Below are 55,336 nucleotides of genomic sequence, written 5' to 3'. Positions count from 1 at the left end.
CACCGGGTCATGGCTTTCATGGTTGACGCCCAAACGATAGCCGAACGTGTCACTGACACGTTCGCGCAGATTGGCAGAAGAGCGGTAGCCGCGGTCCGAGCCCCGGGTCGTGGCATGCAGCCTGCGCTTGGCGCCCAGCGGCATGCTGGCACTCAGGTACAGCATGCGCCCGTGATCACGCATCCCACCGAGCCCCCACTCCATACCGGCACTCAAAGACACCTGCCCCAGTGTTGCGCCCCAGCGCAGGTTGGCCTGGCTGCTTGCCCGCCCATCATGCCCACGGGACTGGCTGCCACCGACGCTGAAGCTCCCCAGGCCAGTGCTCTGCAATGACAGGCCGACGCTGAAGTGCTCACGCCAACTACCCGGGCGATCCGACTGATCCAGCGCCTGCTGGATGTCCTGGTAGCTTCGCCCCTGCAGACCATAGGCAATGCTCGCCCCCCAACCGTCGGCCAATTGCTGGCTCAGGGTCACCTGGCTCTGCAGGCCGCCGTCCTGGCGCAAGGGCTGCGAGTAGCCCAGCGACCACTGCAGCTGCGCCTGCGGCCAGGGCTGGGCACCCAGGGCAAAACCTGCCGCCTGGTAACGATCAGTGGCAAGCATGCCGCCGCCCAAAGCCAGGCCATCGAGCACACTGCCGCTCCAGCCGGCACTGAGCGCCCAAGGTGAAGCACCGTCGCCATGGCGCAGCTGGCCGATGCCGAGCTGATAGCCGCCTGCCAGGGCGTCGTGCATGGGCGTGGCAGGCAGGGTTACCTGGCGCTGTTCACCGTCTGCCTCATGGATGGTCATTTGCAGTTCGGCGAATGCATCGACCGGCGCAGGGCTTTCGAGGGTAAAGGGCCCTGGAGGCACGACGGTGGCATGGACCAGGCGGCCGCGCTGGTAGATCTCCACGCGTGCCTGGGTCTTGGCGATGCCCTGAACCACGCGGCGTTGTTGCAGTTGCGCCAACGCCTGTTCGGAGAACACCTGAATACCGTCTACAGACACACCAGAAAGCACCGGGTTGGCCATGTGGATCTGGCCAACCTGCAAGACAGCGGCCTGCTCGGCAAAGGTTCGCTGGGCGTAGGCGTCCAGCGTGCTGAACTGTCTGGACTGCTGGCCAAGGCTGGCGACCTGGCGGCTGCGCACGATCCAGTTCCCAAGGTTGAACCCCGGCTCGGTGAAGGCGCTCAAGGTTCGGTTGCCACCGCCCTTGAAACGCGTGTCGAGCAAGGTGACATCGTAGTTGAACATGCCAGCCAACCCGCCGCTGTCGTAGGCCGACAGATCGGCAACGGCGGATGGCGAACGCAACGCCTGCGCCGGCACCACCATGGACACAGTGCCGGCCTGAGGGTCGGCGTGTATCTGGCTTTGTGGGTAGCGTGCCAGCAGGTCGACGCACCCGTGCTGGTTCTCAGCCGGCAACTCGGCCGGCACCTGCAACTTTGCTGCGGCCAGCAAGGTTGCGTCCAGGCATACACTGCCATCGTCGAGAAAGCGCGCCTGCGCGCGCCCTGCCCGGGTGCCGTTCACCTGCAGGTTGATGGTGTGAGAGCCGGGGGTGAAGCGCGGCCTGTGCTGAAAATAATCGACCAGCTCTTCACTCACCCCTCTCTGGCGCAAGAGTTCGAGGTCGAAGTAGCCAGCAGCACTGGCTTTGCACGCCATCAGCGAGAGGGACCAGGGGAGCGCCAGCAGGCAATGCCGAAATACCAAGCGCCCCCTCCCCCTGCACTCATTCAACTCCCCACCCTGAGCAGCGGGGCTTCGAACTCATCGACAGCAAAGCCATAAACGGTGGCGGGAAACAGCTTGATACTTCGATGATCCTGTCGGGCCGACGACTCCAGCCGAATATCAAGCGCTTCGCCCGGCAATATGTAGGTGCGTGGCAATAGCCCGCGCGCGTTGGCCGGCATCAACCTGACCTCCTGATCCAGGCGCACGACATAGGGTGTCGGGTTCTGCACCTGCACACCCTGCTCGCGCAAATGCCATTGCAGGCCCTCCCACGGCGAGTGATTGGCGGCCAGCCCTTTGGGGTGGATGATGACCGGCAGGTTCTGCCTGACACTGACGCCGACCCTGGCGCCCTGAACACCGGCTTCTTGCCGCTGAGGAACCCCTTCGAAGATCACCCGCTTCAAGCGCTGGGTCTGCAGGGGCGCAACCGCCCGCAACATGAACCTGACGCGCTGCTCCTGGCCAGCCTCGACGCGCCAGGCCGGCTGAGTGAGAAACAGCAAGGGTTCCTGGTCTTCTGGCAGGTTCTGCAGCGTCACCAGCAGCAATGAGGGCCCCGGGTCGTCATTGCGCACACTGATGGAGGCCTCGCCATCGGCCTCATTGACGATCACCACGGACGTTTCCGGGACCATGCCCGCGGCCCAGGCCCCATTGGCAGACAGCAGCACGCAGCCGGCGCTCAACAGCAGTCGGATCAAAATGCTCATGTTCAGCTCTATTCAAGGCAGATACGCCGCCTCAAGCGGCGTATGAGCGAAAGACACGAGTAGCCCCTGCAGAAAAGTCGACAGGGGCTCCCTGGCGGGGTCTTAGAGGTAGGTCAACTCAATGGTCGAGGCGCCATCGATCGGGACGTCCTTGTTGACGGTCAGCTCATCCCGCCCATTGACGCGCATGTCGATCTGCAGGTTGGCGGTCAGGTCCGTGATCGGCGTGGGCGCCGTGCCAGATGCTGCGAAGCCATGATAGTGACCGGCCGCGCCGTTGTAGAAGTTGGAGAAATCCGGATCGGTATCAGGGGCCCAGTTGGTGCCACTGTCAGTCGTAATCAGGCGATTGACCGTGGTAACGCCATCGGCAACGTAGCTGTCGGCAACCGTCTGCAGGAAGTAAAAGCCGATCTTTTCATCGATATCGTTTTTCCCCAGGCCGAAGGCAACCACGCTACCTGGGACAAAATCCGCACTGTCTGCCCGGGCATCGACACCCCGTACCATGAAGCGGGTTGGCGCATCGCAGTTCACCGCAAGCTGCTGGGCGGGCGATACGAATTTCTTTTTGCCGCTCTGATTCAGTTCGGCGGCCCTGATAATGCCAAAGTCAAAAGTTCCGCCGCCGCTGAGCGATGTCGTGCAACCACCTGGCGTGATGGTCCCGGTGACGATCACATCCGTGGTACTGGCGAGCACCGCCGTGCTGCATCCCAGCACCATACCCATGGCAATCCAATGCTTCATACCCATGTATTTTCTACCTTTGTTGTGAGTTGGTTGCCCCGTAAGGGCCGCTACAAACTACCCACAGGCTCCGGCCGGTTTCAGTGTGAAACACCTCACCCTGGAGCAGCGCTTCCCTGCTGTCAGGTCGACGCCACACGCTTCACACACCGTTTTTTGCTTTAAACTACCGCCCCTTGCCCGCCTTGCACTGCTTCCGGAGTTTTCCCATGACGGCCCCCGCCGAGCTTTCGCCCACCCTGCAACTGGCCTGCGACCTGATTCGCCGCCCATCGGTCACCCCGCTCGATGCCGACTGCCAGGCCCAGATGATGAACCGCCTGGGTGCCGTCGGCTTCCAGCTCGAACCCATGCGCTTCGAGGACGTCGACAATTTCTGGGCCACCCACGGCAACAACGAAGGCCCGGTACTGTGTTTTGCCGGCCACACCGACGTGGTGCCCACCGGCCCTGTGCAGCAGTGGCAACACGAACCGTTCGATGCGCTGATCGACGCCGATGGCATGCTTTGCGGGCGTGGCGCGGCCGACATGAAAGGCAGCCTGGCCTCGATGGTGGTGGCCAGCGAACGCTTCGTGCAGGACTACCCCGACCACCGCGGCAAGGTCGCCTTCCTGATCACCAGCGACGAAGAAGGCCCGGCGCACCATGGCACCAAGGCCGTGGTCGAGCTGCTCAAGGCGCGCAACGAGCGCCTGGACTGGTGCATCGTCGGTGAACCTTCGAGCACCACCCTGCTGGGTGACGTGGTCAAGAACGGCCGCCGTGGCTCGCTGGGCGCCAAGCTGACCGTGCGCGGCAAACAGGGCCACGTGGCCTACCCGCACCTGGCGCGCAACCCGATCCACCTGGCCGCACCGGCCCTGGCGGAGCTGGCAGCCGAGCACTGGGACGAAGGCAATGCGTTCTTCCCGCCCACCAGCTTCCAGATTTCCAACCTGAACTCCGGCACCGGCGCCACCAACGTGGTCCCAGGTGATCTGACCGCGCTGTTCAACTTCCGCTTCTCCACCGAGTCCACCGTCGAAGGCCTGCAGCAGCGCGTTGCGGCGATCCTCGACAAGCATGGGCTGGAGTGGAGCATCGACTGGGCACTGTCGGGCCTGCCGTTTCTCACCGAGCCGGGCGACTTGCTCGATGCGGTGTCGTCGAGCATCCACGCAGTCACCGGCCGCACCACCCAGCCATCCACCAGCGGCGGCACCTCGGACGGGCGCTTCATCGCCACCATGGGCACGCAGGTGGTCGAACTGGGCCCGGTCAACGCCACCATCCACCAAGTGGATGAGCGCATCCTGGCCAGCGACCTCGACCTGCTGACCGAGATCTACTACCAGACCCTGGTGCGGTTGCTCGCCTGATGCTCGCCTGCCCTCTCTGCCAGGCGCCGCTGGCGCAGCTCGACAACGGTGTGGCCTGCCCGGCCGGCCACCGTTTCGACCGCGCCCGCCAGGGCTACCTGAACCTGCTGCCGGTGCAGCACAAGAACAGCCGCGACCCGGGCGACAACCAGGCCATGGTCGAAGCCCGCCGCGACTTTCTCGACGCCGGCCACTACGCCCCGGTGGCCCGTCGCCTGGCGGCGCTGGCCGCCGAGCGCGCCCCCGGCGCCTGGCTGGACATAGGCTGTGGCGAAGGCTACTACACCGCGCAGATCGCCCAGGCCCTGCCAGCGGCCGATGGCTATGCCCTGGACATTTCCCGCGAGGCGGTCAAGCGTGCCTGCCGCCGCGCCCCCGAACTGACCTGGATGGTCGCCAGCATGGCCCGCGTGCCCATGGCGGACGCCAGCTGCGGCTTCATCGCCAGCGTGTTCAGCCCGCTGGACTGGGCCGAGGCCCGGCGCCTGCTGGCGCCCGGCGGCGGCCTGATGCGGGTGGGCCCTACCAGCGGCCACCTGATGGAACTGCGCGAGGTGCTCTACGATGAAGTGCGCCCCTACGCCGACGACAAGCACCTGGCCCTGGTACCTGAAGGCATGGCCCATGCCCACAGCGAAATCCTCGAGTTCCGCCTGAGCCTGGCCGACGCCAAGGCCCGCGCCGACCTGCTGGCGATGACGCCCCACGGCTGGCGCGCCAGCGCCGAGAAGCGCGCCCGGGTGACCGAGCAGCCCGAGCCGTTCGAGGTCACGGTTTCCATGCGTTATGACTATTTTGTGCGCCAAGACTGAGCACACCGGAGCCCCTTATGCGCCAACCCGATATCGAGATTTACCTGAAGGACGCCGACGTCGATCACCAGCAGATCGCCGGCTGGCTGGCCCAAGCCCTGGGCCCATGCAGCGAATGGAAGCAGAAAGGCCAGACCTTCAAGTGCACAGCCGGTAACATTCCGGTCACCTGGTTACCGAAAGCTGTAGGGAAATGGAACAGCCTGTACCTGGAAAGCGACCAGACCCCGTGGGCCGACGACATCGCCTGCGCCCGCGCGGCATTCGCCGCACTCAACGTCGAAGTACGCTGCGCGCCGGGTGGCTGGGCTGAAGAAGATGGTGAAGAAGATGCCGACCGTTGGGTGCGCATCAGCGCCGACGGTGAAGAGGAAATCACCTGGCGTACGCAGTAAAGCACTGATTCAACACGGCCCCTGTGGGAGCGGGTTTACCCGCGAAGCATGCAACGCGGTGCATGGCACCGGCTGCGCCGGTGTTCGCAGGTAAACCCGCTCCTACAGGGATAGCGGCGCGCTTGAGAGGCGCCGATCAGAGACCGACGACGTCTTCGGCCTGCAGGCCTTTCTGGCCCTGCACCAGCGCATATTCAACCTGTTGCCCTTCGACCAGGGTGCGATGCCCCTCACCGCGAATCGCCCGATAGTGGACGAATACATCCGCACCACCGTCGCGCTGAATGAAGCCATAACCCTTGGCATCGTTGAACCACTTCACATTCCCAGTCTCACGAGACGACATCTGAACTACTCCGGTTTTTTATTTTGAAGATCGCCTTGCCGGCATGGGGTCACGGCCCGCACCGTCGCGGCTTGCCCAATTAGCAAGCAAGCGCCAGGCCGAGTATATGACAGCGATTAAAAAAATTTCATGACCAGGCATGTTTTTGCCGATTTTTGCTGAACTTACGCAGATACGGCAGACTAATGCCTTGAAAAATCACCGAACATAACATCCAGGGCACCAACCCCATGACCCGTTCCCCCCTGCGCCGCCTGATCTTCGGCGCCCTGCGTCGCGTGCTGTACCTGTGGGTGCGCTCCGAGACCATCAACCAGTCCTCGCTGACCCTCAAACTCGACCGCAGCCGCCCGGTGTTCTACGCCCTGCCCTCGCCTTCGCTCACCGACCTGGCGGTGATCGACCACGAATGCACCAAAGCAGGGCTGCCGCGCCCGGTACTGCCAGTGGCGGTGGGCCCGCTGCAGGAGCCGGCGGCGTTCTTCTACCTCACCCCCGACCCGGACTGGCTCGGCCGCCACGACAAGCGCGGCGCGCCCCCCACCCTGGAACGCCTGGTGGCGGCGATCACCCAGCATGCCGAAGAAGACGCGCAGATCATCCCGGTCAGCGTGTTCTGGGGGCAGACCCCGGCCAGTGAGTCGAGCCCGTGGAAGCTGTTGTTCGCCGACAGCTGGGCGGTCACCGGGCGCCTGCGCCGCTTGCTCAGCATCCTGATTCTCGGGCGCAAGACCCGGGTGCAGTTCTCTGCGCCCATCCACCTGCGCGAGCTGGTCGACCACAACAAAGGCCACGAGCGCACCGTGCGCATGGCCCAGCGCGTCATGCGCGTGCACTTTCGCAACCTCAAGACCGCAGTCATCGGCCCGGACATTTCGCACCGGCGCAACCTGGTCAAGGGCCTGGTGCACGACCCGCTGGTGCGCCAGGCCATCAGCGACGAAGCCGAGCGCGAGAAGATCCCCTACGCCAAGGCTGAGGCCAAGGCGCTGCACTACGGCAACGAAATCGCCTCGGACTACACCTACACCGCCATCCGCTTCCTCGAAGTGGTGCTGAGCTGGTTCTGGAACAAGATCTACGACGGTATCAAGGTCAACCATATCGAGCAGGTGCAGGGCATCGCCCCGGGGCACGAGGTAATCTACGTGCCCTGCCACCGCAGCCATATCGACTACCTGCTGCTGTCGTACCTGTTGTTCCGCAACGGCCTCACGCCGCCGCACATCGCCGCCGGCATCAACCTCAACATGCCGGTGATCGGCGGCCTGCTGCGCCGCGGCGGGGCATTCTTCATGCGCCGCACCTTCAAGGGCAACCCGCTGTACACCGCGGTGTTCAACGAATACCTGCACACCCTGTTCACCAAGGGCTTCCCGGTGGAGTACTTCGTCGAGGGCGGCCGCTCGCGCACCGGGCGCATGCTGCAGCCGCGCCCGGGCATGCTGGCGATCACCCTGCGCAGCTTCCTGCGCTCCTCGCGCACACCCATCGTCTTCGTGCCGGTGTACATCGGCTATGAGCGGGTGCTCGAAGGCCGTACCTACCTGGGCGAACTGCGCGGGGCGAGCAAGAAGAAAGAGTCGATCTTCGACATCTTCAAGGTCATCGGCGCGCTGAAGCAGCGCTTTGGCCAGGTGTACGTGAACTTCGGCGAGCCGATTCGCCTGGCTGGCTTTCTCGACCAGCAGCAACCTGGCTGGCGCGAGCAGGACCTGGCCCCGCAGTACCGCCCGGCCTGGCTCAACGACACCACCACCCGCCTGGGCGAAACCGTGGCCCGCCACCTGAACGGCGCGGCGGCGGTCAACCCGGTCAACCTGGTGGCCCTGGCGCTGCTGTCCACCAGCCGCCTGGCCCTGGACGAACGCGCCCTGACCCGGGTGCTCGACCTGTACCTGGCGCTGCTGCGCCAGGTGCCGTACTCGGCGCATACCACCCTGCCCGAAGGCGACGGCCAGGCGCTGATCAAGCACGTGCTGGGCATGAACCTGCTGGCCGAGCAGAAGGACGCGCTGGGGCGCATCCTGTACCTGGACGAAGGCAATGCGGTGCTGATGACCTACTACCGCAACAACGTTTTGCACATCTTCGCCCTGCCGGCACTGCTGGCGAGCTTCTTCCAGAGCAGTTCACGCATGAGCCGCGAGCTGGTCGGCCAGTACGTGCAGGCGCTGTACCCGTACCTGCAGTCCGAGCTGTTCCTGCGCTGGGAGCCCGAGCAACTGGACGAGGTCATCGACCAGTGGCTCAGCGCACTGGTGGAGCAAGGCCTGCTGCGCTTCGAGAACGGTGTGTACCTGCGCCCGGCACCGAGCTCGCGACAGTTCGTGCTGCTGACCCTGCTGGCGCGCACCATCACCCAGACCCTGCAACGCTTCTACATGGCCACCTCGCTGCTGCTCAACAGCGGCCAGCACACGCTGAACGCCGAAGAACTCGAAGAGCTGTGCGTGATGATGGCCCAGCGCCTGTCGATCCTGCATGGGCTCAACGCCCCGGAATTCTTCGACAAGACCCTGTTCCGCCACTTCATCCAGACCTTGGTGCGCGAAGGGGTGCTCAGGCCGGACGCCAACGGCAAGCTGGGCCATCACGACAAGCTTGGCGAGCTGGCCGAAGGCGTGGCCAAGCGCGTGCTGTCGGCCGAGCTGCGCCTGTCGATCCGCCAGGTGGCGCTGCATCGGGATGAGCCGGTGGATGCTGTGCAAGGGTAGGTTTTCTGCCTGCCAAAGGCTCCTGGGCGGGGCGAACATCAAGCCTTCCCCCTACCCAAGGAGCACCAGCATGCCCCATCTGAAATCGTTCAATGTTGAGATCGTTTCTTCCGGCGACAACCAGTTGCCAGCTTGCGCAGAAGTGCAACTAAGCCTGCTCGACGTTTCGATGGCAGACGCCCCGGCCATCAGCCATGCCGAACTGCGCCTGCGTTGTGCCGGTGTGCTGCCGATCACCTTGCAACTGACCTTCGACAGCAGCCAGATCGACCCGAGCCGGGACTACGCCCTCTCTGCAAGCATCGAGAACGACGGCAAGTTGCATTTCATCAACACCTACCATCACTGCGTAGAGCCGGGCACGGCAGCCGCTACGCAACGGGTGACCGTCGACAACATCGCTGGCTGATTGCCCAGGCAGCGCTTGCCTGCGTGGGCCAATGTTCCTGCTGAATGCGAGGTACAGGGGCTTCTAGAGTCGCCTGCCGGACGCCGAGGCAATGTCGCCAGGTTCAGGCGTCCGCAGGAGCTCCTCATGCCTAACCCTGCCATCGTCGAAATATTCGGCACCGTCGCCACGCCCTACCTGCCGGTAACCAGCGAAGGCCCAGCAAGCTTGCTGGTCAGCGTGAAAAGCGGCTCGGGTTCGACGCAGCACCCGATCGCCTACTGTGGCAGCCAACTGAGCGGCTCGCCAATACCCTTCAGCCTGCGCCTGGACCGCACCACCCTGGCCGATGGCGTTCAATTGACGCTCGAAGCGGGTTGCGGGTATGCATGGGGCGAGGCCGCCCAGGTCGCACGAGTGGCCATGCCGCTGGTGCTGGATGATCAGGACCGGCTTGGTCCGTTTGACCTGCAGCTCGAGCCCGTTGCCGGAGCGCCCCTTCACGACACGCAAAAGCTGCCCACCGAGCCTTCGGTCCTGCCACTGCACCTGTCGGTTCTGATCCCCGAAGAACTGGTGCAAGAAAAGACCCACCTGCAAGCCTCCTTGCTGCGGATACAGGCAGATGGCAACAGCAACCTGGACAGCAGCAACATCGCCGAAGCCTCGCTGCAGCAATCCGGCAGTGGTTGCGCCCTCACCCTGTATGTGGACGCCAACGTGCTCAACGATGATGACCGGCTGATGCTCAACGTGGTGCTCTTCGATCAGCAATACAGCACACCCCTGGCCGGCAGGGTGATCCGCAACCTTAACCCCGGCAACCTGCACGAGATAGGTGAAATCACCCTGCGCGCGCCGCGCAAGTGATCGGGCAGGTCGCACCCTGGCAGGCGCCAGTGCCACCGATTGACCACCTGCCGGGGAAAATCCGCTAGAGTTCCCGGGGTTGGCCACAAGCCAACCCCAGGTACCACGGAGATTCCATGAAAAAACTCTTCACCCTGTGCTGCGCCACCCTGCTCGCAGCCTGCTCCAGCAACGCCCCCGCGCCCCACGCCAGCCTCGACGGCGAAGTCTTCTACCTGCAGCGCAGCGCCCTGCCACCGGCCGCCACCTTGAGCGTGAGCCTGCAGGACGTATCGCTGATGGATGCCCCTGCCGTGACCCTGGCCAGCCAGGCCGGCCCGGTCAAAGGCAACGTGCCTCTGCCGTTCCACCTGACTTACGACCCCGCCAAGGTCAAGCCCGGCCACCGCTACGCGGTGAGCGCGCGCATCGAGCTGGACGGCAAGCTACTGTTCATCAATACCGAACACCACGGCGTGACCCTCGACGGCAACGACCCGCAGCCGCTGCGGATCAAGGTCGACCCGGTACGCTGAGCCCACCCTCGTCATAAGGAAATCCCCATGCTTCGCACCTCCCTGCGCTTCACCACCCTGTGCGCCGGCCTGCTGCTGTCGGCCAGCGCCCTGGCCCTGTCGCTCAGCGACCTGTCGCAAGGCGACGCCTCCGCCGGCCTGAAAGACGCCCTGACCCAGGGCGCGCAGGTTGCCGTCAAGCAACTGAGCACCCCCGGCGGCTTCAACAACAACCCCGATGTGCGCATCGAACTGCCGGGCAATCTGGGCAAGGCCGCCAAGGCCATGAAAATGTTCGGCAAGGGTGACCAGGTCGACGCCCTGGAAAACAGCATGAACAAGGCCGCCGAAGCTGCCGTACCGCAGGCCCAGGCGATTCTGGTGGATGCCGTGAAGAAGATGACCGTGACCGACGCCAAGGGCATCCTCAGCGGCGGCGACGACTCGGCCACCCAGTACCTGAACAAGAGCAGCCGCGAGCAGATCCGCGCCAAGTTCCTGCCGATCGTCAAGCAGGCGACCGACCAGGTCGGCCTGGCCAAGCAGTACAACAACTTCGCCGGGCAAGCCGCAGGCCTGGGCGTGATCGACGCCAAGAGCGCCAACATCGAAAGCTACGTAACCGAAAAAGCCCTGGACGGGCTGTTCGAGATGATCGCCAAGCAGGAAGAGACCATTCGCAAGAACCCGGCCCAGGCCGCCACTAGCCTCGCCAAGAAGGTCTTCGGCGCGCTGTGAGGCCATAGTGATCGTGCGCAGAACCGATATGGCATGCGCGCGCATTGCCTGTAGGAGCGGCCTTGTGTCGCGAAAGGGCCGCAGCGCGGCCCCAGCAATCTGTGCGTTTGCATCGAAATCCTGGGGCCGCTCTGCGGCCCTTTCGCGACACAAGGCCGCTCCTACATGAATCAACGCGTTGTAATGCGTTACAAGAGACAGCTCACTCCTTCTTCACCCTGAACCACGCCGCATACAGCGCCGGCAGGAACAACAGGGTCAGCACCGTGGCCACGATCAGCCCACCCATGATTGCCACTGCCATCGGCCCGTAGAACACGCTGCGCGACAGCGGGATCATCGCCAGCACCGCCGCCAGGGCGGTCAGCACGATCGGCCGGAAGCGCCGTACAGTCGCCTCGATGATCGCCTCCCAACGGCCCAGCCCCGCCGCGATGTCCTGCTCGATCTGGTCCACCAGAATCACCGAGTTGCGCATGATCATGCCCGCCAGGGCAATGGTGCCGAGCATCGCCACAAAGCCGAACGGCTGGCGGAACACCAGCAGGAACAGGGTCACACCGATCAGCCCCAGCGGCGCGGTGAGAAACACCATGAACATCCGCGAGAAACTGCGCAGCTGGATCATCAACAGGCTCAACACCACCACGATGAACAGCGGCATGCCGGCGTTCACCGAACGCTGGCCACGTTCGGAGTCCTCCACCGTGCCGCCCACCTCCAGCAGGTAACCATCGGGCAGCTCGGCCTTGATCTGCTGCAGGGTCGGCAGAATCTGCTGGGTCAGGCTGGCCGGCTGCTCCTTGCCGTAGATATCGGCGCGCACGGTCACCGTCGGCAGGCGGTTACGGTGCCAGATCACGCCCTCTTCAAAGCCGTATTCCAGGGTAGCCACCTGGCTCAGGGCCACGCTCTGGCCGTTGTCGGTAGGGATCGCCAGGCTGCCCAGGTTGCCCAGCTCGCGGCGTTCCTCGGCGGTGCCGCGCAGCAGGATCTCGATCAGCTCGTTGTCCTCGCGGTACTGGCTGACGTTGCTGCCTGTGAGCGAGCTCTGCAGGAAGCTCGACAGGTGCGCGGTACTCACCCCCAGGGCCCGGGCGCGGTCCTGGTCGATATTCAGGTACACCGCCTTGCTGGGTTCTTCCCAATCCAGGTGCACATTGACCACATGGGGGTTCTCGCGCACCTTGGCCGCCACCTCGCGGGCCAGGGCACGGACCTTCTCGATGTGCTCGCCGGTCACCCGGAACTGCACCGGGTAACCCACCGGCGGGCCGTTCTCCAGGCGCGTGACCCGCGCCCGCAGGTCGGGGAACTGCTCGTCCAGGGTTGTGATCAGCCAGCTGCGCAGGCGCTCGCGCTCCTCCAGCGACTTGGCCAGCACCACGAACTGGGCGAAGCTCGCCGCCGGCAGTTGCTGGTCCAGCGGCAGGTAGAAGCGCGGCGAGCCGGTGCCCACATAGGCCACGTAGTTATCGATGCCGTCCTGCTGCTTGAGTAGCGCTTCGAGCTGGCGCACGCGCTCGGCGGTGTTGTTCAGCGAGGCACCTTCGGCGAGCTTGAGGTCGACCATCAGCTCCGGGCGCCCGGAGGCCGGGAAGAACTGCTGGGGCACGAAGCGGAACAACAGGATGCTGCCGACGAACGCCGCGATGGTCAGCAGAATCACCGTTTTGCGCCGCCTTACGCACCAGGCCACCACCCGCCGCACGCGCTGGTAGAACGGCGTGGCGTAAGGGTCGGGGGCATGCCCGTCGCTGCCGTGGCGGGCCGCGTGCAGCTTGGCCAGGTCCGGCAGCAGGCGCTCGCCCAGATACGGCACGAACACCACCGCCGCCACCCACGAGGTCAGCAGGGCGATGGTCACCACCTGGAAGATCGAGCGGGTGTACTCGCCGGTGCTCGACGCCGCCGTGGCGATGGGCAAAAAGCCCGCGGCGGTGATCAAGGTACCGGTGAGCATCGGGAACGCGGTGCTCGACCAGGCGTAGCTGGCGGCCTTGAGCCGGTCGTAGCCCTGCTCCATCTTGATCGCCATCATCTCCACCGCGATGATCGCGTCGTCCACCAGCAGCCCCAGCGCCAGCACCAGGGCGCCAAGGGAGATCTTGTGCAGGCCGATGCCGAAGTAGTGCATCAGGGCAAAGGTCATGGCCAGCACCAGCGGGATCGCCAGGGCCACCACCAGGCCGGTGCGCACGCCCAGCGAGAAGAAACTCACCAGCAGCACGATGGCCAGGGCCTCCACCAGCACCTGGACGAACTCGCCAACCCCGGCCTTCACCGCCGCCGGCTGGTCGGACACCTTGCGCAGCTCCATGCCAGCCGGCAGCCCTTGGGCCAGGCGGGCGAACTCGCCTTCGAGGGCCTTGCCCAGCACCAGAATGTCGCCGCCGTCTTTCATCGACACTGCAAGGCCGATGGCATCCTCGCCCATGAAGCGCATGCGCGGCGCAGGCGGGTCGTTGAAACCGCGCTGCACCTCGGCCACATCGCCAATGCGCAAGGTGCGGTCACCCACACGAATGGGGAACTGGCGAATCTGCTCGACCGAGTCGAAACGCCCGCTGACCCGCACCTGCAAGCGTTCGCTGGGGGTTTCGAAAAAGCCTGCGGTGCTCACCGCGTTCTGCTCGCGCAGGGCCTGCTGCACGGCAGCCATGGGCACGCCGAGGGTGGCCAGCTTGGTGTTGGACAGCTCGATCCAGATTTTTTCATCCTGCAAACCGACCAGCTCGACCTTGCCCACGTCCTTGACCCGCTGCAGCTGGATCTGGATGCGGTCGGCGTAATCCTTGAGCACCGCGTAATCGAAGCCAGGGCCGGTCAGCGCGTAGATGTTGCCGAAGGTAGTGCCGAACTCGTCGTTGAAGAACGGCCCCTGCACCTCCGGCGGCAGGGTGTGCTGAATGTCCGCGACCTTCTTGCGGATCTGGTACCACAGCTCGGGGATATCCTTGGAATGCAGCGAATCGCGGGCCATGAAGGTGACCTGGGACTCGCCGGGCCGGGAGAACGAGACGATCTTCTCGTACTCGCCGGTCTCCATCAGCTTCTTCTCGATGCGCTCGGTGACCTGGCGCGATACCTCCTCGGCGCTCGCCCCCGGCCACAGTGTACGGATGACCATGGCCTTGAAGGTGAACGGCGGGTCTTCGCTCTGACCCAGCTTGGTGTAGGACATGGCGCCGATGGCGGCCAGCAGGATCATCAAAAACAGCACGATCTGGCGGTTGCGCAGCGCCCAGGCGGAAAGGTTGAAACCCATGCTGACTTACTCCTTGGTCGCCAGGTCCACGTCACGGTTGCTGCGGTCCACCGGGCGTACCTGCTGGCCTTCACGCAGCACATGGCCACCGGCGGCCACCACCCAGTCGCTGGCGCTCAGGCCCTCGAGCACCGGCACACTGTCGGCGCCATAGGGGCCCAGGCGCACGGCGGCTCGCTCCAGGCGGTTGTCCTTGCCCACCCGCCACACATAGGCTTGCCCACCCTCGGCGCTGACCGCCGACAGCGGCACCGCCAGCGGCGCATGCTCGGCATGGGCAATGAACACGCGCGCGCTCTGGCCCAGTTCGGCCGGCACCTTACCGGTGAAGGCAATGCGCGCGGCGAAGGTGCGCGAACGTGGGTCGGCGGCTGGCGACAGCTCGCGGATGCGCGCCTCGAAGCGCTCGTTGGGGTGCGACCACAGCTCCACGCTGACCGCCTGGCCCACGGCAAAGCGGGCAAACTGCTGCTCTGGCAGGCCGATGGCCACCTCGCGCTCGCCGTCGGCGGCCAGGGTGAACACGGTCTGCCCGGCCGCCACCACCTGGCCGGTTTCCACCTGGCGCTTGGCGATCACCCCGGCCTGGGGGGCGCGCAGCACGGCGTAATCGGCCTGGTTGCCGGCCACCTCGAACTCGGCCTTGGCCTGCTTGAGGCGGGCCTGGCCTGCGCGGAACAGGTTCTCGGCGTTGTCGAACTGCGAATGGCTGACCATCTGCCGGTCCAGCAGCTTCTGGTAGCGGTCGCGCTCGGCGCGCACCAGCGCAAGGTTGGCCTCGGCGGCGGCCAGCTGGGCGCGGTTGGCCTCAAGCTGCAGGCGCACATCCTGCGGGTCGAGCTCGGCCAGCGGCTGCTCGGCCTTGACCCGTTGCCCCTCCTCCACCAGGCGTTTGCTCACCTTGCCGCTGATGCGAAACGCAAGCTCCGGCTCGAAACGCGCCCGCACTTCGCCGGGGTAGCTGTCGGCCGAGGCACCCGCCGGCTGGGGCTGAACCACCAGCGCCGGGCGCGGCGCGGCAGGTGGCGCGGCTTCCTGGCCGCAGGCGGTTAGCAGCACGAGGGCAGCGGGCAAGGTGAACGACAGCGCACGACGCAACATGATGGAGGACCTTCGGCAGAGGACGCGGCGAATATTTATACTGGCGAGTATACTAAGTCAGCCGAACGATGCCGGGAAGCGCTTCGCTGGAGAAAAATTGCTGATTGCATTGCGACGTATGCCAGCCCCCAGCTGCGCCGCAACCCGGTAAACTGCCCCCCTTTTTACAGGCACAACGGTTCCCCATGTCCAACGACGCACCCATCGGCCCGGGCCGGCCCAAGGACCTGGCCAAGCGCGAGGCCATCCTCGAGGCCGCCAAATCGCTGTTCCTCAGCCTTGGCTATGCCAGCACCAGCATGGATGCAGTCGCTGCGGCGGCAGGTGTTTCCAAGCTCACCGTGTACAGCCACTTCACCGACAAGCAGACGCTGTTCGGCGCCGCGGTCATGGCCACCTGCCAGATGCAGTTGCCGGACCTGATCTTCGAATACCCCGAAGGGGTGCCGGTGCACGAGGTGCTGCTGAACATCGCCCGGGGGTTCCAGGCGCTGATCAGCAGTGACGAGGCGGTCAAGCTCAGCCGCCTGATCATGGCCCTGGGCAGCCAGGACCCGAGTTTTGGCCAGTACTTCTACGAAGCCGGGCCCAAGCGGGTGCTGGCGGGGATGGAGGCGCTGCTGCGCCAGATTGACAGGCAGGGCATGCTGCGGATTGCAAATCCGCTGCATGCCGCCGAGCACTTCTTCTGCCTGGTCAAGGGCGCGCCGGACTATCGCTTGCTGCTGGGCTTCGCCGGGCCACTGCAGGGTGATGAGGCCGAGGCGCATGTGCAGGAAGTGGTGGGTGTGTTCATGCGGGCGTTTCAGCCGTAAAGCATCGCGGGGCTTAGGCAAAACCCCAGGCAAACGCTGCACCTGTAGGAGCCGGCTTGCCGGCGATCACCGGTGCCAGCCACTGCGTCGCCTGCTTCGCGGGTGAACCCGCTCCCACAGGGTTGTGCGCAACCTGAGCCCAGCGCTGTACCTGTGGGAGCGGCTTTAGCCGCGAACACCGGCACAGCCGGTGCCAGGCACCGCGTCGCTGACCACTTGCAGTCAGGCTTTCAACGCCTTCTTCGGGTAGATGTCATAGCGGCTCGACTTGCCTTCCAGGCTGTGGCTCGGCTTGGGCCCGTCGATGATCGGCGCCTTGCGCGGGCGTTTGACCACCACCCGATGGCTGGCCAGGGCCAGCGCGGCCTCGAGCAGCGCCGGGGCATCCAGGTCGTCCCCCACCAGCGGGCGGAACACGCGCATTTCCTTTTTCACCAATGCGCTCTTGTCGCGGTGCGGGAACATCGGGTCGAGGTAGATCACCTGCGGCGCCTCGCCCTCCCAGGCACGCATGCGCTCGATGGCGTTACCGGTCAACAGGCGCATGCGCCCGACAATCGGCCCCACTTCTTCATCCCCCCGGGCCCGCGCCAGGCCGTCTTCCAGCAGCGCAGCAACCAGCGGCTGGCGCTCGATCAGGGTCATCTGGCAGCCCAGGCTGGCCAGTACGAACGCATCCTTGCCCAGCCCCGCCGTGGCATCCAGCACCTGCGGCCGCACGCCCTGGGCGATGCCCACCGCCTTGGCGATCATTTGCCCGTTGCCACCACCAAACTGGCGCCGGTGCGCCGCCTGGCCTTCAACGAAGTCGACCCGCACCGGCCCCGGCGCCTGCGGGCCGAGTTGCTGGATCTGCAAGCCATCGGTGCCGAACTGCACGGCAAATTCGGCCATTTCGTCAACCAGCGGCAAGCCCAGGCGCTCGGCCCAGGCCTGTGCCTGCTGCTCGAATTCCGCGCCCAGCGCCTCGACCCTGATACCTGCGCCCTGCCCTTGTTCTGCCATCGGTAACCGCACTCGAAAAAATTAATGAAAGCCCGGCCACGGCCGATACAGCGAATATCCCGCTATTCTGCCAGAGCACAACGCGCGCGACTGCCATGTCAGACACTCTTCCCCTTGGCTTGACCTACCTGTCGCCTGTCGGCAACTACGGTCGGCAGAATACCCAGGCACTGGGTGGCGTCAGCCACCTGTGGCAGGATTTCTTCGCCCGCGCCATGGCCGAGCAGCAGGAACCCGAGGTCGACAGCGTCAGCCAGGCACTGGTGCAGTACGACCAGGAAAGCGGCGAGCCCATCGGCGGCGCCAAGGCCCTGGCCCTGATCGAGACCCAGCGCGCCCTGCCGGTGCAGGACACCATCGTCGCCCCGCCCGAGCCACTGTTCCTGCCCAAGGCCGAGCTTGAAGCCAAGCTGCTGCCCCCCGCCCCCGAGCCGTTCAGCGCCCTCGAACTGATCGAACAGCAGCGCCAGCTCGACATCAGCAACAGCTGGCTGCGCCCGGTGGTGATGAGCCAGGGCCACCCCGCTGATGAGCCCGGCCCGGCGCCGGCAACCCGCCCGCTGTTCCTGCCAATCGCCGAGCTTGAGCGCAACCTGCTCGACCCGGCCCCCGAGCCGTTCGATGAGGCCACTCTGGCCAAGCAGCAGAACGACCTGGAATTCGACACCCAGTGGGCACGCCCGGTGGTGCTGAACAACGTGCGCGTGCACGCCTAAGTTCAGCGGCAGACCTGCCAGAACCCCATATCGAAGTGAAAATGGTTGTGATGGGCCGTGTTGTAGTCCGGCCCCAACACCGTGCTGAAACTGTCGCAGGCGCTGTCACGCACCTCTCGTAAAAAACGCGCCTTGCCGCCCTCCCCTTGCCAGTCCCGCGCCAGCACGATGCGCTGGCCATCTTTCAGGCGAAAACCGCTGATATCCAGGGCATTGGCCGTGGCGTGCTGGCTCAGGCGCCCCTGCTTGCGGTGGTAGACATTGCGGCAGGCAAAACTGCCGAGGTGATCGACCTGCACCACCGGCTGGCCGAACACCCGTTGCGCCGCCGGCTGCAGGCCGTGCACCTCGAACAGCGCATAGGCCACCGCCAACGGGCAACTGGCAAGGAAACTGCTGCTCAGCCGCGCCTGGCCGCCCTCGATGCGCCATACGTTGTGCAGCGGGCAATCCGCACTGGCCGGGCTGTCGGCTTGCGGGCGCACGCGCAGGGCCGAGGTTTGCAAGGCTTGCCGGCACAGCTCTGGGTCGTCGCGCAGGCGCGACAGCTTCCAGGGGGTGAGCAGGTTCGGCGGCTGGTGCACATCCAACACCGCCCAGGGGTTCCAGGCATCCGGCAGGCGCCAGCCCTGTTGCCAGGCCAGGCCCGCCATCGCCAGCAGGCCGGCCAGCAGCGGCAACGCTATGCGCATGTAGCCTCAGCGGCGGAACAGGTCATTGAGACGGGCAAACGGCAGGGCCTGCTCACCGTAGCCGAACGTGCCCTGGTCGCGGATCTCCAGCGCCGCACGCTCGAAGGCGCCCAGCGCGGCGCGGGCCAGGGACGACCCTACGCTGATGCGCTTCACGCCCAGGTCCTGCAGCTGGTTCACGCTCAACGGCACGCCGGCCAGGCCCATCAGCACGTTGACCGGCTTGGGCGCTACCGCCTGCACCACCGCGCGAATCTCGTCGACGCTGCGCAGCCCTGGGGCGTAAAGCACATCGGCGCCCGCTTCGGCATAGGCCTGCAGGCGCAGGATGGTGTCGTCCAGGTCCAGCCGACCGTGCAGCAGGTTTTCTGCGCGGGCGCACAGAGTGAAGGGGAATGGCAGGCTGCGCGCCGCCTGCACCGCCGCGCGCACCCGCGCCACCGACAGCTCGAAATCGTAGATCGGCGCGTCGCTGCGCCCGCTGGCATCCTCGATAGACCCGCCCACCAACCCCGCCTCGGCGGCGCGCAGGATGGTCTGGGCGCAATCGTCAGGCAGGTCACCAAAGCCGTTTTCAAGGTCGGCCGCCACCGGCAGCGGCGTGGCATCGACGATGATGCCGGCGTTATCCAGCGTTTCGTCCAGGCTCAGCGCGCCTTCGGCATCCGGCCGCCCGAGGCTGAACGCCAGCCCCGCGCTGGTGGTGGCCAGGGCTTCGAAGCCAAGCCCGGCCAGCAACTTGGCAGAACCTGCATCCCAGGGGTTGGGGATGACGAACGCGCCATCGCGCTCATGCAATGCCTTGAAGGCTTCGGCTCGCAGGGTTTGCACATCCATTGTTCAACCTCCGGCAGGGGTGTGAGTGGTCAGAGTAGGCCCAGTTGTTCGACCTCGGGCGCCCGTGGCAATTCCACCAGCGGCGCCAGCCCGGGCAGGCGCGCCATCAGGCGCTGGTGAAAACGCCGGGCCAGGGCTGCGGCCAGGCGGTTATCGCTGGTGTGCAGGAATACGTAGGGACTGCGGCCTTCCTCGATCCAGGCCCCGACCTTCTCCACCCACGGGGTGAGGAAGCTCTCGTTGGCCTCAAGCTCGGGGTGGCCGATGAACCGCACCTGCGGGTGCTGGCTGAAGGCGCACGGGCGCGGCGGTACCTTGGGTTTCTTTGCCTGGGCGTGGAGTACGCCGGGCTCGCGCGAGGTGCAACTGAACAAGGCCCGCGGGTCCAGACAGATGCGCTCGACCCCGCGCTCGTGCAGCAGGCGGTTGAGCTGGCGCTCCTCCTCGCCCTTGGCGAAGAAGGCCTCGTTGCGTACCTCCACCGCCACCGGCACGCCGATCTCATCGATAAAGTAGGCAAGCTCCCCCAGCCGCGACGGCCCGAACTGCGCCGGCAGTTGCAGCCAGTACGGCGCCACACGCTCGCCAAGCGGTGCCATCAGCCGGGTGAAGTCCAGGGCCGAGTCCAGCTGCGCGCGCAGGTCGTCGACGTGGCTGACGTCACCGGGGAACTTGGCAGTAAAGCGAAAGCCCGCCGGCATGATGCGCGCCCAGCGCTCTACCGTGGCGGGCGCGGGGCGGGCGTAGAACGTGGTATTGCCCTCGACGGCGTTGAACACCTGGCTGTACAGCCCAAGCATGTCACCCGTGCGGGCGTCGGCGGGGTAAAGGTACTCGCGCCAGGCGTTTTCGCTCCAGGACGGGCAACCGAGAAAATAAGGCAGGGGGGACGGAGTCATCCGTCAAATGTACAGGTCCAGCCCCAGCACTTCCATGTCCCAATCGGTAAAGCCTGCGGTGGTCAGGTAGCTGGCCAGGGCGGTGGAGGTACGCCGGTCACGGCTGCGGGGGAAGATCATGTCTTGCTGACGCGCCGGCAGGTCGCTTTTGCGGCGGTTGGTGCGGTTGAACTGCGCGTCGGCGTCGTCGACGACTTCGGTTTCCTCCTCCACAGCTTCGTCCCGCACGTTCGCCTTGCGTGGCGTGCGCTTGATGGGGTAGCTGGATGAGGAGAAGCCGTCGATACGCATGGCAGGGGCACTCAGGATCAATGATGGCAATTTAGCAGCATCAGAGTTCCATCGCTAATGCCCGAACGATAACTGGACCACAGTTCACACAAAAGGTTTATCTCGAACGGCAATAGCCGACGAACTGCTGCCTTCAGCGCGCCTTGGGGGTAGCCACATTATCGCGCAGGTAAACCGGTTGCGCTTGTTCGGCGACGACTGCCTCGCCACGGGCCCAGGCAAAGCGGGCCAGGCTGAGGATGTCCTGGGCATCGGGCAAGGCGCTCGGGTCGCTGCTGGCCAGTTTCACCGCCAGGCGGTCAGCCAGGCCCCAGCCGGTGCCGGCACCGTACCAGTCGCCGCCCAGGCCCTCCGGCAGGGCCACACGCTCCGGTGCTATCACTGTTTCCTGGCCGACCAGGCGCATCTCGCCCTGCTCGGCGCGATAGCAGCCCCAGTACACCTCGTCCATGCGCGCGTCGATGGCCGCAGCCACCTGCTGTACGCCGTGGCGGCGCAGGGCACCCTGGGCCAGGGCAGCCAGGTTGGAGGTGGGCAGTACCGGGCGCTCGAGAGCGAAGGCCAGGCCCTGGACCACGCCGATGGCAATGCGCACGCCGGTGAAGGCGCCCGGGCCACGGCCGAAGGCGATGGCATCCAGCGCGCTCAGGGCCACGCCGGAGTCGGCCAGCAACTGCTTGATCATCGGCAGCAGCTTCTGCGCGTGCATGCGCGGGATCACCTCGTAGTGGCTGGTCACCTTGCCGTCATGCAGCAGGGCGACGGAACAGGCTTCGGTGGCGGTATCCAGGGCCAGCAGGGTGGTCATCGAACGGGTATCCAGGGGCAGGGTAAAAGAGCGAGGCAGTATAGAGCAGCGGGCCCTGAGTGGGGAGCGCCCATTATGGGAGGCTGACTTGCCTACCCTCCGAAAACCGGCACTGTACCTCTGTAGGAGCAACTGTCTTGGCCAATTTTTAAAAGTTGGCGCGATTCCTGTGGGAGCGGGCTTGCCCGCGAACACCGGCAAAGCCGGTGCCACCCACCGTGTTGTCTGCTTCGCGGGCAAGCCCGCTCCCACAGGTACGGCGCTGGAGCCGCGTTTTGCACAGTCCTGTAGGAGCGGCCTTGCCGGGGCGCCGTCCGGTCGAGATGGGCTGCGTAGCAGCCCCAATATCTCGACCTCATGCAAAATCGCCGGGGCTGCTGTGCAGCCCATCTCGACCGGACGGCGCCCCGGCAAGGCCGCTCCTACAGGGATCGCGCCAGCTTTCAGAAATTGAGCATCGTTGCTCCCAGACAGGTCTTTGCCAATACGCTCAGCCAGAAACAACAACGGCCCGCAAGCGGGCCGTTGTGCTGCAAGGGGCGTGGATCAGCTCAGGGCTGCCAGCACCTTGGCGGTGATCGACTCGACCGAACCGACACCTTCGATGTGGCTGTACTTCGGCTTGCCGGCGTTGGCGGCCGACAGCTTCTGGTAGAAGTCCACCAGCGGCTTGGTCTGGCTGTGGTAGACCGACAGGCGGTGGCGCACGGTCTCTTCCTTGTCGTCGTCGCGCTGGATCAGCTCTTCACCGGTGACATCATCCTTGCCTGCAACCTTCGGCGGGTTGTACTGGATGTGGTAGGTGCGACCCGAAGCCAGGTGCACGCGGCGGCCAGCCATGCGGCCGACGATCTCTTCGTCGTCCACGGCGATTTCAACCACGGCGTCGATGTCCACACCGGCGGCGACCATGGCTTCAGCTTGCGGGATGGTGCGCGGGAAGCCGTCGAACAGGCAGCCGTTGGCGCAGTCTGGCTGGGCGATGCGCTCCTTCACCAGGCTGATGATCAGGTCGTCGGAGACCAGCTGGCCGGCGTCCATGACTTTTTTCAGTTCCAGGCCCAGCGGGGTGCCGGCCTTGACGGCGGCACGCAGCATGTCACCGGTGGAGATCTGTGGAATACCGAACTTCTCGGTGATGAACTTAGCCTGAGTACCTTTACCGGCCCCGGGAGCTCCCAGCAGAATTACGCGCATCTTGTGCTCCTCATATTTTTTTATGCAAATCAACGGATTCGGCGCACAAGGCCAACTCCGGAAAATCGGACGAGACCGTCAAATCGGTCAGAAGGCTGCTCAAGATACACAGCGCCCGCCCCCCCGACAAGCGTCCCAAAGTGGCAACAAAGGGTCCGGCGCAGCCTGCCCGGGTGGCGGTTGCGCCCGTCGCAACCGGGCGCCCTGCCCCCGCCCGGGCGCCATGGGCGCACCGGCCAGGTACAGGCGGCCAAGCCTTTAGCCGGTGTTACGCAGGCCCGCCGCGATGCCTGCCACGGTCACCAGCAAGGCCTGCTCCAATGGGCTGTCCAGAGCGGCTTCGCGGCTGCGTGAACGGGCCAGCAACTCGGCCTGCAGGCGATGCAGCGGGTCCAGGTAGGTGTTGCGCAGGCGGATGAATTCCAGGGTCTCGGGGCTGTGCGCCAGTAGCACCGGCTGCCCGGTCAGGCCCAGCACCACCTGGCACGACTGCGACAATAGGTCGCGCAGCTGCGCCCCCAATGGCAGCAGTGGCGGTTGCACTAGACGTTGGTCGTAGGCCTCGGCGATTTGCGCATCGGCCTTGGCCAGCACCATCTCGAGCATGTCGATGCGGGTACGGAAAAACGGCCACTGCTCGCGCATTTGCGCCAGCAACTTACCCTGCCCGCGCGCCAGCGCATTGTTCAGCGCCGTCTCCCAGCCCAGCCAGGCCGGCAGCATCAGGCGCGTCTGGGTCCAGCCGAAGATCCACGGGATCGCCCGCAGGCTTTCGATACCGCCAGCGCGGCGCTTGGCCGGGCGGCTGCCCAGGGGCAGGCGGCCGAGCTCCTGCTCGGGGGTGGACTGGCGGAAGTACTCGACGAAATCCGGGTTTTCGCGCACCACGTCGCGGTAGGCCTTGACCCCGTCGGCGGCCAGCTGGTCCATCACTTCGCGCCAGGCAGGCTCCGGCGGCGGTGGCGGTAGCAAGGTGGCCTCCAGCACGGCGGCCAGGTACAGGTTGAGGTTTTGCTCGGCGATGCCCGGCAGGCCGAACTTGAAGCGGATCATCTCGCCCTGTTCGGTGGTGCGGAAACGCCCGGCCACCGAGCCCGGCGGCTGCGACAAAATCGCCGCGTGGGCCGGGCCGCCGCCACGGCCAACGGTGCCGCCGCGGCCATGGAACAGCAGCAGCTCGACCTGGTGTTCGCGGCAGATGCGGACCAGGTATTCCTGGGCGCGGTACTGGGCCCAGGCGGCGGCAGTGGTGCCGGCGTCCTTGGCCGAGTCGGAATAGCCGATCATCACCTCCTGCGGACCATGCAGGCCGGCGCGATAGCCCGGCAAACCGAGCAGGCGCTCCATCACCGGCCCTGCGTTGTCCAGGTCGGCGAGGGTTTCGAACAGCGGCACCACGCGCATCGGCCTGGTCAGCCCGGCCTCTTTTAGCAGCAGTTGCACTGCCAGCACGTCCGAGGCGGCGCCAGCCATGGAAATCACATAAGAGCCCAGCGAAGCCGCCGGGGCGGCAGCAATTTCGCGGCAGGTGGCGAGCACCTCGGCGGTGTCGGCCTGGGGCTTGAAATGCCCGGGCAGCAACGGCCGGCGGTTTTTCAGCTCGGCCTGCAGGAAGGTGATGCGGCGCTCTTCATCCCAGTCGGCGTAGCGCCCCAGGCCCAGGTAATCGGTGATCTCCGACAGTGCGTCGCGGTGGCGGGCAGAATCCTGGCGCACGTCCAGGCGCACCAGGAACAGGCCAAAGGTTACCGCGCGGCGCAGGCAGTCGAGCAACGGACCGTCGGCGATCACGCCCATGCCGCATTCATGCAACGACTGGTAGCACAGCTCCAGGGGCGCGATCAGTTCACGGTTGTCCACCAGCACTGCGGCGCTGGCCGGTTGCGGCGCTGCCAGCGAGGCATGGGCCCAGGCGCGGGTGGCGCGCAGGCGGTCGCGCAGTTGTTTTAGCAGCGCGCGATACGGCTCGGCGCTGTCGTCACCCACCTGCTCGCGCAGCGCAGCGCTGGCGGCTTGCATCGACAGCTCTGCGGCCAGGTAGTCGATATCACGCAGGAACAGGTCGGCCGCCATCCAGCGCGCCAGCAGTAGCACCTCGCGGGTTACCGCGGCGGTGACATTGGGATTGCCGTCACGGTCGCCGCCCATCCACGAAGCGAAGCGCACCGGCGCGGCTTCCAGCGGCAACCGCAGGCCGGTGGCATCGAACAGCGCCGCGTCGACCTTGCGCAGATGGCTGGGAATGGCCTGCCACAGTGAATGCTCGATCACCGCGAAGCCCCATTTGGCTTCGTCCACCGGGGTAGGCCGGGTACGGCGGATCTCTTCGGTGTGCCAGGCCTCGGCGATCAGCCGGCGCAGGCGCTCGCGCACCTGCTGGCGTTCGGCAGGCAGCAGGTCGCGGTGGTCCTGCGCGGCCAGTTGCGCGGCGATGGCGTCGTACTTCTGGATCAGCGTGCGGCGCGCCACTTCGGTGGGGTGGGCAGTGAGCACCAACTGGATGTCCAACCGCGCCAACTGGCGGGCCAGGGTGTCGTTGCCGTGGCCGGCCGCCTTGAGCCGCGCCAGCAGCTCAGGCAGCGCGCGGTCTTCGAACGGCTCGGGCTGGCCGGCATCGCGGCGGCGGATCAACTGGTACTGCTCGGCGATGTTGGCCAGGTTGAGGAACTGGTTGAAGGCCCGTGCCACCGGCAGCAGGTCCTCTTCGGCCAGGTCGTCCAGGGTCGAGCTCAGTTGCTCGCCCTCGCCAAGGCGGTCGGCCTTGGCGCTGTGGCGGATCGCCTCGATCTTGTCGAGGAACGCATCGCCATGCTGCTGGCGGATGGTCTCGCCCAGCAACTCCCCCAAAAGGTGCACATCCTCACGCAAGCGCAAATCGATATCGCTCATCGGGCCTCTCCAGTCCAGGAAACAGCAGGCCCCAAGAGTGCCCACTCACGCCTGCGCCTGGCAAGCCGGGCGCGGCCAAAGCAACTAAAGTCAATACAGGTCATCCGAAGCAATGCCCCTTCCAAGGCTTTGACAGAGGTCATCATGAAAATCCGCGAACTCGCCCAACACTGGGAACAGAATGCCGCCGGCCGCCTGAGCCCCACCGGCCACCAACTGCACCTGGACATGGAAGCCGAAGCGCGCCTGGCGGCGCTGGTGGACATGTACCCCAAGCGCAGCGCCGAGGAACTGCTGGGTGAGCTGGTGGCCGCCGCGCTCGAGGAACTGGAGGCCAGCTTCCCCTACATCAAGGGCCAGCAGGTGATCGCCACCGACGAAGAGGGCGACCCGCTGTACGAGGATATCGGCCCTACCCCGCGCTTTCTGGCGCTCTCGCGCCAGCACCTGCACGCCTCCAGCAGCGCCCGCGACGACGAGCGCCACTGACCCGCCGCCTGCCTGCGGGCCTTGTCGCACAAGGCCCGCAATACCTCCCTGCGCGCGCAAAGTTCCCTGTTTTTGACACTGACCGATTGGTCAGCAAAAAAAGTGTTTAGCGTGCGAATTTTTCTGAACTATCGGAAAAACGCCTCGGTCACAGCCAATAGCCATCACGGCAAAACCCCGCAAACAAGGGCGTTACAGCGCCCTTACGCCCAGGGAAACAGCGATGGACCAGTTGCGGACATCGTCGTTAACAGGAGTGACCAATGGAGTTGACCACCATGAAGACCCGCATCGTTAAACCCGCCTCCCCCCACCTGCGCGGGCTCAAGCTGGCCGCACTGGCTCTGGGCAGCAGCCTGCTGCTGGCCGGTTGCGCCGGCAAGCCGCCCACCGAGCAGTACGCCGTGACCCAGTCGGCGGTCAACTCGGCGGTCAGCGCTGGCGGCACCGAGTTTGCCGCAGTGGAAATGAAAGCGGCCCAGGACAAGTTCAAGCAGGCTGAAATCGCCATGCACGACAAGAAGTATGACGAGGCCCGGATGCTCGCCGAACAGGCCGAATGGGACGCCCGCGTGGCCGAACGCAAGGCCCAGGCGGCCAAGGCCCAGAAAGCCCTCCAGGACAGCCGCGAAGGCGTCCAGGACGTCCGTGAGGAAGGCCTGCGCAGCGCCGAGTGAGCCTGCCCATGCCCCTTGAGCCTTCGTCGATAGCAATCAAAGGATGAACACTATGCGCAATTACGTCATGATCCCCGCCCTTCTGGCCCTGAGCGTCGGCCTGGCGGCCTGCTCCCACGACCCGAACGCCAACCTGGAATCGGCCCGCACCAACTTCTCGGCGCTGCAGAGCGACCCGCAGTCGAGCAAGGTGGCCGCCCTTGAGACCAAGGACGCCCAGGACTGGCTGAACAAGGCCGACAAGGCCTACATGGAGCGTGAGGACGACAAGAAGGTCGACCAGTTGGCCTACCTCACCAACCAGCGTGTGGAAGTGGCCAAGCAGACCATCGCCCTGCGTACCGCCGAAGCGGAGCTGAAAAACTCTGCCGCGCAACGCGCCCAGGCCAAGCTGGACGCCCGCGACGCGCAGATCAAGAAGCTGCAGGACAGCCTCAACGCCAAGCAGACCGACCGCGGCACCCTGGTGACCTTTGGCGATGTGCTGTTCGACTTCAACAAGGCCGAGCTTAAAAGCAGCGCCTACCCCAACGTCACCAAGCTGGCGCAGTTCCTTCAGGAAAACCCTGAGCGCAAGGTGATCGTCGAGGGCTACACCGACAGCGTCGGTTCGGCCAACTACAACCAGACCCTGTCCGAGCGCCGCGCCGGTGCCGTGCGCATGGCGCTGGTACGTGCCGGCGTGGACCCTGCGCGCATCGTCGCCCAGGGTTACGGCAAGGAGTACCCGGTGGCTGACAACACCAGCAACTCGGGGCGTGCGCAGAACCGTCGGGTGGAGGTGACCATCTCCAACGACAACCAGCCGGTGGCGCCGCGTTCGGTGAGCCAGGTGCAGTAAGGGCTTCAGACCTGAATGGAAAAACCCGCCTTGAAGGCGGGTTTTTTCTTGGCTGGCATACTGGCTGTCCGACGAAAGCCTTGCAGCGCCTATGAAATCGAGCGCCGCCCGCGCGGCGCATCGCGACGCAAGGCCGCTCCTACATCTGTTTCGGGCCAGTTATTCCTGTGAAAGTACCGCTGCACGCCTAGGTGCATGTCTTGAGTCATGTGCAGCGGCAGCAACGCACACGCTGGAATCGCGCTGTACAAACAAGGCGGACCAGGTAATGGCACAGGAGAGACTGGCCCGAAACAGATGTAGGAGCGGCCTTGCGTCGCGATGCGCCGCGCGGGCGGCGCTCGATCTCATAGACGCTGCAATACCACCGGCAAACACCTGTCAGCCTTCACTGAAACTCTTCCAGAAATGCCCTACAGGACCTTTAAAAACACCATTAAAGACACTAAGGTAAGGTCGCCGACGCTCACTAGAAATGGTTGAACCGATAATGACCTACCCTATCCTCGCCGATCTGGCAGCTTCCATCACAGACCTGAAGAAAGACCCAATGGGTACCATGCGCAAAGCACATGGAGAGACGGTGGTGATCCTCAATCGGAACGAGCCGGCGTTCTATGCGGTACCACCAGAACGCTATGAGGCGATGATGGACCTGATTGACGACCTTCAACTGGCCGAACTTGTGCGTCAGCGGTTAGGAGAACCTACCGTGAAGGTGGATATCGATGAACTCATTGCTGCGGCTGAACGTGACTGCAAGAATCGCGCGTAGCGCTTGAGCTAAGCACTGCTCATTCTGTACCGGCCTCATCGCGGGTCAAGCCCGCTCCCACAAGTGATCTTCGTGGGAGCAGGATCTGCGTGGGAGCGGGCTTGCCCCGCGATGAGGCCAGCACAGGCAAATATCACTGCACCTGCTGCTGCGGCGTCTCCTGCCCCATGCAGCGCACCGCACGCTTGCGGTTGTCCACCAGCACGCCGGTCAGGCCCTTCTGCTGGGTGTCGAACAGCACCAACACGCCATCGACGCACTGCGCCACCTGCGGCGCCGGGTCCAGCGATACCTTGTAGTCCTCGCCGGGGATGGTCTTGAGCATGGTGAAGTCCTGCAGCAACAGGGCATCTTCAGGCTTGGCAAAATGCAGGTAGCCGTAATACCAGAGGGCCCCCACCGTCACGATGATGCTGCCGACACCGGTCAGGATCAGCGGGATGGCGTTGCGTTCTTCACTCATTGCTTGTTGTTCTCGTCAGGGTAATTGGGCACTTCGGCCAGGCGGCGCAGGCCGTTGAAGTGGCTGGGGTCGTCCAGAAAGCGCAGCATCACCTCACGCCAGGTCGGGTCGGCGAAAGTCTGCACATGGCCACCCCGGGTAAGCTGCAGCACCCGCGGCGGCGGGGCGTGCTGGTACAAACGGATGCCGTTTTCAAGCGGCACCAGCTGGTCGTCGAGGCTGTGGAAGAACAGCTTTGGCGGGCTGCTCAGCTGTTCGATGGAGCGGATCGCGCTGTCGCCGTCCGGCACCAGCCACGACAGCGGCACCTGCAGCGGCCAGGTCAACCACGAGGTGCTCAGCGCATAACGGCCGACACTGCGGTAGCTGGCCGGTACGCCGTCGAACACCAGGGCGCTGAAGCGCTGGCGCTGCTCGGGGTGCGCCGCCAGGTAATGGATGGCCATGGCCCCGCCCAGGCTCTGGCCCAGCAGCACCAGCGGCTTGCCCTGCACCTCGGGGGCACGGTCCAGCCAGGCCATGGCGGCGGCGATATCGTCGTACACCTCGGGCAGGCTCGGCTTGCCCTGCGACAGGCCATAACCGCGGTAATCGATCATCAGCACCTGCCAGCCCTGCTCCGGCAGCCAGTAGCTGCCGCCCAGGTGGCCAGCCAGGTTGCCGCCGTTGCCATGCAGGTGCAACACCGTGCCCTTGACCTCGACCCCGGCCTTGGCCGGCAACCACCAGCCGTGCAGGCGCACGCCGTCGGCGGTGGTCAGGGTGAGGTCGCGGTACTCAAGCTTGGCCCGCTCGGGAGTGAACGGCTGGCCGCGCTCGGGGAAGAACAGCAAGCTGCTGCAACCGCCCAGCCCCAGCAGCACCAGGCCAAGCATGAGCAGGCGGCAGCGCTCAGAGAATGTTCGCGTAGTCGGCTTCAATACGGTCCAGGCTCAGGTGGTTGAGGAAGTTGGAGAAGCACATCCAGGCCGACAGCGCGTTGAGGTCGCGAAACTGCTCCGGCAGGTACTTGGGCGGCTCCACCAACCCTTCTTCGACCAGTTGGCGCAGCGTGCGCATGTCTTCCAGAGTGGTCTTGCCGCAGAACAGCAAGGGGATCTGCTCCAGCTTGCCCTTCTTCACGGCCAACTGAATGTAGTTGTAAACCATGATGAAGCCCTTGAGGTAGGACAAGTCCTTGGTGAATGGCAGGCCATTGGGCACCGAGCCACGGAACACCCGGCTGGCGTTGCTGTAGCTCTGGGCCATCTCGAAGCCCTGCTCGCGGAAGAAGTTGAACACCTGCAGGAAGTCGGCGCCCTCCTCGACCATGTGGATGGCCCGGGTGCGGTTGGCCAGCTTGCGCAGGCGGCTGGGATAGGAGGCAAAGGCGATCACCTCCATCAAAATCGCCAGGCCTTCCTGGGTCACGGTCGACGAGGGCGGGCCCTTGGCCAGGAAGGTGCAGATCGGCTGGTTCAAACCGTTGAGAGTGGTACCCACGTGCACCAGCCCCTCGTGCACCTCCAGCGCGCGCACGTCGCGGCTGTTGAACATGGCGTCGGCGCGCACCTTGATGTAGTCGGCGCCGGCCGCAGCGTCGGCGACGATACCGTCGGACTCGAACACGCGGATAGTCTCTTCGGCCTCGCCGAACACCTTGTTCAGCCGGCGCTGAAGAATCTCCACGGCCTCTTTGGCCGTGAGGTTTTTCGGTTCGTCCTTGAGGTCGCCGCGCCCGTCGATGTTGTCGAGGTAGTTGGACAACATCAGGCCCAGGTCAGCCAGGGTCGGGTCACCGGCATGGAAGGCGTCGGAGGCTGCGCCGTAGAGCTCTTGCGAGATCAGCCCGAAGTCCTCGGTGCCACGCGCCTCGAGCATGCGCACCACCATGCGGTACTCGCGGCACATGCGCTTCATGATCTGCCCGACCGGGTTGAACTGGCCCAGCTGGCGGATGATGTCGCGCTCGATGCTCTGGAACTCGGCCTTCACCGCGCCGGAGTCGAACGACAGCGGGCGGTTCTGGTAGTAGGCCCGGTCGATGGCCGGCGGCTCCTTGCCTTTGGCCTTGAGGAAGCCCTGGCGCACGTTGTCGTCCCATTTCACCGCGTCCAGCACCCGGATCGGGGTCTGGGCCGTGACGATGCGGTCGGAGAGGCTGCGGATGGTCTGCTGGTATTCGTCCACCGGGGACTCCTTATCGGAACATTGTGCCAAGCCCTGCTTTGCCTGTTCGGGCCTCATCGCGGGCAAGCCCGCTCCTACAGGGACGGCACAGAGCTCGAGCCGAGCGCAGTACCTGTGGGAGCGGGCTTGCCCGCGAAGAGGCCGGCACAGCCAACTACTTGCCGGAGCGCTGGAAGCGCGCTACCTCGACGAACAGGTCGGAGTTGGCCGGGTCGTCCAGGTAGGCCAGCACCCGCGCCGACGGGCTGTCGATCAGCACGCCTTCGCCGTTCTCGTCGGGTACCTGGGTGGTGCGCCCGGTCAGTTCTTTTTGCTCCACTGCCTGCTGCACCTGCTCGACATCCAGGTTGTACAGCACCAGTTCCTTGCCCTCGACGATGTCGAAGCCGCCAATCAGGAAGTTGCCGCCCATGGCCTTGGGTACGCCAGCAGACAAGTACCAGCGGTTGCCATGGCGCGAAACGGTGAAGGTGTACTCCTGCGCCGCCTTGCCCTTGGCGGTGGCCACGGCCTTGTAGGCGTCGGCGCCGCTGCGGCTGATCACAAGCTTCAACGGCTCGCCCCAGGCATCCTTGCTGCTCCACTTGCCGAGCAGCGCCTTGGGCGCCGCCTGGTTGGCCGGCAGCGGCTCGTGGAAGGTCACCAGACACCCGCCCAGCAAGAGGAATGACAAGGTCAACAGCACCACACGCCAGGCTTTCATCAGGTTCTCCTTGAAAATTCGGTCGCCTCAGGCCGAAGCCAGCACCATCTGCAGGTATCGGACAAGAATAGCGAGCATCTGCTCATCGGCCTGTGCATCAGCGCCCTTGAGCAGGCCCTGATATTCCATCTGCTCGATGATGGCCGTCAACATCTGGGCATCCTGCTCGGGCTGGCGCGAGCCCACCACCTGCAGCATCTGCCGCGCGCCGTGCAGCAGAATCTGCTCGTGGGCGCATACCAGCTCGGCCAGGCGCGGGCACAGCAGCGCCTCCTGGCGAAAGCCCTGCTCGGCCATGAGGAAGTCGCGGCGGTTGTTGAGCTGGCGGATCACGTAGTCGGCGGTCATGCGTGCCACTTCGTCCACCAGCCGCGCCCGCGCCTGCGCGGTGCCGTCGCCCTGGGCCAGCAGCTGGCGCAGCACCACTTCGGTATTGGCCCACAGCTTGGCCATGTAGGCGGCGCTGCGTTCGACGTACTGGGCGAAGGTGTCGGCCAGCAGGTCCTGGATATCCTTGAAGTAGTAGGTGGTGGCCGACAGCGGCACACCGGCCTCGGCGGCTACCGCGCGGTGGCGCACGCCGCGCACGCCGTCGCGCACGACGATGCGCATGGCGGCATCGAGGATCTGCTGGCGGCGCTGTTCACTGCCCTGGCGGGCGGTCTTGCGGCCCTGGTACTGCACGCTCTCGGCGACGGCGGTGGCGATGCCGGCGGCGCCTTGGTGGGGCATGGCGGGGGTCATGATAAATACCTCTTGGGGTCATGCGCAGCTTGTGCCGGCCCTTTCGCGGGTAAACCCGCTCCCACAGGTACTTCATCCAGCTGTGGGAGCGGGTTTACCCGCGAAGGGGCCGGCACAGACAACATAAAGCTTCAGGCATGAAAAAGCCGCCTCGAAAGGCGGCTTGTTCACATCACTCAGGCCTGCGGACGCATGTGCGGGAACAGGATCACGTCGCGGATCGACGGCGAGTTGGTCAGCAGCATCACCAGGCGGTCGATGCCGATGCCTTCACCGGCAGTCGGCGGCATGCCGTACTCCAGGGCGCGGACGAAGTCGGCGTCGTAGTGCATGGCTTCGTCGTCACCGGCGTCTTTCTCGGCCACCTGGGCCAGGAAGCGCTCTGCCTGGTCTTCGGCATCATTGAGCTCGGAGTAGGCGTTGGCGATTTCGCGGCCACCGATGAACAGCTCGAAGCGGTCGGTCACCGCCGGGTTGTCGTCGTTGCGACGGGCCAGCGGCGAGACTTCGAACGGGTACTCGGTGATGAAGTGCGGCTGCTCCAGCTTGTGCTCCACCAGTTCCTCGAAAATCATCACCTGCAGCTTGCCCAGGCCTTCGTGGCCGAGCACCTTGGCGCCGGCCTTCTTGGCGATGTCGCGGGCGCGGTCGACGTCCTGCAGGTCGGCGGCGGTCAGCTCAGGGTTGTACTTGAGGATCGAGTCGAACACCGACAGGCGCACGAACGGCTCGCCGAAGTGGAACAGCTTGTCGCCGTACGGCACATCGGTGCTGCCCAGTACCAGCTGCGCCAGCTCGCGGAACAGTTCCTCGGTGAGGTCCATGTTGTCGCGGTAGTCGGCGTAGGCCTGGTAGAACTCGAGCATGGTGAATTCAGGGTTGTGACGGGTCGAGACGCCTTCGTTACGGAAGTTGCGGTTGATCTCGAACACCTTCTCGAAGCCACCGACCACCAGGCGCTTGAGGTACAGCTCCGGCGCGATGCGCAGGAACATGGCCATGTCCAGGGCGTTGTGGTGGGTTTCGAACGGCTTGGCGGCAGCGCCGCCAGGGATGGTCTGCAGCATCGGCGTTTCGACTTCGAGGAAGTCACGCTCGATGAGGAACTTGCGGATGTGCGAGATCACCTGCGAGCGCACACGGAAGGTGTGGCGGGTTTCTTCGTTGACCATCAGGTCGACGTAGCGCTGGCGGTAGCGCTGCTCGGTGTCGGTCAGGCCGTGGTGCTTGTCCGGCAGCGGGCGCAGCGACTTGGTCAGCAGGCGCACGTTGGTCATTTCGACGTACAGATCGCCCTTGCCGGAACGGGCCAGGGTGCCTTCGGCGCTGATGATGTCGCCCAGGTCCCAGGTTTTGACCGCGGCCAGGGTTTCTTCGGGCAGGGTCTTGCGGTTGACGTAGACCTGGATACGGCCGGTCATGTCCTGGATAACCATGAACGAGCCACGGTTGAGCATGATGCGGCCAGCCACCTTGACCGGGATCGCGGCTGCTTCCAGCTCTTCCTTGGTCTTGTCCGCGTACTGCTTCTGCAAGTCGTTGCAGTAGCTGTCGCGACGGAAGTCGTTGGGGAAGGCGTTGCCCTTGGCGCGTTCTGCAGCAAGTTTTTCCTTGCGCAGGGCGATCAGGGCATTTTCTTCCTGTTGCAGGTCTTGCGATTCGGTCTTGAGGTCGCTCATGTCGTCAGTCTTTCCATCAGGTATTCGTTGCCCCTGTCGGGCAGGGCAGGCGATACCGGCCCCCAGGGCCTGGTATCGCGGCGGTGGTGTGCGGGTTACAGGCCCTGCTTGAGGCTCGCTTCGAGGTATTCGTCAATGTCGCCGTCGAGCACCTTGTTGCAGTCGCTGCGCTCGACGCCGGTCCGCAGGTCCTTGATGCGCGAGTCATCCAGTACGTAGGAGCGGATCTGATGGCCCCAGCCGATGTCCGACTTGCTGTCTTCCAGGGCTTGCGAGGCGGCGTTGCGCTTTTGCATTTCCAGCTCGTACAACTTGGCCCGCAGCATTTTCATGGCGGTATCCTTGTTGGCGTGCTGCGAACGTTCGTTCTGGCAGGCCACCACGGTGTTGGTCGGCACGTGGGTGATACGTACGGCCGAGTCGGTGGTGTTGACGTGCTGACCACCGGCGCCCGAGGAGCGGTAGGTATCGATGCGCAGGTCCGACGGGTTGATCTCGATTTCGACCTTGTCGTCGATTTCGGGGGAGACGAACACCGCCGAGAACGAGGTGTGGCGGCGCGCGCCGGAGTCGAACGGGCTCTTGCGCACCAGGCGGTGCACGCCGATCTCGGTGCGCAGCCAGCCAAAGGCGTACTCGCCCTTGATGTGCACGGTGGCGCCCTTGATGCCGGCGACTTCGCCTTCGGACAGCTCGATGATGGTGGCGTCGAAACCGCGCTTGTCGGCCCAGCGCAGGTACATGCGCAGCAGGATGTTGGCCCAGTCCTGGGCCTCGGTGCCGCCGGAGCCGGCCTGGATGTCCAGGTAGGCGTTGTTCGGGTCCATCTCGCCGCTGAACATGCGACGGAACTCGAGCAGGGCGAGGGATTCCTCGAGCCCTTGCAGCTCGGTCACGACATCGCTGACAGCGCCTTCGTCGTTTTCCTCGACCGCCATGTCGAGCAGGTCCTTGCAGTCGCCCAGGCCGTTGGACAGTTTGTCGAGGGTCTCGACCACCTGCGCCAGCATGGCACGCTCGCGGCCCAGGGCCTGGGCGTACTCGGGCTTGTTCCAGACGGCGGCGTCTTCCAGCTCGCGGTTTACTTCGACCAGACGATCATGCTTGTGATCGTAGTCAAAGATACCCCCGAATGGACTGGGAACGCTCGGTGAGGTCCTTGATGGTGTTCAGGATCGGTTGGATTTCCATGGGCGGGCAGCTCTCGTGCGAATTCGGTGAAAAGCCCGCGAGTATAGCGCCATTCGCGCCACGGCGGCAGCCCCGCCGGGCAGGCGCTGCTCGCGACCTTACCGCGCCCCTGTGGGAGCGGGTTCACCCGCGAAGCAGACACCGCGAGGGATGGCACGGGCTCTGCCCGTGTTCGCGGGTGAACCCGCTCCCACAGAGACCCTGCAAAGCCTGGACTTCATCCGATCAGGCAATCCCCACCTGGTTGCGGCCGTTGTGCTTGGCCTGATACAGCCCCTTGTCCGCTGCCGAGATGAGCTGCCGGCAATGGCTGCCCTGGCTTGGGGTCTGGGTTGCCAGGCCGATGCTCACGGTCAGGTGCGAGCCGGCTTCGGGGGCGATGTGCGGGATGCTCAGGGCGATGATGCTCTGGCGCAGCTTCTCGGCCACCAGGCGCGCGCCGCCCGGCGAGGTGTTGGGCAACACCAGGGCGAACTCCTCGCCGCCATAGCGCGCCGGCAGGTCGCTGGGGCGCGCGCAGCAGCTGCGAATGCCCTCGGCCACCTGGCGCAGGGCCTCGTCGCCAGCCAGGTGGCCGAAGCTGTCGTTGTAGGCCTTGAAGTAGTCGACGTCGATCATCAGCAGCGACAACTGCTGCTGCTCGCGCAGGGCCCGGCGCCATTCCAGCTCCAGGTACTCGTCGAAGTGGCGGCGGTTGGACAGCCCGGTCAGGCCGTCGGAGTTCATCAGCCGCTGCAGCATCAGGTTGGTGTCGAGCAGTTGCTGCTGGCTCACCCGCAGGGCGCGGTAGGCTTCGTCGCGCTGCAGCAGGGTGAGGTAGGAGCGCGAGTGGTAGCGAATGCGCGCCACCAACTCGATGGTGTCGGGCAGCTTGACCAGGTAGTCGTTGGCCCCGGCGGCAAAGGCCGCGCTCTTGACCAGCGGGTCTTCCTTGGTCGACAGGACGATGATCGGGATGTCCTGGGTGGCCGGGTTGTTGCGGTACTCGCGCACCAGGGTCAGGCCGTCCAGGCCCGGCATGATCAGGTCCTGCAGAATAACCGTGGGCTTGATGCGCATGGCCTGGGCCACAGCCTGGTGCGGGTCGGCGCAAAAATGGAAGTCGATGTTCTCTTCCTGGGCCAGCCCGCGACGCACTGCCTCACCGATCATGGCCTGGTCATCCACCAGCAGGACCATGGCCGAGTTTTCGTTGGTGGTCGTCAGACCTTCGGTTGGCAGATCATTCATCCCTAGTCACCTGCTCACGGCCGGCCAGGCGGCGTGAATCATTACAAGTCGTCATTTCGAATAGACTTCCATCAGTCGCCCGGCGATACGCTCCAACGGACGGATTTCCACTGCCGCATTGATTGCTGCGGCAGCCTTGGGCATACCGTACACCGCACTGCTCTGCTGGTCCTGGGCGATGGTCAGAAAGCCGCGCTCGCGCATCAGCTTCAAACCCTGGGCGCCATCGCGGCCCATACCGGTGAGCAACACGCCTACCGCTTCACCGGCCCAGTAGCGTGCCACGCTTTCGAAGAACACGTCGATCGACGGCCGGTAGATTTCGTTGACCGGCTCGGCAGTGTAGGCCAGCTGGCCGTTCTGCAGCAGGCGGATATGGTGGTTGGTGCCGGCCAGCAGGACCTGGCCCGGCTGCGGCGGCTCGCCTTCGCGGGCCAGGCGCACCGGCAGGCCACTGGCCGAGGCCAGCCATTCGGCCATGCCGGCGGCAAAGACCTGGTCGACGTGCTGCACCAGCACGATGGCCGCCGGGAAGGTTCGCGGCAGCCCCTTGAGCAGCACCTCCAGCGCTGCCGGCCCGCCGGCAGACGAGCCGATCGCCACCAGGCCCTGGCGCTGCGCGGCTTCGCGCACCGGCGCCGGCACCGCGCGCGGCGCGCTGGGCCGCTGCTGGCCGATCAGCCAGGCGATGTTGAGGATCTTGCGCAGCAGCGGCGCCGCTGCTTCGCGCGGGTCACCGGCGCCCAGGGCCGGGGTGTCGACCACATCCAGCGCGCCGTGGCCCATGGCCTCGAACACCCGGTGCACGTTCTGCTTGCGGTCGACAGTGACGATGACGATGGCACAAGGGGTCTCGGCCATGATCCGCCGGGTGGCCTCCACGCCGTCCATCACCGGCATGATCAGGTCCATGAGGATCAGGTCGGGGGTCTGTTCGGCGCAGCGGGCGATGGCCTCGGCGCCATTGCTGGCCACCCACACCACCTGGTGCGCAGGCTCGAAGGCCAGCGCCCGGCGCAGGGCCTCCACGGCCATGGGCATGTCGTTGACGATGGCGATCTTCATCCCTGGGCCCCTCCGATCAGCTCCTCGACGGCATCCAGCAACGCATCGTCATGGAAGCTGGCCTTGGCCAGATAATAGTCGGCGCCGGCATCCAGTCCACGCCGGCGATCTTCCTCGCGGTCCTTGTACGACACCACCATCACCGGCAGCGATTGCAGGCGGTGGTCGCGGCGCACCAGGGTGACCAGCTCGATACCGTCCATGCGCGGCATGTCGATGTCGGTGATCAGCAGGTCGAAGTCATCGCTGCGCAGGGCGTTCCAGCCGTCCATGCCATCCACCGCCACCGCCACGTCGTAGCCGCGGTGGCTCAACAGCTTGCGCTGCAGCTCGCGCACGGTCAGCGAGTCGTCCACCACCAGCACGCGCTTGCGGGCCACCCCACGCCCACCTTTGGCGCCGCGCTCGATGCGCTCCAGGCGGCCGGTGCTGAGCAGTTTTTCCACCGAGCGCAGCAGGTCTTCGACGTCGATGATCAGCACCACCGAGCCATCGTCGAGCAGGGCGCCGGACGAGATGTCCTGAACCTTGCCCAACCGCGGGTCGAGCGGCATCACCACCAACACCCGCTCGCCGATCAGCCGCTGCACGGCCACCCCGTACAGCTGGTCGCGCTCGCGGATCACCACCACCCGCAGGCTGTGCCCCTCGTCCTGGGTGGCCGGGCGGTTGAGTAACTGGCTGGCCGCCACCAGGCCGATATGCCGGCCTTCGTGCCAGAAGTGCTGGCGCCCCTCTATCTGCACGATATCCTCGGCCGCCACATCCAGGGTGCGTTCGATATGCGCCAGGGGGAAGGCATAGGCCTCGCCGCCCTCCTCCACCACCAGGCTGCGCACCACCGACAGGGTCAACGGCACTTCGAGGTGGAAGCAGCAGCCCTGCCCGGCCACCTGGGTCAGCTCGATGGCGCCGCGCAATTCGCGCACCATGTGCTGCACCGCATCCAGCCCGACGCCGCGCCCGGACACTTCGGTCACCTTGTCGCGCAGGCTGAAGCCCGGCAGGAACAAGAAGCTCAACAGCTCCGCCTCGCTCATCTGCGCCACGGTATCGGCCGGCGACAGGCCGCGCTCGACGATGCTGCGGCTCAGGCGCTGCAGGTCGATACCGGCCCCGTCGTCGGTCAGCTCCAGCACCAGCAGCCCGGCCTGGTGCGAGGCGCGCAGGCGCACCGTGCCCTCCTCGGGCTTGCCGGCCAGCAGGCGCCGCTCGGACGATTCGATGCCATGGTCGACGGCGTTGCGCAAAAGGTGAGTGAGCGGCGCTTCGAGCTTTTCCAGCACATCGCGGTCGACCTGGGTCTTCTCGCCCTCGACCACCAGGCGCACCGGTTTGCCCAGCGAGCGGCCAAGGTCGCGGACCATGCGGCTCTGCCCGTTCAGCACATCGGCGAACGGGCGCATACGGCAGGCCAGCGCGGTGTCGTACAGCAGTTGCGCACGCTGGCTGGCCTGCCAGCCGAACTCGTCGAGGTCGGTGGCCTGCTGCAGCAAAATCTGCTGGGTTTCGGCCAGCAGTTGCTGGGTTTGCGCCAGGGCCTGCAGCACTTCGGCATTTTGCCCGCTGGCTTCCAGCTGGGCCTTGAGCCCGTCCAGCGCGCGCATGCCCTGGCCGTGCATGCGCTTGAGGCGCTGCAAGGTGGCCAGGTAGGGCTTCAGGCGCTGGGTCTCGACCAGGGATTTGCTTGACAGGTCGAGCAGGCTGTTCAGGCGGTCGGCGGTGACCCGCAACACCCGCTCGCCGCTCTCGCCGGTGCGCTTGCCGGCTTTGCGCGTTGCGGATGGCTCAGGCTCGGCGGCAGGTTCAGGCAGCGGCTCGCTGGCCACAGGCGGTTCGGGCAGCGCAGGTGCAGCCGGTGCTGGGGCGGCCGGCACAGGCAATGCTTGCGCGGCGGCCGGGTCCAGCAGGCCTGCAAGCTGTGCCAGAAACGCCGGCACCGCAGCCTCGCCCCCCGGGTCGCCGGGGGTGGCGATGCGCATCAACAGGTCGGTGCCCTGCAGCAGCGCGTCGATATGCTCCGGGCGCAGCAGCAGGCGGCCTTCCTGGGCGGCCACCAGGCAGTCTTCCATCACATGGGCGACGCTGACCCCGGCATCGATGCCGACGATCCGCGCCGCGCCCTTGAGCGAGTGGGCCGCGCGCATGCAGGCCTCGAGCTGGTCGGGCTGCGCCGGGTTGCGCTCCAGCGCCATCAGGCCGGCGCTGAGCACCTGGGTTTGCGCCTCGGCCTCCAGGCTGAACAGCTCGAGCAGCGAAGCGTCGCGCATTTGCTCGGGGGTCATGACAGGCTCCGCTTCACGGCTTGCAGTAAATGGTCTTCGTCCAGCACCCGCACGCTGCGGCTGCGCCATTGCAGCACGGCGGCGGTGAAGTGAGCGGTGTCGCGGCCTTGGTCGAGGTGCGCCGGGTCGAGCCGGTGAATGCCGTCGATCTCGTCCACCGGCACCACCACCGGCCCGCCCTCGGCGGCCAGGATCAGCATACGTGGCAGGTTGCGCCCGCTGCGCTCGCCGGCAGGCTCGCCCGCCACGCCCAGCAGGTCAGCCAGCGACAGGCACGGCACCAGTGCACCGCGCACATTGGCCACCCCCTGCAGCACCCGCGAGCGCTGGTGCGGCAGCGAATGCACCGGCTGCGCCGGGGCGATCTCGGCCAGGCAAACGGTGGGCAGCGCCAGCCATTCCTCACCCAGGCGGAACAGCAGCATCGAGCGGCCAGTGGCCGGTTCTTGCGCTGCCACCGGGGCGGCCAGCACGTCATCCGCGACCAGCGCGTAGCGGTCCAGCAAGCGGGTGGCGGCAGAGGCGTACACCTCGCAGTTGCGGCAGTGGATATGCCGCGCAAGCAACGGGCATTGTTTGTCGCCGTGCACGCCGATGCGGTTCCAGCAATCGTCGATGGCCTCGTCTTCGTGGGCAATCACTTGCATGTCCAGGCCGGTGCTCATCGTTCAGACTCCCGGCCGACCCGTGCTGCGCGCTCCTGCAAGCGCCGGGCGCCTGCTGCATCGCCTTGCGCGGCAAGCAGCGCCGCCAGGTGTATCAGTGTCTCGGGGTGCTGGGGCTCCAGATACAGGGCCTTGCGGTAGTGGACGATGGCCTGGGTGGCATCGCCTTCGGTGTCGCTGAGCAGGCCCAGCCAGTAGTACACCTGGGCCTTGGGGGCGAACTGCTTGAGGTAGCGCTCGCAGCCGGCACGGGCCTGCTGGCTGTCGCCGCCGTTGGCGGCCTGGGCGATGAGCGCCAGCAACTGCGCTTCGCTTTCACGGGCTGGTGCGGGTTGCGGCGCAGGGCTGGCCGGGCGCGGAGCCCGGGGCGCCAATGGCACTACCTTCGGCACTGTGGGCTGGCGCTGCGGGCGCTCGGTTTTTTCAGTGGGCGCGGGTGCCGGGTCGGCCTGGCGTACATAGGCGAACGACTGGGGGATACCCACCGGGCGCATGCCTAGGCGCGCCAGCAGGCTGCCCTCGGCCGGGCCGATGAACAGCACGCCCTGGGCATGGGTCAGGCGCTTGAGTACCTCGAACACCTGCTGCTGGGTCGGCACGTCGAAATAGATCAACAGGTTGCGGCAGAACACGAAGTCGTACAGCCCGTCGCGGCTTTTCAGCGCCGGGTCCAGCACATTGCCCGCCTGCAGGCTCACCTGGCGGCGTACCCGCTCATCCAGGCGGTGAACCTCGCCTTCGGTGCTGAAGTGCCGCTCGCGAAACGCCAGGTCACTGCCACGGAACGAGTTGCGGCCGTACTCGGCCTGCTGCGCCTTGGCCACCGAGTTGGGGCTGATGTCCATGGCGTCGATCAGGAAGCTGGCCGGTAACAGGCCGCCGTCGAGCAAAGCCATGGCAATCGAATAGGGTTCCTCGCCGGTGGAGCACGGCAGGCTGAGGATGCGCAGCGGCCGCGCCCCGGCCAGTTCCGCCTGGCGCTTGCGGGCAAGGGTCAGCAAGGCGTCGAAGGATTCGGGGTAGCGGAAGAACCAGGTCTCGGGGACGATCACCGCCTCGATCAAGGCCTGCTGCTCGGCCGCCGACTGGCGCAGGCGCACCCAGTAGTCGTCCAGGTCTGTTGCCTGCACGGCCTGGCTGCGCTGGTGCAGGGCGCGCTCGACCATGGCCACGCCGACCGACTCCACGTCCAGGCCGATGCGCTCCTGCAAAAAGCGGAAGAACCGTTGTTCGCTCATGCGCGCTCCTGCCCTGGCTCATCGGGGAACAGCAACGGGCGCACGGCTTCGGGCAGCAGGTCCTGCACGCGAATGCGCTGCAACAGCCCGGCGGCGTCCTGGCGCACCGGCCCCAGGTACGGCGCTTCGGCGTTGTCCAGGCCGTAGGGCTGGAACTCCTCAGGCTGGCAGCGCAGGGTGTCGGTGGCCTGTTCGAGCACCAGCCCCAGTTGCAGGCCCGGGCGCAGCGGGTCGCCGTCGTAACGCACCAGCACCAGGCGGGTGCTGCTGCGGGCCGCTGCCGGGGTGGCGAAGCACAGCGCCGACAGGTCGATCACCGGCACCAGCTCACCGCGGTGCGCCAATATGCCGGCGACCCAGGCCGGGGCCTGGGGGATCGGCTTGAGCGGGCGGCGTGGCAGCACTTCGATCACCTCGCGCACGTCCAGCGCAAAGCGCTGCTGGCCAATGCGAAACTGCAGGTACAGCACGCCCTTGGCGGCGGCCGTGCGCTCCTCGCGCGGATGCAGGTCGGTCATGGTCGTCAGACTTTGAAGCGCGACACACCGCCACGCAGGCCGGCCGCCACCTGGCTCAGCTCATCGATGGCGAAGCTGGCCTGGCGCAACGACTCCACCGTCTGCGTGCTGGCATCGCTGAGCTGGGCCAGGGCCTGGTTGATCTGCTCGGCACCGGTGGCCTGGGCCTGCATGCCTTCGTTGACCATCAGCACCCGCGGCGCCAGCGCCTGCACCTGGTGGATGATCTGGCTCAGTTGCTCGCCCACCTGCTGCACCTCGAACATGCCGCGGCGCACTTCTTCGGAGAACTTGTCCATACCCATCACCCCGGCCGACACCGCCGACTGGATCTCGCGCACCATCTGCTCGATATCGTAGGTGGCCACGGCGGTCTGGTCGGCCAGGCGGCGCACTTCGGTGGCCACCACGGCAAAGCCGCGGCCGTACTCGCCGGCCTTTTCCGCCTCGATGGCAGCGTTGAGCGACAGCAGGTTAGTCTGGTCGGCCACCTTGACGATGGTCACCACCATCTGGGTGATGTTGCCGGCCTTCTCGTTGAGGATGCCCAGCTTGGCGTTGACCAGCTCGGCGGCGCCCATCACCTGGTGCATGGTTTCTTCCATGCGCGCCAGGCCCTGTTGGCCGGAGCCGGCCAGGCTCGAGGCCTGGTCGGCGGCGCTGGTGACCTCGGTCATGGTGCGCACCAGGTCGCGCGAGGTGGCGGCGATCTCCCGCGAGGTGGCGCCAATCTCGGTGGTGGTGGCGGCGGTTTCGGTGGCGGTGGCCTGTTGCTGCTTGGAGGTGGCGGCGATTTCGGTGACCGAGGTGGTCACCTGCACCGACGAGCGCTGGGCCTGGGACACCAGGCCCGCCAGCGACTCGGCCATTTCGTTGAAGCCGCTTTCGATGGCGCCGAACTCGTCCTTGCGGTCCAGGCTCAGGCGCATGCTCAAATCGCCCGAGCGCAGGCGGTCGAGGGCGTGGACGATGCGCTGCATGGGCGCGGTGATGGCGCGCATCAGCAGCAGGCCACATACGCCGGCGGCGATGATCGCCAGCACCAGCGACACCATCATGCTGACCTTGGCCGTGGCCACGGCGTTGACGATTTCATTGGTGGCGGCATCGGCCGATTCGCGGTTGCGCTCGATCACCCCGTTCAGGTGGCTGCGCCCCTCGTTCCAGGCCGGGGTCAGCACCTCGGCGATCAGGCGCTGGGCTTCGCTGTAGTCATGCTTGCGGTAGGCGTCGAGAACCTGGGCCACCAACTTGATGTAGACCTCTTCCTGGCGGGTGAAGAGATCGAAGGCTGCCTGGTCGTCGGCACTGCGGATAGTGCCCTGGTAGCTGGCCATATGCTTTTTCAAGCGCTCGTCGAAGCTCTTGAACAGCTCAAGGTCCGCCGAGGTGATTTCGCGGTGGTTCGACAGCCCCACCAACTGCTGGCTGGTGACATAGCTGTCGACCCAGGCGCTGCGGATCATCGAGCTGTAGTAGACCCCGGGGATGCTGTCGGAGCCTACTGCTTCTTCACTGGACTCGATCGCCAGCAGCCTTGAGTAGGCTGCCACGATCATCAGCAACATGATGGCGATGATCACGGCGAAACTTGCCAGGATCCGTTGGCGCAAGGTCCAGTTCTTCACATTCAGCCCTCAGGAATTCGTCACAAGCGGGAAAAATCGCCGAAGTATAGCCCAGGCTTCCTACGCTTTTGCGGCTGAATGCTGCTGTATTCGGGCTTAGCTGCCCCGCGAACTGGCCAAATGCCAGTTCATTGACCGGCGGCAAGCCGAACCTGGTTCTCCAGTTCCTGGCGCAGTGCCGGGTCCAGGCGCAGTTGGCGGGCCAGCTCGTCCAGGTAGGCGCGCTCCATGAAGTTCTCCTGATCGACCATCATCACGCTGGCCAGGTACATCTCGGCGGCCATTTCCGGGGTTTGCGCGGCGCGGGCCACCTCGGCCGGGTCCAGCGGCTTGTTCAGCTCGGCGTGCAGCCAGTGCTGCAGTTCGCGGTCGCTGTCCAGGCGGGTGAACTCGCCCTCGATCAAGGCCCGCTCGCGCTCGTCGATATGGCCGTCGGACTTGGCCGCCGCCACCAGCGCGCGCAGTACCGCCTGGCTGTGCTGCTCGGCCTGGGCCGGCGGCAGGCGGTCGAGGGTCTGCGGTTCGTGGTTGCCGGCGCCCTGGCGGGTCTGCCAGTTGCCGTAGGCCTTGTAGGCCAGCACGCCAAGGGCGGCAAGGCCACCATAGGTGAGCACCTTGCCGCCGTACTTGCGGGCCTTCTTGTTGCCCATCAGCAGGCCCATGGCGCCAGCTGCCAAGGCGCCACCGCCAGCACCGGAAAGCAGGCCGCCCAGGCCGCCGCTGGTGGATTTGCCAGCACTCTTGCTGGTTTGGTTGCCGAGCAGTTCCTGGCCGGACTTGAGCAGTTGGTCGAGCAGACCCCGGGTGTTCATCGTTGCGTCTCCACGGTGCGAAAAAGAGGCCACCAGAGTAGGACGGCGCCCGAGGTTAGCCACCTGAACAAATGCTTCCGGATGTTGCGCCTGCCATCGATAAAAACGAACTATGCTGGCCTCAGCCGATAAAACTCATAAGAAGCCAGCCCCCCATGATGACCCTGCGCCAGATCCGGCACTTCATCGCTGTTGCCGAGACCGGCTCCATCTCCGCCGCCGCCCAGGCGGTGTTCATTTCGCAGTCCACCCTGACCCTGGCCATCCAGCAACTGGAGCAGGAAATCGGCGTGCTGCTGTTCAACCGCCACGCCAAGGGCATGACCCTGACCCACCAGGGCCACCAGTTTTTGCGCCAGGCGCACCTGATTCTGGCCACCGTCGACAACGCCAAGCGCAGCCTGCAACAAAGCACCGACCAGGTGTCGGGCCAGTTGACCATCGGCGTCACCAGCCTGGTGGCCGGTTACTACCTGGCCGACCTGCTGACCCGCTTTCAACGTGCCTACCCCAACGTGGCACTGCGGGTGGTGGAGGACGAGCGGCCGTATATCGAGCACCTGCTGGTCAGCGGCGAAATCGACGTGGCGGTACTGATTTTGTCCAACCTCGAAGACCGCATGGCGCTACAGACCGAAGTGCTGACCCACTCGCCGCACCGCCTGTGGCTGCCGGCCCAGCACCCGCTGCTGGAGCAGGACAGCATCAGCCTGGCCGATGTCGCCGAGCAGCCCTTGATTCAGCTGAACGTCGACGAAATGGAGCACAACGCCCGGCGCATGTGGGCCAGCGCCGGGCTGCAGGCCAACGTCAGCCTGCGCACCGCCTCCACCGAGGCCGTGCGCAGCCTGGTGGCAGCGGGGCTCGGGGTGTCGATCCAGCCGGACATGACCTACCGCCCCTGGTCGCTGGAAGGCGACATCATCGAGGCCCGGCCGCTGGCCGACCTCAACCAGACCCTCGACGTCGGCCTGGCCTGGCGCCGGGGCACCGCGCGCCCGGCACTGGTGGACCCGTTCCTCACCGTGGCCCGGGAGCAGCCGGCCGGCGGGCGCAAGCATTCGATTTAATCGATGGCCACCTTCTTTATTTCGAATTTGTAGGCAGGCCCCGGGCGCTCTAGGCTGACTCAACGGCAACACCTCCAATAACAGCCAAAGTGAGCCTGCGATGCCTGGTACCCCTACCCCGCTGTGCACCGCGTTGCTCATCGATGGCGAGCTGGTCGAAGGCTGCGGGCCGGCAGAACCGATCCTCAACCCGGCCAGCGGCGAAACCCTGGTGCGCATTGCCGAGGCCGGCGTCGAACAGGTCGAGGCCGCCATCGTCGCCGCCCAGCGGGCCTTTGCCGGCTGGGCCCGGACCACCCCGCAACAACGCTCGGGCGTGCTGCTGGAAATCGCCGACGCCCTGCTGCGCCAGCAGGAACAACTGGCCCGCCTCGAGGCGCTGAACTGCGGCAAACCCCTGCACCTGGCCCGCCAGGATGACCTGGCTGCGGCCATCGACGTGTTCCGCTTCTTCGCCGGCGCCGTGCGCTGCCAGACCGGCCAACTGGCCGGCGAATACCTGCCCGGCTACACCAGCCTGGTGCGCCGCGACCCGCTGGGGGTGGTGGCGTCCATCGCGCCGTGGAACTACCCGATCATGATGGCCGCCTGGAAGATCGCCCCGGCCCTGGCGGCAGGCAACACCCTGGTGTTCAAGCCCTCCGAACACACCCCGCTGTCGATTCTGGCATTGGCGCCGGCGCTCAACGAGCTGCTGCCGCCCGGCGTGCTGAATATCGTCTGTGGCGGCGGCGAGAGTGTTGGCAGCCACCTGGTGAGCCACCCGGCGGTGCGCATGGTGTCGCTGACCGGCGATATCGTCACCGGGCAGAAGATCCTCCAGGCCGCCTCGCGCACCCTCAAGCGCACCCACCTGGAGCTGGGCGGCAAGGCGCCGGTGATCGTCTGCGACGACGCCGACCTTGAGGCGGTGGTGGCCGGCGTGCGCGCCTACGGCTACTACAACGCCGGCCAGGACTGTACCGCCGCCTGCCGCATCTATGCCCAGGCCGGCATCCACGACCGCCTGGTCGAGGAACTGGGCGCCGCTGTTGCCTCGCTGCGGTTTGCCGGCAAGCGCGACGCCGACAACGAGATCGGCCCGCTGATCACCCCGCGCCAGCGCGACCGCGTGGCCAGCTTTGTCGAACGCGCCCTGGGCCAGCCGCATATCGAACGGGTGACCGGCGCCGCCGTGCATTCCGGGCCCGGCTTCTACTATCAACCCACGCTGCTGGCCGGCTGCCGGCAACACGACGAGATCGTCCAGCGCGAGGTGTTCGGCCCGGTGGTCACGGTGACCCGCTTCGAGGGCCTGGCCCAGGCAGTGGACTGGGCCAACGAGTCGGAATACGGCCTGGCCTCGTCGGTATGGACGCAGAACCTGGACAAGGCCATGCAGGTGGCCAACCGCTTGCAGTACGGCTGCACCTGGATCAACAGCCACTTCATGCTGGCCAGCGAAATGCCCCACGGCGGCCTGAAGCGCTCGGGCTATGGCAAGGATCTGTCCAGCGACTCACTGCAGGACTACAGCGTGGTGCGCCACATCATGGCGCGCCACGGCGAGCACCTGGAGTAACCCCGTACAACACGCAATCAACGATGGCTTCACCGCTTTGCTTGACGACTGCCCCGACCACAATTTCGAACAAGAGGGAACATCATGTCAGTGCACAAGACCATTTTGCTCGGCGCCCTGCTGGCCAGTGCCGGCGCGCAGGCCGCCGGGCTGCCGCAGAAGCTCGGCGCCAGTGAAGGGCAGCTGGATATCATCGCCTGGCCCGGCTACATCGAGCGCGGTGACAGCGACAAGGCCTACGACTGGGTGACTGGCTTCGAGAAGCAGACCGGCTGCAAGGTCAACGTGAAGACCGCTGCCACCTCCGACGAGATGGTCAGCCTGATGACCAAGGGCGGCTACGACCTGGTCACCGCCTCTGGCGACGCCTCGCTGCGCCTGGTGGCCGGCAAGCGTGTGCAACCGATCAACACGGCGCTGATCCCCAACTGGAAAAACCTCGACCCGCGCCTGCAAAACGGCGCCTGGTACGTGGTCAAGGACCAGGTGTACGGCACGCCCTACCAGTGGGGCCCGAACGTGCTGCTGTACAACACCAACGTGTTCAAGACACCACCTACCAGCTGGAGCGTGGTGTTCGAGCCGCAGAACCTGCCGGACGGCAAACCCAACAAGGGCCGCGTGCAGGCCTACGACGGGCCGATCTACATCGCCGATGCCGCGCTGTACCTGAAGTCGGCCAAGCCTGAACTGGGTATCCAGAACCCCTACGAGCTGACCGAGATGCAATACAAGGCGGTGCTCGACCTGCTGCGCCAGCAGCAACCGCTGATTCACCGCTACTGGCATGACGCGACGGTGCAGATGAGCGACGTGAAGAACGAAGGCGTGGCGGCCACCAGTTCGTGGGGCTACATGGTCAACGGCCTGCAGGCCGACAAGCAGCCGGTGGCCTCGGTGGTGCCGAAGGAAGGCGCCACTGGCTGGGCCGACACCACCATGCTGCACGCCGAAGCCAAGCACCCCAACTGCGCCTACCAGTGGATGGACTGGTCGCTGCAACCGAAGGTGCAGGGTGACGTAGCCGCCTGGTTCGGCTCGTTGCCGGCGGTGCCAGCAGCCTGCACCGGCAGCGAACTGCTGGGGGCCGAGGGCTGCAAGACCAACGGCTTCGACAACTTCGACAAGATCGCCTTCTGGAAAACCCCGCAGGCCGAGGGCGGCAAGTTCGTGCCCTACAGCCGCTGGACCCAGGATTACATCGCGATCATGGGTGGACGATAACCCCCTCACCAAGCGTACCGCGCACCCTGTGGGAGCGGGTTCACCCGCGAAGCATGCAACGCGGTGCATGGCACCGGCCTGACGGCCGGTGTTCGCGGGTAAACCCGCTCCCACAGAAATCTGTCCCAGCCGGAGCCGCACCATGCCCCCAGCAGTCCAGTTCACCCAGGTTTGCCGCACCTTCGGCGAGGTCAAGGCAGTCGACCAGGTCAGTATCGACATCCACGATGGCGAATTCTTCTCCATGCTCGGCCCTTCGGGTTCGGGCAAGACCACCTGCCTGCGCCTGATCGCCGGCTTCGAGCAGCCCAGCAGCGGCTCGATCCGCATCCACGGCAGCGAGGCCGCCGGCCTGCCGCCGTACCAGCGCGACGTGAACACGGTGTTCCAGGACTACGCGCTGTTCCCGCACATGAACGTGCGCGACAACGTCGCCTATGGCCTCAAGGTCAAGGGCGTGGCCAAGGCCGAGCGCCATGCCCGCGCCGACGAGGCGCTGGCCATGGTCGCCCTGGGTGACTACGGTGCGCGCAAGCCGGCGCAGTTGTCCGGCGGGCAGCGCCAGCGCGTAGCCCTGGCCCGGGCACTGGTCAACCGCCCGCGGGTGCTGCTGCTCGACGAACCCCTCGGCGCCCTCGACCTGAAGCTGCGCGAGCAGATGCAGGGCGAGCTGAAAAAACTCCAGCGCCAGTTGGGCATCACCTTCATTTTCGTCACCCACGACCAGACCGAAGCGCTGTCGATGTCCGACCGGGTGGCGGTGTTCAACCGCGGGCGCATCGAGCAGGTGGACACCCCGCGCAACCTGTACATGAAGCCAGCCACAACGTTTGTGGCCGAGTTCGTCGGCACCTCCAACGTGCTGCGTGGCGAGCTGGCGCAACAGCTCAGCGGCAGCCCGCAGCCGTTCTCGATTCGCCCCGAGCACATCCGCCTGGGCGGCCAGCCGGCCAGCCACGAGGTGCAGGTGGCCGGCGTGTTGCACGATATCCAGTACCAGGGCAGCGCCACCCGCTTTGAACTGAAGCTCGACGGCGGACAATTGCTGGCGGTGAGCCAGGCCAACGACCAGTGGCAAGAACAGCCCCACCCCTGGCAGGCCGGCCAGCGCGTGCAAGCCAGCTGGCCGCGTGAGGCGATGACCGCACTGCAGGAAACCCAGCCATGAGCCTGGCCGTGCAAGCCGCCAGCGAGCAACCGGGCAGCTCGGTGCTGCGGCGCCTGTGCAACCTGTTGTACCGGCGCCCCAACCTGTACCTGCTGATGCTGCTGATCCCGCCGCTGCTGTGGTTTGGCGCGATCTACCTGGGCTCGCTGCTGAACCTGTTGTGGCAAGGCTTCTACACCTTCGACGACTTCTCCATGACGGTGTCGCCAGAGCTGACCCTGGCCAACTTCGCCGCGCTGTTCAGCCCGTCGAACTTCGACATCATCCTGCGCACCTTGAGCATGGCCGTGGCCGTGTCGCTGGCCAGCGCCGCGCTGGCCTTCCCCATCGCCTACTACATGGCGCGCTACACCAGCGGGCGCACCAAGGCGTTCTTCTACATCGCGGTGATGATGCCGATGTGGGCCAGCTACATCGTCAAGACCTACGCCTGGACCCTGCTGCTGGCCAAGGGCGGCGTGGCCCAGTGGTTCATCCAGCAGTTGCACCTGGACGGCGTGCTGCAGCTGGTGCTGGGCATCCCCGGGGTGGGCGGCAGCACGCTGTCCACCTCGCACCTGGGGCGCTTTCTGGTGTTCGTGTACATCTGGCTGCCGTTCATGATCCTGCCCATCCAGGCCTCGCTGGAGCGCCTGCCGCCCTCGCTGCTGCAAGCTTCCGCCGACCTTGGCGCGCGGCCCGGGCAGACCTTCCTGCAGGTGGTGCTGCCGCTGTCGGTGCCGGGTATTGCCGCAGGCTCGATCTTCACCTTCTCGCTGACCCTGGGCGACTTCATCGTGCCGCAGCTGGTCGGCCCGCCCGGCTACTTCATCGGCAGCATGGTGTACGCCCAGCAAGGGGCGATCGGCAACATGCCCATGGCGGCAGCCTTCACCCTGGTGCCGATCGTGCTGATTGCCGTTTACCTGTCCATCGTCAAACGCCTGGGGGCCTTCGATGCACTCTGACAAAGCCTCATGGGGCCTGCGCCTGGCGGCCTGGGGCGGGCTGGTGTTCCTGCACTTCCCGATCCTGATCATCCTGCTGTACGCCTTCAACACCGAGGACGCCGCGTTCAGCTTCCCGCCACAAGGCTTCACCCTGAAGTGGTTCAGCGTGGCCTTCGCCCGCCCCGACGTGCTCGAGGCGATCAAGCTGTCGCTTCAGGTGGCGTGCCTGGCCACGCTGATCGCCCTGGTGCTCGGCACCCTGGCTTCGGCGGCGCTGTACCGGCGCGATTTTTTCGGCAAGGAAGGCATCTCGTTGATGCTGATCCTGCCCATCGCCCTGCCCGGCATCATCACCGGTATCGCCCTGCTGTCGGCGTTCAAGAGCCTGGGTATCGAGCCCGGGCTGTTCACCATCGTGGTCGGCCACGCGACCTTCTGCGTGGTGATCGTCTACAACAACGTCATCGCCCGCCTGCGGCGCACCTCGCAGAGCCTGATCGAAGCCTCGATGGACCTGGGCGCCGATGGCTGGCAAACCTTCCGCTACATCATCCTGCCCAACCTCGGTTCGGCCCTGCTGGCCGGCGGCATGCTGGCCTTCGCCCTGTCGTTCGACGAAATCATCGTCACCACCTTCACCGCCGGCAACGAACGCACTCTGCCGATCTGGCTGCTCAACCAGCTCAGCCGCCCGCGTGACGTGCCGGTGACCAACGTGGTCGCCATGCTGGTGATGCTGGTGACCATGCTGCCGATACTCGGCGCCTATTACCTGACCCGCGGCGGCGAAAGCGTCGCGGGCAGCGGCAAATGACCCAGGAGGAGTCCCCGATGCAAACCCAAATGCTGATCGACGGCCGTCTCGTAAACGGTGAAGGCCCGGCCTGGACCGTGCTGGACCCGGCCAGAGGCACTGCCCTGGCGCAGATTCTCGAGGCCACCGAGGCCCAGGTCGATATTGCCGTACGCGCCGCAGACCGGGCCTTCGACGGCTGGTCGCAGACTACGCCCAAGGAGCGCTCGGCCGCACTGCTGGCGATTGCCGATGTGATCGAGGCCCATGGCGAGGAGCTGGCCCGGCTGGAGTCACAGAACTGCGGCAAGCCCTATACCGCCGCACTCGGCGACGAGATCCCGGCCATCGCCGATGTGTTCCGCTACTTCGCCGGCGCAGCCCGCTGCCTGGGCGGTTCGGCGGCCGGCGAGTACCTGCCGGGCCACACCTCGATGATCCGCCGCGACCCGCTGGGGGTGGTGGCCTCCATCGCGCCGTGGAACTACCCGCTGATGATGCTGGCGTGGAAGATCGCCCCGGCCCTGGCCGCCGGCAACACCGTGGTGATCAAACCGTCGGAGCTGACCCCGCTGACCGCCCTGCGCCTGGGTGAACTGGTGCAGGGCCTGCTGCCGGCCGGTGTGCTGAACATTCTGTTTGGCCGGGGCCAGACCGTGGGCAACCCGCTGGTCACCCACGCCAAGGTGCGCATGGTGTCGCTGACCGGCTCCATCCCCACCGGCGCGCACATCATCGGCGCCACTGCCGACAGCGTGAAGCGCATGCACATGGAGCTGGGCGGCAAGGCGCCGGTGCTGGTGTTCGACGACGCCGACATCGACGCGGCCATCGACGGCATCCGCACCTTCGGCTTCTACAACGCCGGCCAGGACTGCACCGCCGCCTGCCGGCTGTACGTGCAGAGCGGCATCTACGAGCAGTTCGTCGAGCGCCTGGGCGCGGCCGTTGCCAGCATCAAGCACGGCCTGCAGGAGGCCGAAGGCACCGAGCTGGGCCCGCTGATCAGCGCCCAGCACCGCGACAAGGTGGCCGGCCTGGTGCAGCGCGCCATCGAGCAGCCGCATATCCGCCTGGTCACCGGTGGCAAGGTGATTGCCGGTGATGGCTTCTTCTTCGAGCCCACAGTGCTGGCCGATGCCTTGCAGGATGACGAAATCGTCCGCCACGAAGTGTTCGGCCCGGTGGTGTCGGTGACCCGCTTCACCGATGAGGCCCAGGCACTGGAGTGGGCCAACGATTCCGACTACGGCCTGGCTTCGTCGGTGTGGACCCGCGACAGCGGCCGCGCGCACCGCCTGGCGGCGCGCCTGCAGTACGGCTGCACCTGGGTGAATACGCACTTCATGCTGGTCAGCGAAATGCCCCATGGTGGGCAGAAGCACTCGGGGTATGGGAAGGATATGTCGATGTATGGGCTTGAGGATTACACCTGTGTGCGGCATGTGATGTTCAAGCATTGAGGTCTGCTTGACTCTGGCCGACCAGCCATTCTGAGCCGGTCGGCTTTCCTCTGTTGAACGCAATGACTTTTCCTGCCTGCCAAGACTCCAGCCTCCTACGGCCAAACGCTTGAGCAGATTGTTCTGGTATCACAGACTGATACCATGAATAATCACCAACGCGCTGCACTCGTACTCATTTTCAGCAAGCCTGTTCCCAAGACACTGGATTGGCAGCGCCTGGAATCGTTACTGGTATCCCTTGGTGCCATAACGGTGGAAGGTCGCGGCTCACGTGTACGCTTCGAGCTCAACGGCGCGGTGGCGACATTCCATCGCCCCCACCCGGATCGCCATGCCAAGCCGTACCAGGTAAAGGGAGCTCGCCAGTTCCTCGAGCAGGCAGGAGTCACACCATGAATGTCATGCACTACCGCGGCTATTCAGCCCGCATCGAATACAGCGACGAAGACCAGTTGCTGATTGGCCATGTCACGGGTATCCACGATGTGATCGGCTTCCATGGCGAGTCCATCGGCGAACTGCGCCATGCTTTCGAGGAAGCTGTCGACGATTACCTGGAAACCTGTGAACGCTTGGGCCGAGCGCCACAGAAAGCCTATTCCGGAAAATTGAGCCTGCGCCTGGAACCCACCCTCCACGCCAGCGTGGCTGCCAAAGCCGAGCTGGCGCAGAAAAGCATCAATCAATGGGTCAGCGACATCCTCTTCCAGGCGGCTTGCCGCTAAGTCAGTCGCGCAGGTCCGACTCATGAATCGGGTTGGCCCGGCTGGTGGCGCGCTGGTACTGCGCGGGCCAGGTGGCCTTGTTACCGCCCAGGTCGTCGTCTGCGTGCAACGGCCAGTACGGGTCGCGCAGCAGTTCACGGGCGAGGAAGATCACGTCGGCCTGGCCGGTGCGCAGGATGTGTTCGGCCTGGGCCGGTTCGGTGATCATGCCGACGGTGCCGGTGGCGATTTCCGACTCCTTGCGCACACGCTCGGCAAAGCGGGTCTGGTAACCAGGACCGGTGGGGATCTCGGCGTTGACCGAGGTGCCGCCGGAAGACACGTCGATCAGGTCCACCCCCAGTACCCGCAGGCGGCGCGCCAGCTCGACAGTTTCATCGGGGTTCCAGCCGTCTTCCACCCAGTCGGTGGCCGATACCCGCACGAACAGCGGTAGCTCCTTGGGCCACACTTTGCGCACAGCCTCGGTGACCTGCAGGGTCAGGCGGATGCGGTTTTCGAAGCAGCTGCCGTAGTCGTCGCGGCGCTGGTTGCTCAGCGGCGAGAGGAACTGGTGCAGCAGGTAGCCGTGGGCGGCGTGGATCTCGACCACCTTGAAGCCGGCTTGCAGGGCACGTTCGGTGGCCGCCACGAACGCGGCAATGACGTTCTTTAAATCGTCCTGGCTCAGTTCACGGGGCACGGTGTGTTCGGGGTCGAAGGCGATCTTCGAAGGCCCAACTGGCTGCCAGCCGCCCTCTTCGGGTTTGATGCTGCCGTGCTTGCCCAGCCATGGGCGGTGGGTGCTGGCCTTGCGCCCGGCGTGGGCGAGCTGGATGCCGGGTACGGCGCCCTGGGCGGTGATGAAGCGGGTGATGCGTTGCAGCGGGGGGATCTGCTCTTCGGTCCACAGGCCGAGGTCTTCGGCGGTGATACGGCCATCGGCGGTGACGGCCACGGCTTCGGTGATCACCAGGCCAGCGCCGCCTACCGCGCGGCTGCCCAGATGTACGAGGTGCCAGTCGTTGGCCAGGCCGTCTGCGGCGGAGTACTGGCACATGGGGGAGACGGCGATGCGGTTGGGCAGGGTGAGTTGACGCAGGGTGTAGGGCTCAAGCAACAGGCTCATGAGGGCACCTCCCAGGGACTCCAAATGGTTTGTTCCGGTCCGGGGTTCGTTGTTGGGGTGGGGCCGGTACCGGTTTGATTGAGACTAGACCATGGGGGTGGGGTTCGGATTTTTGGGGTTCGGGTTCGAGTTCGAGGCTTTACGGTGATTGCTTTGGGAGATGTATGCTCATTCATTGACGATAGAGGCTTTTCGTCACCTTTCCGCCCTTACGGCGGCCTACTTTGGTCTTGGCCAAAGTAGGCAAAGCCGCCTGCTCCCATCATCCGGCCCCCTACGCT

The 55,336-nt window shown here is 65.6% G+C and carries 53 protein-coding genes (1 of these 53 cut by a window edge); 23 read left to right on the top strand and 30 right to left on the bottom strand.

Annotated features, from left to right (window positions below; all coding sequences use genetic code 11):
* From ACI2KK_RS21470 to ACI2KK_RS21460, 3 genes are all read right to left on the bottom strand, one after another.
* Window positions 1-1,665 carry the 5' portion of a fimbria/pilus outer membrane usher protein gene (locus ACI2KK_RS21470; protein ID WP_404670491.1) on the bottom strand. It extends 660 nt beyond the left edge of the window, so only the first 1,665 of its 2,325 coding nucleotides appear in the window; it begins with the start codon at window positions 1,663-1,665; its stop codon lies off the left edge, out of view.
* Between the two features lie 71 nt (window positions 1,666-1,736).
* Window positions 1,737-2,450 carry a fimbria/pilus chaperone family protein gene (locus ACI2KK_RS21465; protein ID WP_404670490.1) on the bottom strand — a complete coding sequence of 238 codons (714 nt, stop codon included), beginning with the start codon at window positions 2,448-2,450 and terminating at the stop codon, window positions 1,737-1,739.
* 102 nt (window positions 2,451-2,552) lie between these two features.
* The gene (locus tag ACI2KK_RS21460; protein ID WP_404670489.1) at window positions 2,553-3,206 is read right to left on the bottom strand and encodes a DUF1120 domain-containing protein; all 654 of its coding nucleotides are present in this window, start codon (window positions 3,204-3,206) and stop codon (window positions 2,553-2,555) included.
* 203 nt (window positions 3,207-3,409) lie between these two features.
* Here ACI2KK_RS21460 and dapE point away from each other — a divergent pair, with 203 nt between their 5' ends.
* Genes dapE through ACI2KK_RS21445 form a run of 3 tightly spaced genes read left to right on the top strand, consistent with a single transcriptional unit; the run spans window position 3,410 to window position 5,768 of the window.
* The gene (gene dapE / locus ACI2KK_RS21455; protein ID WP_404670488.1) at window positions 3,410-4,561 is read left to right on the top strand and encodes a succinyl-diaminopimelate desuccinylase; all 1,152 of its coding nucleotides are present in this window, start codon (window positions 3,410-3,412) and stop codon (window positions 4,559-4,561) included.
* Entirely contained in the window at window positions 4,561-5,373 is an 813-nt protein-coding gene (locus ACI2KK_RS21450) for a putative RNA methyltransferase (RefSeq protein ID WP_404670487.1), read from the top strand. Before dapE ends, ACI2KK_RS21450 begins: the two co-directional genes overlap by 1 nt.
* Window positions 5,374-5,390: 17 nt before the next feature.
* Entirely contained in the window at window positions 5,391-5,768 is a 378-nt protein-coding gene (locus tag ACI2KK_RS21445; protein ID WP_404670486.1) for a hypothetical protein, read from the top strand.
* Window positions 5,769-5,904: 136 nt separating this feature from the next.
* Here the strand turns inward: ACI2KK_RS21445 and ACI2KK_RS21440 are convergent, their stop codons facing one another.
* On the bottom strand, window positions 5,905-6,114 hold the full coding sequence (locus ACI2KK_RS21440; protein ID WP_110992443.1) for a cold-shock protein: 210 nt from the start codon (window positions 6,112-6,114) through the stop codon (window positions 5,905-5,907).
* Window positions 6,115-6,344: 230 nt separating this feature from the next.
* Between ACI2KK_RS21440 and plsB the strand changes: the two genes are divergently transcribed.
* The 5 genes from plsB (at window position 6,345) to ACI2KK_RS21415 (ending at window position 11,321) form a co-directional block, all read left to right on the top strand.
* Window positions 6,345-8,831: a glycerol-3-phosphate 1-O-acyltransferase PlsB gene (plsB, locus tag ACI2KK_RS21435; protein ID WP_404670485.1), complete on the top strand. Its 2,487-nt coding sequence runs from the start codon at window positions 6,345-6,347 to the stop codon at window positions 8,829-8,831.
* Window positions 8,832-8,901: 70 nt separating this feature from the next.
* Window positions 8,902-9,240, top strand: a complete 339-nt coding sequence (locus tag ACI2KK_RS21430; RefSeq protein ID WP_404670484.1) for a YbaY family lipoprotein — start codon at window positions 8,902-8,904, stop codon at window positions 9,238-9,240.
* A gap of 126 nt (window positions 9,241-9,366) precedes the next feature.
* The gene (locus ACI2KK_RS21425; RefSeq protein WP_404670483.1) at window positions 9,367-10,089 is read left to right on the top strand and encodes a hypothetical protein; all 723 of its coding nucleotides are present in this window, start codon (window positions 9,367-9,369) and stop codon (window positions 10,087-10,089) included.
* 116 nt (window positions 10,090-10,205) lie between these two features.
* Window positions 10,206-10,604, top strand: coding sequence for a YbaY family lipoprotein (locus tag ACI2KK_RS21420; RefSeq protein WP_404670482.1), 399 nt, complete (start codon window positions 10,206-10,208; stop codon window positions 10,602-10,604).
* 27 nt (window positions 10,605-10,631) lie between these two features.
* Complete coding sequence (locus ACI2KK_RS21415; RefSeq protein ID WP_217839989.1) at window positions 10,632-11,321, top strand: DUF4197 domain-containing protein; 690 nt, start codon at window positions 10,632-10,634, stop codon at window positions 11,319-11,321.
* Between the two features lie 202 nt (window positions 11,322-11,523).
* Here the strand turns inward: ACI2KK_RS21415 and ACI2KK_RS21410 are convergent, their stop codons facing one another.
* Both ACI2KK_RS21410 and ACI2KK_RS21405 read right to left on the bottom strand, forming a co-directional pair.
* The gene (locus ACI2KK_RS21410) at window positions 11,524-14,589 is read right to left on the bottom strand and encodes an efflux RND transporter permease subunit (protein ID WP_404670481.1); all 3,066 of its coding nucleotides are present in this window, start codon (window positions 14,587-14,589) and stop codon (window positions 11,524-11,526) included.
* Between the two features lie 6 nt (window positions 14,590-14,595).
* Window positions 14,596-15,690: an efflux RND transporter periplasmic adaptor subunit gene (locus ACI2KK_RS21405; RefSeq protein WP_404670480.1), complete on the bottom strand. Its 1,095-nt coding sequence runs from the start codon at window positions 15,688-15,690 to the stop codon at window positions 14,596-14,598.
* A gap of 185 nt (window positions 15,691-15,875) precedes the next feature.
* Here ACI2KK_RS21405 and ACI2KK_RS21400 point away from each other — a divergent pair, with 185 nt between their 5' ends.
* Entirely contained in the window at window positions 15,876-16,505 is a 630-nt protein-coding gene (locus ACI2KK_RS21400; protein WP_404670479.1) for a TetR/AcrR family transcriptional regulator, read from the top strand.
* 222 nt (window positions 16,506-16,727) lie between these two features.
* Here ACI2KK_RS21400 and ACI2KK_RS21395 read toward each other — a convergent pair whose 3' ends face one another.
* Window positions 16,728-17,510 carry a class I SAM-dependent methyltransferase gene (locus ACI2KK_RS21395; protein ID WP_404670478.1) on the bottom strand — a complete coding sequence of 261 codons (783 nt, stop codon included), beginning with the start codon at window positions 17,508-17,510 and terminating at the stop codon, window positions 16,728-16,730.
* 95 nt (window positions 17,511-17,605) lie between these two features.
* On the opposite strand from ACI2KK_RS21395, the gene ACI2KK_RS21390 reads away from it, so the two are divergent.
* Window positions 17,606-18,226, top strand: a complete 621-nt coding sequence (locus ACI2KK_RS21390) for an energy transducer TonB (protein WP_404670477.1) — start codon at window positions 17,606-17,608, stop codon at window positions 18,224-18,226.
* A 2-nt stretch (window positions 18,227-18,228) separates the two neighbouring features.
* Here ACI2KK_RS21390 and ACI2KK_RS21385 read toward each other — a convergent pair whose 3' ends face one another.
* From ACI2KK_RS21385 to ppc, 7 genes are all read right to left on the bottom strand, one after another.
* The gene (locus ACI2KK_RS21385; protein ID WP_404670476.1) at window positions 18,229-18,918 is read right to left on the bottom strand and encodes an extensin family protein; all 690 of its coding nucleotides are present in this window, start codon (window positions 18,916-18,918) and stop codon (window positions 18,229-18,231) included.
* 6 nt (window positions 18,919-18,924) lie between these two features.
* The gene (locus tag ACI2KK_RS21380; RefSeq protein WP_404670475.1) at window positions 18,925-19,755 is read right to left on the bottom strand and encodes an oxaloacetate decarboxylase; all 831 of its coding nucleotides are present in this window, start codon (window positions 19,753-19,755) and stop codon (window positions 18,925-18,927) included.
* A gap of 29 nt (window positions 19,756-19,784) precedes the next feature.
* The gene (locus ACI2KK_RS21375; RefSeq protein WP_404670474.1) at window positions 19,785-20,654 is read right to left on the bottom strand and encodes a DUF72 domain-containing protein; all 870 of its coding nucleotides are present in this window, start codon (window positions 20,652-20,654) and stop codon (window positions 19,785-19,787) included.
* Window positions 20,655-20,657: 3 nt separating this feature from the next.
* Window positions 20,658-20,945: a hypothetical protein gene (locus ACI2KK_RS21370; protein ID WP_404670473.1), complete on the bottom strand. Its 288-nt coding sequence runs from the start codon at window positions 20,943-20,945 to the stop codon at window positions 20,658-20,660.
* A gap of 133 nt (window positions 20,946-21,078) precedes the next feature.
* Complete coding sequence (gene tsaB / locus ACI2KK_RS21365; protein ID WP_404670472.1) at window positions 21,079-21,753, bottom strand: tRNA (adenosine(37)-N6)-threonylcarbamoyltransferase complex dimerization subunit type 1 TsaB; 675 nt, start codon at window positions 21,751-21,753, stop codon at window positions 21,079-21,081.
* 546 nt (window positions 21,754-22,299) lie between these two features.
* Entirely contained in the window at window positions 22,300-22,950 is a 651-nt protein-coding gene (gene adk / locus ACI2KK_RS21360; protein WP_369987837.1) for an adenylate kinase, read from the bottom strand.
* A 258-nt stretch (window positions 22,951-23,208) separates the two neighbouring features.
* A complete protein-coding gene (gene ppc / locus ACI2KK_RS21355; RefSeq protein WP_404670471.1) occupies window positions 23,209-25,839 on the bottom strand; it encodes a phosphoenolpyruvate carboxylase in 2,631 nt (876 codons plus the stop codon).
* A gap of 144 nt (window positions 25,840-25,983) precedes the next feature.
* Here ppc and ACI2KK_RS21350 point away from each other — a divergent pair, with 144 nt between their 5' ends.
* The 4 genes from ACI2KK_RS21350 to ACI2KK_RS21335 all read left to right on the top strand — a co-directional run bounded on the left by ACI2KK_RS21350 (window position 25,984) and on the right by ACI2KK_RS21335 (window position 28,621).
* Entirely contained in the window at window positions 25,984-26,328 is a 345-nt protein-coding gene (locus ACI2KK_RS21350) for a pilin assembly protein (protein ID WP_217840002.1), read from the top strand.
* 263 nt (window positions 26,329-26,591) lie between these two features.
* Window positions 26,592-27,005, top strand: a complete 414-nt coding sequence (locus tag ACI2KK_RS21345) for a DUF4398 domain-containing protein (RefSeq protein ID WP_217886230.1) — start codon at window positions 26,592-26,594, stop codon at window positions 27,003-27,005.
* Between the two features lie 52 nt (window positions 27,006-27,057).
* A complete protein-coding gene (locus tag ACI2KK_RS21340; protein WP_217886231.1) occupies window positions 27,058-27,846 on the top strand; it encodes an OmpA family protein in 789 nt (262 codons plus the stop codon).
* Window positions 27,847-28,336: 490 nt separating this feature from the next.
* Window positions 28,337-28,621: a type II toxin-antitoxin system Phd/YefM family antitoxin gene (locus tag ACI2KK_RS21335; protein WP_404670470.1), complete on the top strand. Its 285-nt coding sequence runs from the start codon at window positions 28,337-28,339 to the stop codon at window positions 28,619-28,621.
* A gap of 133 nt (window positions 28,622-28,754) precedes the next feature.
* On the opposite strand, the gene ACI2KK_RS21330 is transcribed toward ACI2KK_RS21335, so the two are convergent.
* From ACI2KK_RS21330 to ACI2KK_RS21260, 15 genes are all read right to left on the bottom strand, one after another.
* The gene (locus tag ACI2KK_RS21330; protein ID WP_217840007.1) at window positions 28,755-29,084 is read right to left on the bottom strand and encodes a hypothetical protein; all 330 of its coding nucleotides are present in this window, start codon (window positions 29,082-29,084) and stop codon (window positions 28,755-28,757) included.
* The gene (locus ACI2KK_RS21325) at window positions 29,081-30,004 is read right to left on the bottom strand and encodes an alpha/beta hydrolase (protein WP_404670469.1); all 924 of its coding nucleotides are present in this window, start codon (window positions 30,002-30,004) and stop codon (window positions 29,081-29,083) included. Before ACI2KK_RS21325 ends, ACI2KK_RS21330 begins: the two co-directional genes overlap by 4 nt.
* Complete coding sequence (locus ACI2KK_RS21320; RefSeq protein WP_404670468.1) at window positions 29,976-31,310, bottom strand: flavohemoglobin expression-modulating QEGLA motif protein; 1,335 nt, start codon at window positions 31,308-31,310, stop codon at window positions 29,976-29,978. The genes ACI2KK_RS21325 and ACI2KK_RS21320 overlap by 29 nt, the downstream gene beginning before the upstream one ends.
* Window positions 31,311-31,407: 97 nt before the next feature.
* Window positions 31,408-31,956 carry a hypothetical protein gene (locus ACI2KK_RS21315; protein WP_217840009.1) on the bottom strand — a complete coding sequence of 183 codons (549 nt, stop codon included), beginning with the start codon at window positions 31,954-31,956 and terminating at the stop codon, window positions 31,408-31,410.
* A 27-nt stretch (window positions 31,957-31,983) separates the two neighbouring features.
* On the bottom strand, window positions 31,984-32,688 hold the full coding sequence (locus tag ACI2KK_RS21310; protein WP_404670509.1) for a TetR/AcrR family transcriptional regulator: 705 nt from the start codon (window positions 32,686-32,688) through the stop codon (window positions 31,984-31,986).
* A 188-nt stretch (window positions 32,689-32,876) separates the two neighbouring features.
* Entirely contained in the window at window positions 32,877-34,379 is a 1,503-nt protein-coding gene (gene lysS / locus ACI2KK_RS21305) for a lysine--tRNA ligase (RefSeq protein ID WP_404670467.1), read from the bottom strand.
* Between the two features lie 95 nt (window positions 34,380-34,474).
* A protein-coding gene (prfB, locus tag ACI2KK_RS21300) for a peptide chain release factor 2 (RefSeq protein ID WP_217840012.1) occupies window positions 34,475-35,570 on the bottom strand; the annotation gives its coding sequence in 2 pieces (ribosomal slippage) (window positions 34,475-35,497 and window positions 35,499-35,570; 1,095 coding nt in all).
* Between the two features lie 225 nt (window positions 35,571-35,795).
* Window positions 35,796-36,800, bottom strand: coding sequence for a diguanylate cyclase domain-containing protein (locus ACI2KK_RS21295; RefSeq protein WP_404670466.1), 1,005 nt, complete (start codon window positions 36,798-36,800; stop codon window positions 35,796-35,798).
* Window positions 36,801-36,851: 51 nt separating this feature from the next.
* On the bottom strand, window positions 36,852-37,865 hold the full coding sequence (locus tag ACI2KK_RS21290; RefSeq protein ID WP_217840014.1) for a chemotaxis response regulator protein-glutamate methylesterase: 1,014 nt from the start codon (window positions 37,863-37,865) through the stop codon (window positions 36,852-36,854).
* Entirely contained in the window at window positions 37,862-40,150 is a 2,289-nt protein-coding gene (locus tag ACI2KK_RS21285) for a hybrid sensor histidine kinase/response regulator (RefSeq protein ID WP_404670465.1), read from the bottom strand. Before ACI2KK_RS21285 ends, ACI2KK_RS21290 begins: the two co-directional genes overlap by 4 nt.
* Window positions 40,147-40,815, bottom strand: coding sequence for a chemotaxis protein CheW (locus ACI2KK_RS21280; RefSeq protein WP_404670464.1), 669 nt, complete (start codon window positions 40,813-40,815; stop codon window positions 40,147-40,149). Before ACI2KK_RS21280 ends, ACI2KK_RS21285 begins: the two co-directional genes overlap by 4 nt.
* On the bottom strand, window positions 40,812-42,053 hold the full coding sequence (locus tag ACI2KK_RS21275; RefSeq protein WP_404670463.1) for a CheR family methyltransferase: 1,242 nt from the start codon (window positions 42,051-42,053) through the stop codon (window positions 40,812-40,814). The genes ACI2KK_RS21280 and ACI2KK_RS21275 overlap by 4 nt, the downstream gene beginning before the upstream one ends.
* Window positions 42,050-42,571, bottom strand: coding sequence for a chemotaxis protein CheW (locus tag ACI2KK_RS21270; protein ID WP_217886242.1), 522 nt, complete (start codon window positions 42,569-42,571; stop codon window positions 42,050-42,052). Before ACI2KK_RS21270 ends, ACI2KK_RS21275 begins: the two co-directional genes overlap by 4 nt.
* A 5-nt stretch (window positions 42,572-42,576) precedes the next feature.
* Complete coding sequence (locus ACI2KK_RS21265; RefSeq protein WP_217840019.1) at window positions 42,577-44,199, bottom strand: methyl-accepting chemotaxis protein; 1,623 nt, start codon at window positions 44,197-44,199, stop codon at window positions 42,577-42,579.
* A 128-nt stretch (window positions 44,200-44,327) separates the two neighbouring features.
* Window positions 44,328-45,011 carry a tellurite resistance TerB family protein gene (locus tag ACI2KK_RS21260; RefSeq protein WP_404670462.1) on the bottom strand — a complete coding sequence of 228 codons (684 nt, stop codon included), beginning with the start codon at window positions 45,009-45,011 and terminating at the stop codon, window positions 44,328-44,330.
* A 155-nt stretch (window positions 45,012-45,166) separates the two neighbouring features.
* Here ACI2KK_RS21260 and ACI2KK_RS21255 point away from each other — a divergent pair, with 155 nt between their 5' ends.
* The 9 genes from ACI2KK_RS21255 to ACI2KK_RS21215 all read left to right on the top strand — a co-directional run bounded on the left by ACI2KK_RS21255 (window position 45,167) and on the right by ACI2KK_RS21215 (window position 53,947).
* The gene (locus tag ACI2KK_RS21255; protein ID WP_217886245.1) at window positions 45,167-46,081 is read left to right on the top strand and encodes a LysR family transcriptional regulator; all 915 of its coding nucleotides are present in this window, start codon (window positions 45,167-45,169) and stop codon (window positions 46,079-46,081) included.
* 100 nt (window positions 46,082-46,181) lie between these two features.
* A complete protein-coding gene (locus ACI2KK_RS21250; RefSeq protein WP_404670461.1) occupies window positions 46,182-47,642 on the top strand; it encodes a gamma-aminobutyraldehyde dehydrogenase in 1,461 nt (486 codons plus the stop codon).
* A gap of 84 nt (window positions 47,643-47,726) precedes the next feature.
* Entirely contained in the window at window positions 47,727-48,866 is a 1,140-nt protein-coding gene (gene ydcS / locus ACI2KK_RS21245; protein WP_404670460.1) for a putative ABC transporter substrate-binding protein YdcS, read from the top strand.
* 142 nt (window positions 48,867-49,008) lie between these two features.
* On the top strand, window positions 49,009-50,034 hold the full coding sequence (locus ACI2KK_RS21240; RefSeq protein WP_369987848.1) for an ABC transporter ATP-binding protein: 1,026 nt from the start codon (window positions 49,009-49,011) through the stop codon (window positions 50,032-50,034).
* Entirely contained in the window at window positions 50,031-50,981 is a 951-nt protein-coding gene (locus ACI2KK_RS21235; protein ID WP_404670459.1) for an ABC transporter permease, read from the top strand. Before ACI2KK_RS21240 ends, ACI2KK_RS21235 begins: the two co-directional genes overlap by 4 nt.
* Complete coding sequence (locus ACI2KK_RS21230; RefSeq protein ID WP_217840026.1) at window positions 50,971-51,777, top strand: ABC transporter permease; 807 nt, start codon at window positions 50,971-50,973, stop codon at window positions 51,775-51,777. Before ACI2KK_RS21235 ends, ACI2KK_RS21230 begins: the two co-directional genes overlap by 11 nt.
* A gap of 17 nt (window positions 51,778-51,794) precedes the next feature.
* Window positions 51,795-53,219 (top strand): gamma-aminobutyraldehyde dehydrogenase, encoded by a 1,425-nt coding sequence (locus tag ACI2KK_RS21225; protein WP_404670458.1) that lies wholly within the window; start codon window positions 51,795-51,797, stop codon window positions 53,217-53,219.
* A gap of 144 nt (window positions 53,220-53,363) precedes the next feature.
* Window positions 53,364-53,618, top strand: a complete 255-nt coding sequence (locus ACI2KK_RS21220) for a type II toxin-antitoxin system HicA family toxin (protein ID WP_217840028.1) — start codon at window positions 53,364-53,366, stop codon at window positions 53,616-53,618.
* A complete protein-coding gene (locus tag ACI2KK_RS21215) occupies window positions 53,615-53,947 on the top strand; it encodes a type II toxin-antitoxin system HicB family antitoxin (RefSeq protein ID WP_404670457.1) in 333 nt (110 codons plus the stop codon). Before ACI2KK_RS21220 ends, ACI2KK_RS21215 begins: the two co-directional genes overlap by 4 nt.
* 1 nt (window position 53,948) lies before the next feature.
* On the opposite strand, the gene ACI2KK_RS21210 is transcribed toward ACI2KK_RS21215, so the two are convergent.
* Window positions 53,949-55,055 (bottom strand): NADH:flavin oxidoreductase/NADH oxidase, encoded by a 1,107-nt coding sequence (locus ACI2KK_RS21210; protein ID WP_404670456.1) that lies wholly within the window; start codon window positions 55,053-55,055, stop codon window positions 53,949-53,951.
* Window positions 55,056-55,336: the final 281 nt, after the last annotated feature.

Source organism: Pseudomonas sp. NPDC089406, from assembly GCF_044900265.1.
GTDB lineage: Bacteria > Pseudomonadota > Gammaproteobacteria > Pseudomonadales > Pseudomonadaceae > Aquipseudomonas > Aquipseudomonas fakonensis.
The sequence above is the reverse complement of the archived record's forward strand: the minus strand, read 5'-3'. Positions and strand labels throughout refer to the sequence as shown.

Excerpts from the sequence above, each read along its gene's own strand:
- ACI2KK_RS21390 (WP_404670477.1), top strand. The coding sequence starts at position 17,606 with ATGTCAGACACTCTTCCCCTTGGCTTGACCTACCTGTCGCCTGTCGGC.
- ACI2KK_RS21330 (WP_217840007.1), bottom strand. The coding sequence starts at position 29,084 with ATGAGTGAAGAACGCAACGCCATCCCGCTGATCCTGACCGGTGTCGGC.
- ACI2KK_RS21450 (WP_404670487.1), top strand. The coding sequence starts at position 4,561 with ATGCTCGCCTGCCCTCTCTGCCAGGCGCCGCTGGCGCAGCTCGACAAC.
- ACI2KK_RS21275 (WP_404670463.1), bottom strand. The coding sequence starts at position 42,053 with ATGAGCGAACAACGGTTCTTCCGCTTTTTGCAGGAGCGCATCGGCCTG.
- ydcS (WP_404670460.1), top strand. The coding sequence starts at position 47,727 with ATGTCAGTGCACAAGACCATTTTGCTCGGCGCCCTGCTGGCCAGTGCC.
- ACI2KK_RS21320 (WP_404670468.1), bottom strand. The coding sequence starts at position 31,310 with ATGAGGCCCGAACAGGCAAAGCAGGGCTTGGCACAATGTTCCGATAAG.
- ACI2KK_RS21335 (WP_404670470.1), top strand. The coding sequence starts at position 28,337 with ATGACCTACCCTATCCTCGCCGATCTGGCAGCTTCCATCACAGACCTG.
- ACI2KK_RS21260 (WP_404670462.1), bottom strand. The coding sequence starts at position 45,011 with ATGAACACCCGGGGTCTGCTCGACCAACTGCTCAAGTCCGGCCAGGAA.
- ACI2KK_RS21230 (WP_217840026.1), top strand. The coding sequence starts at position 50,971 with ATGCACTCTGACAAAGCCTCATGGGGCCTGCGCCTGGCGGCCTGGGGC.
- ACI2KK_RS21215 (WP_404670457.1), top strand. The coding sequence starts at position 53,615 with ATGAATGTCATGCACTACCGCGGCTATTCAGCCCGCATCGAATACAGC.
- ACI2KK_RS21370 (WP_404670473.1), bottom strand. The coding sequence starts at position 20,945 with ATGCGTATCGACGGCTTCTCCTCATCCAGCTACCCCATCAAGCGCACG.
- ACI2KK_RS21395 (WP_404670478.1), bottom strand. The coding sequence starts at position 17,510 with ATGGCAGAACAAGGGCAGGGCGCAGGTATCAGGGTCGAGGCGCTGGGC.
- ACI2KK_RS21210 (WP_404670456.1), bottom strand. The coding sequence starts at position 55,055 with ATGAGCCTGTTGCTTGAGCCCTACACCCTGCGTCAACTCACCCTGCCC.
- ACI2KK_RS21315 (WP_217840009.1), bottom strand. The coding sequence starts at position 31,956 with ATGAAAGCCTGGCGTGTGGTGCTGTTGACCTTGTCATTCCTCTTGCTG.
- ACI2KK_RS21430 (WP_404670484.1), top strand. The coding sequence starts at position 8,902 with ATGCCCCATCTGAAATCGTTCAATGTTGAGATCGTTTCTTCCGGCGAC.
- ACI2KK_RS21385 (WP_404670476.1), bottom strand. The coding sequence starts at position 18,918 with ATGCGCATAGCGTTGCCGCTGCTGGCCGGCCTGCTGGCGATGGCGGGC.
- ACI2KK_RS21220 (WP_217840028.1), top strand. The coding sequence starts at position 53,364 with ATGAATAATCACCAACGCGCTGCACTCGTACTCATTTTCAGCAAGCCT.
- ACI2KK_RS21350 (WP_217840002.1), top strand. The coding sequence starts at position 25,984 with ATGAAAATCCGCGAACTCGCCCAACACTGGGAACAGAATGCCGCCGGC.
- tsaB (WP_404670472.1), bottom strand. The coding sequence starts at position 21,753 with ATGACCACCCTGCTGGCCCTGGATACCGCCACCGAAGCCTGTTCCGTC.
- lysS (WP_404670467.1), bottom strand. The coding sequence starts at position 34,379 with ATGAGCGACCTCAAGACCGAATCGCAAGACCTGCAACAGGAAGAAAAT.
- plsB (WP_404670485.1), top strand. The coding sequence starts at position 6,345 with ATGACCCGTTCCCCCCTGCGCCGCCTGATCTTCGGCGCCCTGCGTCGC.
- ACI2KK_RS21400 (WP_404670479.1), top strand. The coding sequence starts at position 15,876 with ATGTCCAACGACGCACCCATCGGCCCGGGCCGGCCCAAGGACCTGGCC.
- ACI2KK_RS21295 (WP_404670466.1), bottom strand. The coding sequence starts at position 36,800 with ATGAATGATCTGCCAACCGAAGGTCTGACGACCACCAACGAAAACTCG.
- ACI2KK_RS21410 (WP_404670481.1), bottom strand. The coding sequence starts at position 14,589 with ATGGGTTTCAACCTTTCCGCCTGGGCGCTGCGCAACCGCCAGATCGTG.
- ACI2KK_RS21440 (WP_110992443.1), bottom strand. The coding sequence starts at position 6,114 with ATGTCGTCTCGTGAGACTGGGAATGTGAAGTGGTTCAACGATGCCAAG.
- ACI2KK_RS21405 (WP_404670480.1), bottom strand. The coding sequence starts at position 15,690 with ATGTTGCGTCGTGCGCTGTCGTTCACCTTGCCCGCTGCCCTCGTGCTG.
- ACI2KK_RS21380 (WP_404670475.1), bottom strand. The coding sequence starts at position 19,755 with ATGGATGTGCAAACCCTGCGAGCCGAAGCCTTCAAGGCATTGCATGAG.
- ACI2KK_RS21445 (WP_404670486.1), top strand. The coding sequence starts at position 5,391 with ATGCGCCAACCCGATATCGAGATTTACCTGAAGGACGCCGACGTCGAT.
- ACI2KK_RS21225 (WP_404670458.1), top strand. The coding sequence starts at position 51,795 with ATGCAAACCCAAATGCTGATCGACGGCCGTCTCGTAAACGGTGAAGGC.
- ACI2KK_RS21240 (WP_369987848.1), top strand. The coding sequence starts at position 49,009 with ATGCCCCCAGCAGTCCAGTTCACCCAGGTTTGCCGCACCTTCGGCGAG.
- ACI2KK_RS21255 (WP_217886245.1), top strand. The coding sequence starts at position 45,167 with ATGATGACCCTGCGCCAGATCCGGCACTTCATCGCTGTTGCCGAGACC.
- ACI2KK_RS21415 (WP_217839989.1), top strand. The coding sequence starts at position 10,632 with ATGCTTCGCACCTCCCTGCGCTTCACCACCCTGTGCGCCGGCCTGCTG.
- ACI2KK_RS21340 (WP_217886231.1), top strand. The coding sequence starts at position 27,058 with ATGCGCAATTACGTCATGATCCCCGCCCTTCTGGCCCTGAGCGTCGGC.
- ACI2KK_RS21280 (WP_404670464.1), bottom strand. The coding sequence starts at position 40,815 with ATGAGCACCGGCCTGGACATGCAAGTGATTGCCCACGAAGACGAGGCC.
- ACI2KK_RS21285 (WP_404670465.1), bottom strand. The coding sequence starts at position 40,150 with ATGACCCCCGAGCAAATGCGCGACGCTTCGCTGCTCGAGCTGTTCAGC.
- ACI2KK_RS21290 (WP_217840014.1), bottom strand. The coding sequence starts at position 37,865 with ATGAAGATCGCCATCGTCAACGACATGCCCATGGCCGTGGAGGCCCTG.
- ACI2KK_RS21270 (WP_217886242.1), bottom strand. The coding sequence starts at position 42,571 with ATGACCGACCTGCATCCGCGCGAGGAGCGCACGGCCGCCGCCAAGGGC.
- ACI2KK_RS21235 (WP_404670459.1), top strand. The coding sequence starts at position 50,031 with ATGAGCCTGGCCGTGCAAGCCGCCAGCGAGCAACCGGGCAGCTCGGTG.
- ACI2KK_RS21425 (WP_404670483.1), top strand. The coding sequence starts at position 9,367 with ATGCCTAACCCTGCCATCGTCGAAATATTCGGCACCGTCGCCACGCCC.
- ACI2KK_RS21345 (WP_217886230.1), top strand. The coding sequence starts at position 26,592 with ATGGAGTTGACCACCATGAAGACCCGCATCGTTAAACCCGCCTCCCCC.
- ACI2KK_RS21465 (WP_404670490.1), bottom strand. The coding sequence starts at position 2,450 with ATGAGCATTTTGATCCGACTGCTGTTGAGCGCCGGCTGCGTGCTGCTG.
- ACI2KK_RS21420 (WP_404670482.1), top strand. The coding sequence starts at position 10,206 with ATGAAAAAACTCTTCACCCTGTGCTGCGCCACCCTGCTCGCAGCCTGC.
- ACI2KK_RS21375 (WP_404670474.1), bottom strand. The coding sequence starts at position 20,654 with ATGACTCCGTCCCCCCTGCCTTATTTTCTCGGTTGCCCGTCCTGGAGC.
- ppc (WP_404670471.1), bottom strand. The coding sequence starts at position 25,839 with ATGAGCGATATCGATTTGCGCTTGCGTGAGGATGTGCACCTTTTGGGG.
- ACI2KK_RS21460 (WP_404670489.1), bottom strand. The coding sequence starts at position 3,206 with ATGGGTATGAAGCATTGGATTGCCATGGGTATGGTGCTGGGATGCAGC.
- ACI2KK_RS21310 (WP_404670509.1), bottom strand. The coding sequence starts at position 32,688 with ATGCCCCACCAAGGCGCCGCCGGCATCGCCACCGCCGTCGCCGAGAGC.
- ACI2KK_RS21250 (WP_404670461.1), top strand. The coding sequence starts at position 46,182 with ATGCCTGGTACCCCTACCCCGCTGTGCACCGCGTTGCTCATCGATGGC.
- adk (WP_369987837.1), bottom strand. The coding sequence starts at position 22,950 with ATGCGCGTAATTCTGCTGGGAGCTCCCGGGGCCGGTAAAGGTACTCAG.
- dapE (WP_404670488.1), top strand. The coding sequence starts at position 3,410 with ATGACGGCCCCCGCCGAGCTTTCGCCCACCCTGCAACTGGCCTGCGAC.